At 53.0% G+C, this 54779-nt stretch carries 64 protein-coding genes (2 of these 64 only partly in view); 51 read left to right on the forward strand and 13 right to left on the reverse strand.

Going from position 1 to position 54779, the window contains the following annotated elements; translation table 11 throughout:
- The 6 genes from LG203_RS08305 to LG203_RS08330 form a co-directional block, all read left to right on the forward strand.
- On the forward strand, positions 1-380 hold the 3' portion of the coding sequence (locus tag LG203_RS08305; protein WP_230345344.1) for a DUF3108 domain-containing protein. Its footprint begins 658 nt before the window's first position; 380 of the gene's 1038 nt are visible here — the last part of the coding sequence; its start codon lies off the left edge, out of view; the stop codon is at positions 378-380.
- Positions 377-1669, forward strand: coding sequence for an RsmB/NOP family class I SAM-dependent RNA methyltransferase (locus LG203_RS08310; protein WP_230345345.1), 1293 nt, complete (start codon positions 377-379; stop codon positions 1667-1669). The genes LG203_RS08305 and LG203_RS08310 overlap by 4 nt, the downstream gene beginning before the upstream one ends.
- A gap of 70 nt (positions 1670-1739) precedes the next feature.
- Complete coding sequence (locus LG203_RS08315; protein WP_230345346.1) at positions 1740-3632, forward strand: M48 family metallopeptidase; 1893 nt, start codon at positions 1740-1742, stop codon at positions 3630-3632.
- A gap of 22 nt (positions 3633-3654) precedes the next feature.
- Entirely contained in the window at positions 3655-4884 is a 1230-nt protein-coding gene (locus LG203_RS08320; protein ID WP_230345403.1) for a dicarboxylate/amino acid:cation symporter, read from the forward strand.
- Between the two features lie 202 nt (positions 4885-5086).
- Positions 5087-5536: an azurin gene (gene azu / locus LG203_RS08325; protein WP_230345347.1), complete on the forward strand. Its 450-nt coding sequence runs from the start codon at positions 5087-5089 to the stop codon at positions 5534-5536.
- Between the two features lie 254 nt (positions 5537-5790).
- Complete coding sequence (locus LG203_RS08330; protein WP_230345348.1) at positions 5791-6720, forward strand: DMT family transporter; 930 nt, start codon at positions 5791-5793, stop codon at positions 6718-6720.
- Positions 6721-6738: 18 nt separating this feature from the next.
- Here LG203_RS08330 and ampD read toward each other — a convergent pair whose 3' ends face one another.
- The gene (ampD, locus tag LG203_RS08335; protein ID WP_407665380.1) at positions 6739-7272 is read right to left on the reverse strand and encodes a 1,6-anhydro-N-acetylmuramyl-L-alanine amidase AmpD; all 534 of its coding nucleotides are present in this window, start codon (positions 7270-7272) and stop codon (positions 6739-6741) included.
- Positions 7273-7366: 94 nt separating this feature from the next.
- Between ampD and LG203_RS08340 the strand changes: the two genes are divergently transcribed.
- Positions 7367-8368: a sodium:calcium antiporter gene (locus LG203_RS08340; RefSeq protein ID WP_230345350.1), complete on the forward strand. Its 1002-nt coding sequence runs from the start codon at positions 7367-7369 to the stop codon at positions 8366-8368.
- 119 nt (positions 8369-8487) lie between these two features.
- Here LG203_RS08340 and LG203_RS08345 read toward each other — a convergent pair whose 3' ends face one another.
- Genes LG203_RS08345 through LG203_RS08355 form a run of 3 tightly spaced genes read right to left on the reverse strand, consistent with a single transcriptional unit; the run spans position 8488 to position 11633 of the window.
- Positions 8488-9819, reverse strand: coding sequence for a sigma-54-dependent transcriptional regulator (locus tag LG203_RS08345; protein ID WP_230345351.1), 1332 nt, complete (start codon positions 9817-9819; stop codon positions 8488-8490).
- The gene (locus LG203_RS08350; protein WP_230345352.1) at positions 9812-11401 is read right to left on the reverse strand and encodes a two-component system sensor histidine kinase NtrB; all 1590 of its coding nucleotides are present in this window, start codon (positions 11399-11401) and stop codon (positions 9812-9814) included. The genes LG203_RS08345 and LG203_RS08350 overlap by 8 nt, the downstream gene beginning before the upstream one ends.
- Positions 11391-11633 (reverse strand): PP0621 family protein, encoded by a 243-nt coding sequence (locus tag LG203_RS08355; protein ID WP_230345353.1) that lies wholly within the window; start codon positions 11631-11633, stop codon positions 11391-11393. The genes LG203_RS08350 and LG203_RS08355 overlap by 11 nt, the downstream gene beginning before the upstream one ends.
- Positions 11634-11831: 198 nt before the next feature.
- Here LG203_RS08355 and LG203_RS08360 point away from each other — a divergent pair, with 198 nt between their 5' ends.
- The 4 genes from LG203_RS08360 to LG203_RS08375 are packed head-to-tail and all read left to right on the forward strand — an operon-like array spanning position 11832 to position 13677.
- Positions 11832-12425, forward strand: a complete 594-nt coding sequence (locus LG203_RS08360) for an RNA polymerase sigma factor (RefSeq protein WP_230345354.1) — start codon at positions 11832-11834, stop codon at positions 12423-12425.
- A complete protein-coding gene (locus LG203_RS08365; RefSeq protein WP_230345355.1) occupies positions 12422-12796 on the forward strand; it encodes a DUF3619 family protein in 375 nt (124 codons plus the stop codon). Before LG203_RS08360 ends, LG203_RS08365 begins: the two co-directional genes overlap by 4 nt.
- Entirely contained in the window at positions 12772-13218 is a 447-nt protein-coding gene (locus LG203_RS08370; RefSeq protein ID WP_230345356.1) for a DUF3106 domain-containing protein, read from the forward strand. Before LG203_RS08365 ends, LG203_RS08370 begins: the two co-directional genes overlap by 25 nt.
- 33 nt (positions 13219-13251) lie before the next feature.
- A complete protein-coding gene (locus tag LG203_RS08375) occupies positions 13252-13677 on the forward strand; it encodes an RDD family protein (protein ID WP_230345357.1) in 426 nt (141 codons plus the stop codon).
- A gap of 5 nt (positions 13678-13682) precedes the next feature.
- Here the strand turns inward: LG203_RS08375 and lptG are convergent, their stop codons facing one another.
- A complete protein-coding gene (lptG, locus tag LG203_RS08380) occupies positions 13683-14753 on the reverse strand; it encodes an LPS export ABC transporter permease LptG (RefSeq protein WP_230345358.1) in 1071 nt (356 codons plus the stop codon).
- Positions 14750-15850 (reverse strand): LPS export ABC transporter permease LptF, encoded by a 1101-nt coding sequence (lptF, locus tag LG203_RS08385; protein WP_230345359.1) that lies wholly within the window; start codon positions 15848-15850, stop codon positions 14750-14752. The genes lptG and lptF overlap by 4 nt, the downstream gene beginning before the upstream one ends.
- Positions 15851-15943: 93 nt before the next feature.
- Here lptF and LG203_RS08390 point away from each other — a divergent pair, with 93 nt between their 5' ends.
- From LG203_RS08390 to LG203_RS08400, 3 genes are read left to right on the forward strand one after another with little or no spacing between them, the layout of a single operon-like run.
- Positions 15944-17449, forward strand: a complete 1506-nt coding sequence (locus LG203_RS08390; protein ID WP_230345360.1) for a leucyl aminopeptidase — start codon at positions 15944-15946, stop codon at positions 17447-17449.
- A gap of 5 nt (positions 17450-17454) precedes the next feature.
- Positions 17455-17883, forward strand: coding sequence for a DNA polymerase III subunit chi (locus LG203_RS08395; RefSeq protein ID WP_230345361.1), 429 nt, complete (start codon positions 17455-17457; stop codon positions 17881-17883).
- Positions 17883-18269 (forward strand): hypothetical protein, encoded by a 387-nt coding sequence (locus LG203_RS08400; protein ID WP_230345362.1) that lies wholly within the window; start codon positions 17883-17885, stop codon positions 18267-18269. The genes LG203_RS08395 and LG203_RS08400 overlap by 1 nt, the downstream gene beginning before the upstream one ends.
- Before the next feature lie 55 nt (positions 18270-18324).
- Here the strand turns inward: LG203_RS08400 and gcvH are convergent, their stop codons facing one another.
- Entirely contained in the window at positions 18325-18708 is a 384-nt protein-coding gene (gene gcvH / locus LG203_RS08405) for a glycine cleavage system protein GcvH (RefSeq protein ID WP_230345363.1), read from the reverse strand.
- Between the two features lie 200 nt (positions 18709-18908).
- Here gcvH and pbpG point away from each other — a divergent pair, with 200 nt between their 5' ends.
- Positions 18909-19901 (forward strand): D-alanyl-D-alanine endopeptidase, encoded by a 993-nt coding sequence (gene pbpG / locus LG203_RS08410; protein ID WP_230345364.1) that lies wholly within the window; start codon positions 18909-18911, stop codon positions 19899-19901.
- 207 nt (positions 19902-20108) lie between these two features.
- Here the strand turns inward: pbpG and topA are convergent, their stop codons facing one another.
- The 3 genes from topA to LG203_RS08425 all read right to left on the reverse strand — a co-directional run bounded on the left by topA (position 20109) and on the right by LG203_RS08425 (position 24549).
- The gene (topA, locus tag LG203_RS08415) at positions 20109-22670 is read right to left on the reverse strand and encodes a type I DNA topoisomerase (protein WP_230345365.1); all 2562 of its coding nucleotides are present in this window, start codon (positions 22668-22670) and stop codon (positions 20109-20111) included.
- A gap of 154 nt (positions 22671-22824) precedes the next feature.
- The gene (ttcA, locus tag LG203_RS08420; protein WP_230345366.1) at positions 22825-23757 is read right to left on the reverse strand and encodes a tRNA 2-thiocytidine(32) synthetase TtcA; all 933 of its coding nucleotides are present in this window, start codon (positions 23755-23757) and stop codon (positions 22825-22827) included.
- A 39-nt stretch (positions 23758-23796) separates the two neighbouring features.
- Positions 23797-24549 (reverse strand): pteridine reductase, encoded by a 753-nt coding sequence (locus LG203_RS08425; RefSeq protein WP_230345367.1) that lies wholly within the window; start codon positions 24547-24549, stop codon positions 23797-23799.
- 48 nt (positions 24550-24597) lie between these two features.
- Between LG203_RS08425 and LG203_RS08430 the strand changes: the two genes are divergently transcribed.
- Positions 24598-25755: a class I SAM-dependent methyltransferase gene (locus LG203_RS08430; RefSeq protein ID WP_230345368.1), complete on the forward strand. Its 1158-nt coding sequence runs from the start codon at positions 24598-24600 to the stop codon at positions 25753-25755.
- A gap of 73 nt (positions 25756-25828) precedes the next feature.
- Positions 25829-26545, forward strand: a complete 717-nt coding sequence (gene trmB, locus LG203_RS08435; RefSeq protein WP_230345369.1) for a tRNA (guanosine(46)-N7)-methyltransferase TrmB — start codon at positions 25829-25831, stop codon at positions 26543-26545.
- Between the two features lie 4 nt (positions 26546-26549).
- Here the strand turns inward: trmB and yihA are convergent, their stop codons facing one another.
- The gene (yihA, locus tag LG203_RS08440; RefSeq protein WP_230345370.1) at positions 26550-27188 is read right to left on the reverse strand and encodes a ribosome biogenesis GTP-binding protein YihA/YsxC; all 639 of its coding nucleotides are present in this window, start codon (positions 27186-27188) and stop codon (positions 26550-26552) included.
- Between the two features lie 124 nt (positions 27189-27312).
- Between yihA and LG203_RS08445 the strand changes: the two genes are divergently transcribed.
- The 3 genes from LG203_RS08445 to ccsB all read left to right on the forward strand — a co-directional run bounded on the left by LG203_RS08445 (position 27313) and on the right by ccsB (position 31194).
- Positions 27313-27921 (forward strand): c-type cytochrome, encoded by a 609-nt coding sequence (locus LG203_RS08445; RefSeq protein WP_230336334.1) that lies wholly within the window; start codon positions 27313-27315, stop codon positions 27919-27921.
- 181 nt (positions 27922-28102) lie between these two features.
- Entirely contained in the window at positions 28103-30016 is a 1914-nt protein-coding gene (locus LG203_RS08450; RefSeq protein WP_230345404.1) for a cytochrome c biogenesis protein ResB, read from the forward strand.
- A gap of 32 nt (positions 30017-30048) precedes the next feature.
- Positions 30049-31194: a c-type cytochrome biogenesis protein CcsB gene (gene ccsB / locus LG203_RS08455; protein ID WP_230345371.1), complete on the forward strand. Its 1146-nt coding sequence runs from the start codon at positions 30049-30051 to the stop codon at positions 31192-31194.
- Positions 31195-31203: 9 nt separating this feature from the next.
- Here the strand turns inward: ccsB and LG203_RS08460 are convergent, their stop codons facing one another.
- Entirely contained in the window at positions 31204-32838 is a 1635-nt protein-coding gene (locus LG203_RS08460; RefSeq protein WP_230345372.1) for a sensor histidine kinase, read from the reverse strand.
- 281 nt (positions 32839-33119) lie between these two features.
- On the opposite strand from LG203_RS08460, the gene LG203_RS08465 reads away from it, so the two are divergent.
- From LG203_RS08465 to LG203_RS08590, 26 genes are all read left to right on the forward strand, one after another.
- The gene (locus tag LG203_RS08465) at positions 33120-33764 is read left to right on the forward strand and encodes a prepilin-type N-terminal cleavage/methylation domain-containing protein (RefSeq protein ID WP_230345373.1); all 645 of its coding nucleotides are present in this window, start codon (positions 33120-33122) and stop codon (positions 33762-33764) included.
- Between the two features lie 111 nt (positions 33765-33875).
- The gene (locus LG203_RS08470) at positions 33876-34682 is read left to right on the forward strand and encodes an ABC transporter ATP-binding protein (RefSeq protein WP_230345374.1); all 807 of its coding nucleotides are present in this window, start codon (positions 33876-33878) and stop codon (positions 34680-34682) included.
- On the forward strand, positions 34675-35466 hold the full coding sequence (mlaE, locus tag LG203_RS08475) for a lipid asymmetry maintenance ABC transporter permease subunit MlaE (protein WP_230345375.1): 792 nt from the start codon (positions 34675-34677) through the stop codon (positions 35464-35466). The genes LG203_RS08470 and mlaE overlap by 8 nt, the downstream gene beginning before the upstream one ends.
- 77 nt (positions 35467-35543) lie before the next feature.
- Positions 35544-36023, forward strand: a complete 480-nt coding sequence (gene mlaD / locus LG203_RS08480) for an outer membrane lipid asymmetry maintenance protein MlaD (RefSeq protein WP_230345376.1) — start codon at positions 35544-35546, stop codon at positions 36021-36023.
- 2 nt (positions 36024-36025) lie between these two features.
- Positions 36026-36634 carry an MlaC/ttg2D family ABC transporter substrate-binding protein gene (locus tag LG203_RS08485; protein WP_230345377.1) on the forward strand — a complete coding sequence of 203 codons (609 nt, stop codon included), beginning with the start codon at positions 36026-36028 and terminating at the stop codon, positions 36632-36634.
- An 11-nt stretch (positions 36635-36645) separates the two neighbouring features.
- Positions 36646-36939 carry an STAS domain-containing protein gene (locus LG203_RS08490; protein ID WP_230345378.1) on the forward strand — a complete coding sequence of 98 codons (294 nt, stop codon included), beginning with the start codon at positions 36646-36648 and terminating at the stop codon, positions 36937-36939.
- A 22-nt stretch (positions 36940-36961) separates the two neighbouring features.
- Entirely contained in the window at positions 36962-37873 is a 912-nt protein-coding gene (locus LG203_RS08495; protein ID WP_230345379.1) for an ABC transporter ATP-binding protein, read from the forward strand.
- Positions 37870-38649: an ABC transporter permease gene (locus LG203_RS08500; protein WP_013441089.1), complete on the forward strand. Its 780-nt coding sequence runs from the start codon at positions 37870-37872 to the stop codon at positions 38647-38649. Before LG203_RS08495 ends, LG203_RS08500 begins: the two co-directional genes overlap by 4 nt.
- Position 38650: 1 nt before the next feature.
- Positions 38651-38899: a BolA family protein gene (locus tag LG203_RS08505; RefSeq protein ID WP_013441090.1), complete on the forward strand. Its 249-nt coding sequence runs from the start codon at positions 38651-38653 to the stop codon at positions 38897-38899.
- 18 nt (positions 38900-38917) lie between these two features.
- Positions 38918-39238 carry a Grx4 family monothiol glutaredoxin gene (gene grxD, locus LG203_RS08510; protein ID WP_230345380.1) on the forward strand — a complete coding sequence of 107 codons (321 nt, stop codon included), beginning with the start codon at positions 38918-38920 and terminating at the stop codon, positions 39236-39238.
- A gap of 43 nt (positions 39239-39281) precedes the next feature.
- Positions 39282-40532: a UDP-N-acetylglucosamine 1-carboxyvinyltransferase gene (gene murA, locus LG203_RS08515; protein WP_230345381.1), complete on the forward strand. Its 1251-nt coding sequence runs from the start codon at positions 39282-39284 to the stop codon at positions 40530-40532.
- A gap of 44 nt (positions 40533-40576) precedes the next feature.
- On the forward strand, positions 40577-41227 hold the full coding sequence (hisG, locus tag LG203_RS08520) for an ATP phosphoribosyltransferase (protein WP_013441093.1): 651 nt from the start codon (positions 40577-40579) through the stop codon (positions 41225-41227).
- A 9-nt stretch (positions 41228-41236) separates the two neighbouring features.
- A complete protein-coding gene (gene hisD, locus LG203_RS08525) occupies positions 41237-42535 on the forward strand; it encodes a histidinol dehydrogenase (RefSeq protein ID WP_230345382.1) in 1299 nt (432 codons plus the stop codon).
- Positions 42532-43599: a histidinol-phosphate transaminase gene (hisC, locus tag LG203_RS08530; protein ID WP_230345383.1), complete on the forward strand. Its 1068-nt coding sequence runs from the start codon at positions 42532-42534 to the stop codon at positions 43597-43599. The genes hisD and hisC overlap by 4 nt, the downstream gene beginning before the upstream one ends.
- A 177-nt stretch (positions 43600-43776) precedes the next feature.
- On the forward strand, positions 43777-44442 hold the full coding sequence (gene hxlA / locus LG203_RS08535) for a 3-hexulose-6-phosphate synthase (protein ID WP_013441096.1): 666 nt from the start codon (positions 43777-43779) through the stop codon (positions 44440-44442).
- 97 nt (positions 44443-44539) lie between these two features.
- Positions 44540-45127, forward strand: a complete 588-nt coding sequence (gene hisB, locus LG203_RS08540; protein WP_230345385.1) for an imidazoleglycerol-phosphate dehydratase HisB — start codon at positions 44540-44542, stop codon at positions 45125-45127.
- Between the two features lie 44 nt (positions 45128-45171).
- Positions 45172-45816 (forward strand): imidazole glycerol phosphate synthase subunit HisH, encoded by a 645-nt coding sequence (gene hisH / locus LG203_RS08545; protein WP_230345386.1) that lies wholly within the window; start codon positions 45172-45174, stop codon positions 45814-45816.
- A gap of 20 nt (positions 45817-45836) precedes the next feature.
- Positions 45837-46577, forward strand: a complete 741-nt coding sequence (hisA, locus tag LG203_RS08550) for a 1-(5-phosphoribosyl)-5-[(5-phosphoribosylamino)methylideneamino]imidazole-4-carboxamide isomerase (RefSeq protein WP_159356330.1) — start codon at positions 45837-45839, stop codon at positions 46575-46577.
- Entirely contained in the window at positions 46574-47332 is a 759-nt protein-coding gene (gene hisF, locus LG203_RS08555; RefSeq protein WP_230345387.1) for an imidazole glycerol phosphate synthase subunit HisF, read from the forward strand. The genes hisA and hisF overlap by 4 nt, the downstream gene beginning before the upstream one ends.
- Positions 47329-47721: a phosphoribosyl-AMP cyclohydrolase gene (gene hisI / locus LG203_RS08560; protein ID WP_230345388.1), complete on the forward strand. Its 393-nt coding sequence runs from the start codon at positions 47329-47331 to the stop codon at positions 47719-47721. Before hisF ends, hisI begins: the two co-directional genes overlap by 4 nt.
- Positions 47714-48031 (forward strand): phosphoribosyl-ATP diphosphatase, encoded by a 318-nt coding sequence (locus LG203_RS08565; protein ID WP_230345389.1) that lies wholly within the window; start codon positions 47714-47716, stop codon positions 48029-48031. Before hisI ends, LG203_RS08565 begins: the two co-directional genes overlap by 8 nt.
- A gap of 5 nt (positions 48032-48036) precedes the next feature.
- Positions 48037-48375 (forward strand): histidine triad nucleotide-binding protein, encoded by a 339-nt coding sequence (locus LG203_RS08570; RefSeq protein ID WP_230345390.1) that lies wholly within the window; start codon positions 48037-48039, stop codon positions 48373-48375.
- A gap of 23 nt (positions 48376-48398) precedes the next feature.
- Positions 48399-48617, forward strand: coding sequence for a Sec-independent protein translocase subunit TatA (tatA, locus tag LG203_RS08575; protein WP_013441104.1), 219 nt, complete (start codon positions 48399-48401; stop codon positions 48615-48617).
- A gap of 13 nt (positions 48618-48630) precedes the next feature.
- Positions 48631-48987, forward strand: a complete 357-nt coding sequence (gene tatB / locus LG203_RS08580; protein ID WP_230345391.1) for a Sec-independent protein translocase protein TatB — start codon at positions 48631-48633, stop codon at positions 48985-48987.
- Positions 48984-49712, forward strand: coding sequence for a twin-arginine translocase subunit TatC (tatC, locus tag LG203_RS08585; RefSeq protein WP_230345392.1), 729 nt, complete (start codon positions 48984-48986; stop codon positions 49710-49712). Before tatB ends, tatC begins: the two co-directional genes overlap by 4 nt.
- A gap of 145 nt (positions 49713-49857) precedes the next feature.
- Positions 49858-49980: a DUF3149 domain-containing protein gene (locus LG203_RS08590; protein WP_230345393.1), complete on the forward strand. Its 123-nt coding sequence runs from the start codon at positions 49858-49860 to the stop codon at positions 49978-49980.
- Between the two features lie 30 nt (positions 49981-50010).
- On the opposite strand, the gene LG203_RS08595 is transcribed toward LG203_RS08590, so the two are convergent.
- Positions 50011-51165, reverse strand: a complete 1155-nt coding sequence (locus LG203_RS08595; protein ID WP_230345394.1) for a Do family serine endopeptidase — start codon at positions 51163-51165, stop codon at positions 50011-50013.
- 38 nt (positions 51166-51203) lie between these two features.
- On the opposite strand from LG203_RS08595, the gene LG203_RS08600 reads away from it, so the two are divergent.
- The 5 genes from LG203_RS08600 to LG203_RS08620 form a co-directional block, all read left to right on the forward strand.
- The gene (locus LG203_RS08600; RefSeq protein WP_230345395.1) at positions 51204-51950 is read left to right on the forward strand and encodes a Nif3-like dinuclear metal center hexameric protein; all 747 of its coding nucleotides are present in this window, start codon (positions 51204-51206) and stop codon (positions 51948-51950) included.
- A 98-nt stretch (positions 51951-52048) separates the two neighbouring features.
- Entirely contained in the window at positions 52049-52645 is a 597-nt protein-coding gene (petA, locus tag LG203_RS08605) for a ubiquinol-cytochrome c reductase iron-sulfur subunit (protein WP_230345396.1), read from the forward strand.
- Positions 52646-52647: 2 nt separating this feature from the next.
- Entirely contained in the window at positions 52648-53931 is a 1284-nt protein-coding gene (locus tag LG203_RS08610) for a cytochrome b (RefSeq protein ID WP_230345397.1), read from the forward strand.
- Positions 53931-54665, forward strand: coding sequence for a cytochrome c1 (locus LG203_RS08615; protein ID WP_230345398.1), 735 nt, complete (start codon positions 53931-53933; stop codon positions 54663-54665). The genes LG203_RS08610 and LG203_RS08615 overlap by 1 nt, the downstream gene beginning before the upstream one ends.
- A gap of 68 nt (positions 54666-54733) precedes the next feature.
- Positions 54734-54779: the 5' end (the start) of a glutathione S-transferase N-terminal domain-containing protein gene (locus tag LG203_RS08620; protein ID WP_013441114.1), read on the forward strand. It continues 554 nt past the right edge of the window; 46 of the gene's 600 nt are visible here — the first part of the coding sequence; its start codon is at positions 54734-54736; its stop codon lies off the right edge, out of view.

The following is a 54779-nucleotide window of genomic DNA, read 5'->3' on the forward strand; positions in this document are numbered from 1 at the left end:
TGGATTGGGACAACCATACGATTGCCATGCGAAGCAGCAAGGGGCTGGTGACGCAGGCCCTGCCAGCGGGGACGCAGGACTTGCTGAGTTTCATGTATCAATACATGTATCAGGATCCTCTAGCACAGATGCAGATCGCGGTGACAAATGGCAAGCGACTGCGTACCTACAGTTACAGTTTTGACGGAGAGGAGCAGGTACAGACCCGCATGGGCGAAGTGCGTGCCTACCATATCAGTAAATCCAGTGGTAATGAGAAAACCGAGCTTTGGCTCGCGGTCGACTATCGTTATCTGCCTATTAAAATACGTATAACAGACGAGGACGGTACAGTGCTTGAGCAGATTATGACCAGGCTGAATACCGATATCATGAAATGAAAAACATCCATCCCCAATTACTTCGCTTTGCTGGTACCGCGCTGGCCGATATTCTGGCGGGCACCGGCCCCGCCGATGCCGTGCTCGGTTCTTTTTTCAGGAATAATCGCGAGCTTGGCACCAAGGATAGAGCCTTTGTGGCCGAATCCGTCTATGGCGTCTTGCGCCGCAAGCGCTTGCTATCCTATCTTGCCGATGGGGATGATCCGCGCAAGCTACTGGTGGCCTGGCTGGTGCGTGTGCAGGGCATGAGCCTGCGCGATCTGGAAGACACGCTTAATACTCAGCAAAAAGAATGGGCGCAAGAGATCAAGGCCAAAAATACCGACAATCTCAGCCTGGCGATTCAAGCTGATATGCCGGATTGGTTATGGGAAAAGCTCAGTGCCCAATACGGCGATGAGCAGGCGCTCACTATTGCACGCAGCATGCAGCAGCAAGCCATGATGGATTTGCGCGTCAATACCATCAAAGCCACGCGCGAAGATGTGCTGGCCAAGTTCATCAGCGAAAATACCCAGCTGAATCAGGACACCATCGTGCCGACCCCGCTCTCGCCGACGGGTATACGCTTGCCCCAGCGCATGAACATCAGCCGGCATATTCTGTTCACCGAAGGCAAGGTGGAAGTGCAGGATGAGGGCAGTCAGCTGCTCGCGCATCTGGTAGCGCCACGTCGCGGTGAGATGATTGCCGATCTTTGCGCGGGTGCCGGGGGCAAGACCCTTGCCATGGGCGCACTCATGCGCAATACCGGCCGTCTGTATGCATTTGATATATCCGAAAAACGCCTGACCAATCTGGGCCAGCGTCTCAAGCGTTCAGGCCTGTCCAACTTGCACAGCCAGCTGATCAGCAGCGAGCAGGATGCCAAACTGAAGCGCCTCAATGGCAAGTTCAACCGTGTGCTGGTGGATGCGCCATGTAGCGGCCTGGGCACTCTGCGTCGAAATCCAGATTTGAAATGGCGGCAAACGCCGCAGGATGTGCTGGAGCTCACTGGCAAGCAAGCCTCTATTCTGGCGCGTGCTGCCAAGCTGGTAAAAGCGGGCGGCCGCCTGATTTACGCCACATGCAGCCTGCTCTCCGATGAAAACGAAGCCATAGCCACCGCATTTTTGGCAGCCCATCCGGATTTTAAATTGATTCCTGCCAATGAAGTCCTGGCCCAGCAGCAGATTCCAGTGGACACTGGTGAGTACCTGAAACTATTGCCTCATCTGCATCAGACCGATGGCTTCTTTGCTGCCGTGTTTGAAAAAACTGCACCTCCTTCATCCGCTGAATGACCTCGCATTACTCCGCGCATTCTGAGGTAATATTTATTCCATAATAATTCTGCCTCGGGAGCGCGGAAACATGGATGCAATGCTGTTCACGCAGTTGGTCAATCGACTCGAAATCCTGGCACAAAGAAACCCGGCCCGATATCGCTGGCAAGTCGCGATGGTTGCATTACTGGGTTTTTTTGTACTCGCGCTCGCCGTGTTGTTTGCCTTGATTCCCTTAGCAGTCCTGGTCCTCTTGGGCATTCTTGTGGTTGCCACTGGCGGCAAGGCCCTCATTCTTCTGCTTAAGCTGGGCAAGCTGCTATTGCTGCTGGTGTGGCCAGCCTGGATGATGCTGAAGACATCATTCAGTATGCTGACTACCCGATTTCCTCCTCCCCAAGGGCGTATGCTCAGTGTAGATGACGCACCGGTGCTGTTCGCCCGAATCGCGGAGTTGCGTAGTCGCATGCGCGGGCCAGCAATTCACCGCGTCATGCTGACAAATGAAATGAACGCCGCCATCTTGCAGCATCCCCGTTTTGGACTATTTGGTTGGGAGCAAAACTACCTGATCCTGGGTTTGCCTTTGTTACAAGTCATGAGCGAAGAGGAGGCGCTGGCGGTTATTGCACATGAATATGGTCATCTGTCAGGTCATCATAGCCGTTTCGGTGGCTTCATCTATCGCCTGCGTTCTGCATGGGGAAGGTTGCAGACGCTTTCAGAGCAATGGCAGGATTGGGGTTCACGACTGATCGCGCGTCTTTTCCGATGGTACGCGCCTTACTTCAATGCCTACACCTTCGTTTTCGCCCGTCAGAATGAATATCAGGCAGACCAATCCTCGGTCGAGCTGGTAGGGACTGAGCCTGCTGCCAAAGCCTTGATGAGGGTCAATATTGCCAGCCAGTTCGAACACGAAATTTTCTGGCCTGAGGTTGAGCGGCAGGTGTTGACGGAGCCGGAACCTACCGCAAAACGTAGCCATTTCTGGATGCATCTGATGCAGGAAAGGCTGGATGCAGAAACCCGGACACGATTTTTTGAGAATGCCATGAAGCAACATACGGACCATTTGGATACTCATCCTGCGTTGGCCGACAGGCTTGCGGCAATCGGATATGCGGTAAATGAGGAGCATGTCGAGAGCATGGCTGTCCCCCTGCAGACTGCCGCCATGGCGTGGCTACAAATATCTCTCCTGGATGAGTTTGATACCCAGTGGAGAGATAGCGTGCGTCCACAATGGCAGGAGCGGCATCAGTACTTTCAGACCAAACGCGAAAAGCTGCAGGACTTGCAATCACTGGACAATCCAGATGCAGATCAGCGGTGGGAGATGATTGTTGCACAAGAGGAGTTGAAACTTGTCGATAATACAGGCGCCATGGTGCATGCCTTGCTTGCGGAGCATCCTGAGTATTTGCCAGCGCGCTTCCGGCGAGGTGTGGTCCTGTTGCAAGCGGGTGATGAGCAGGGTATTGCCGATCTGGAATTTGTCATGGAGCGTGATGTTGCTACAACATCAATCGCATGCGAGGCCGCTTGGCGATATTATCGCGATATCGACCATGAAAAAGCTGCTCATTACCAGGAACGCTGGCAGGCACGGGAGGATTACCTTCAAAGAGTGAATCAGGAGCTGTCGCATTTACCGTCGAATGCAGCGCTGGAAGTGCATCAAGTTGCTGAAGCTGATATTGACCAGATAAAGCTCATTCTCCAGCGGAACCGCCAGCATATTCGCCGAGTATATTTATTGCGGCGAAGGCTGGTCGCGGATCCAGAGTTGTTCGATCATGTGCTGGCATTTGAAACATCCTGGTGGACTCTGGGAGATAAGGCGCCTAAGGTCTTGAAAGCATTGACTGGTGAGAGTTATCCATTCAGCATGTTCATCATCAATCTGAAGGCGGATAGCTGCAAGCCATTCAGAAAAAAAATCAGAAAATTAAAGGCCCAGCCAATTTTTATTGTGTGAATCTTGAAACCAGGAGAGCACCATCAAACTCAGCCTCAATAGCCAGATTTTTCTTGCCGCATTTTTTGGTGTAATCGCTGGGGGCATGCTAGGGGCATTGCCCGCAGACTCTTCTCTCAAGCTTAATGTGCTATATGCCTTTGCTTTGCTGGGTGGCGTATTCATCGACCTGCTCAAGATGGTGTTGATCCCGCTGGTATTCACCTCGATTGTGGTCGGAGTAGCCAATCTTCAGGCGCATCGACAGGTACACCGGGTGTGGATCGGTACGCTGGGTTTTTTCATATTATCCATGATGCTGGCTATCGCGCTGGCACTGACCGCAAGCAATATCTTCAAGCCTGGTGAAGGCATGCAGCTGGCCATGTTCCAGGATGCCATGCAGAACTTCGAAGCCCACCGGATGACCATGTCCGAGTTTTTCAAGCAATTTCTGCATGAGTTGTTCATCAATCCCTTCGCTGCACTTGCCAATGGCAAGGTGCTGGCCGTGGTGATTTTTGCCTTGTTCATGGGGATCGCGCTGGTGGTGGGCGGCGAGCGCTACCAGAACATACACAAACTGCTGCAGGAAGCCCAGGAACTGGTCATGCGCATTGTCGGCTGGATCATGCATCTGGCGCCGCTGGGAATCATGGCGTTGCTGGCGCAGCTGGTGGCCAATCAGGATCTGGGCCTGTTGCAGACCATGGGGAAATTTGTCACGCTTGTTGTGGCAACCACGCTGATTCATGGTGTCATCATCCTGCCGCTGTTACTTTACCTGGTCACTGGGGTAACACCATTGCACTTCTGGCGCAGCGCGCGTGAAGCGTTGGTGACGGCCTTTGCTACCAGTTCGAGTTCGGCGACTTTACCGGTGACCTTGCGCTGCGTGGAAAACAAGCTTCACGTAAAGCCGGAAATCGCCGGGTTTGTCATTCCTCTGGGGGCCACCATCAATATGGATGGCACCGCGTTGTATGAGGCCGCTGCCGCTTTGTTTATTGCGAACCTAGCAGGGATAGAACTCGGGATGGGCCAGCAATTGGTGGTGTTTTTTACCGCCATGATCGCCGCCATGGGCGCGCCTGGTATCCCCAGTGCGGGGATGGTAACCATGGTGATGGTGTTGCAATCGGTAGGGTTGCCAGCGGAAGCCATCGCCATTTTGTTACCCATAGACCGCTTGCTGGATACCTTGCGAACCACTGTGAATGTAGAGGGTGATATGGTGGGCAGCCTGATCGTGCAGAAGCTGGTGCAGCGTTAATCGATCTGACGTGCAGCTGCAGCCATCTCAGGCTGTTACGCATAACCATTAACCCTTACTCCACAAATGCCAGTCAAGCCGAGACTGGCATTTTTTACGGGCATGTATGATAATGATTCTCATTAGCCAGCGATGTCCCGCAGAAAAGCAGGGCTGTAAGCCAACAACTCCCTACTTTAGCTCAGTAAAAAGGACATTCATTATGCGTTTATATCGTTCCCTCGCGCTTGTTATCGGTTTTGCATCCAGTCATGCCATGGCGGCTGCCTGCAGTGTGGATATCGAAGCCAATGATGCCATGCAGTTCAACACCAAAGCCGTCGAGGTTAGCAAAAGCTGCAAGGAATTCACCGTTAATCTCAAGCATACCGGTACCATGGCCAAAGCCATGATGGGTCACAACTGGGTATTGGCCAAAGCCAGTGATGAAAAGGCTGTGCTTACCGATGGCGCCGCCGCCGGATCAGCGAATGATTACGTCAAGGCAGGGGATACGCGCGTGATTGCGCATACCAAGCTGATTGGCGGCGGCGAGAAAGATAGCGTCAAGTTTGCTGCCAGCAAGCTCGCTGATGGCCAGGATTATGTGTTTTTCTGCTCTTTCCCCGGCCATGCCTTCATGATGAAGGGCAGTGTGAAACTGGTTAATTAAGCTGAATTTCACCAAGGCTTAAGTCAGGACCGGGGCATCATCCAAACACACCGGTCTTGACCTTATAACAGGCACTCCCTTATAGTGCCGCCTCCATGAAAAAACAAATAGCGATCATTTCCGTCATTAACCGCAAAGTGCTGTGGCTGCGTGCCACCCAGTGCTGCGGTTGCTATTTGTCCTGAATTTTGCAACCGCGGGCTCTCCGCGGTTGACTAGTGTCTATTCTCGTTGAGCCCAGAACTGGGTCAACGATGTCTATGTTTAACAGCTCACGCTTTTCTTCTCCTATGGCGGGTATTGCCATGGTATTGCTCGCCTCAGTGGCGGTGTCATCCAAGGCCATTATCGTCAAGCTGGCGTATGTGTATCCGGTAGATCCGGCTACGCTGATTGCCCTGCGTATGGCGTTTTCCGTTCCCTTTTTTGCTGCATTGGCGTGGTGGTCAGCGAGGCAGGATAGTCTGGCAACACTCTCCTTGCGCCAATGGATGGCGGTGCTGGGGCTGGGTGCCATTGGCGGATATGGTCCCATGTGGCTGGACTTTGCCGGGTTGGCGTATGTCAGTGCAGGCCTGGAGCGCATCATCCTGTTTCTTTACCCCACCATGGTGCTCATGTTTTCTGCCTTGATGTTCAGGCAGGCGATCGGCCGCCGCGAGTTATTTGCCGTGGTAACGGGCTATGCGGGCGTCGGCCTGGTGGTGGGGCATGATATCGAGTTTGTGCACGGTACTGCGGATGTGGTCTTCATGGGGGCTACGCTGGTATTTGCCAGTGCGGTGTTGTATGCCGCATATCTGGTGTTGAGTGGCAAGTTGATTCCGCAGGTTGGTGCGTCGAGGTTTACCGCCTATACCATGCTGGTGGCGACCTTTACCAGCGGCATGCATTACGCAGGCAGTCAGCATGTGGTGAGCTGGTCTCAGCTGCCTGACGAGGTATATCTGCTGAGCTTGCTGATGGCGGTGGTGGCGACGGTGTTGCCGGCGGTATTGCTCAATATCGGTATTCAAAGGCTGGGCAGCAACCGCGCGTCGCTCATCAGCTCCATCGGCCCGGTATCGACCATTTTTCTGGCCTGGATATTTCTTGGCGAGCACATCACCTGGTTGCAGCTGGGGGGTACCGCGCTGGTCATGGCTGGGGTGCTGGCCGTTAGTCTTGGCCGCAAATCCACATGAAGGATATGAACGGGGAGGTTATGTGATCTGTGACCAGTCAAAGCCGGGGCCGGGATCGGTTTTGCGACCAGGCGCGATATCCGAGTGCCCGGCAATGCCTGCAATAGGATAGTGTTTTTTAAGTGCGGCGATCAGCTGCTGCAATTGTGAGTATTGCGCTTTGGTAAAGGTATCGGTATCGCACCCCTCCAGCTCGATGCCTACGGAAAAATCATTGCAGCGCTCCTGTCCCTGCCATTGCGACACCCCGGCATGCCAGGCGCGACGGCCACACGGAACAAACTGCAGCACGCTACCATCGCGGCGGATGAGAAAGTGCGAGGAAACCTTGAGCGTATGAATCTCGGCGTAGTAAGGGTGCGCAGCCGGATCCAACTGGTTGGTGAATAATTCGATAATGCCGTTCCCACCATACTGCCCGGGAGGCAGGCTGATATTGTGGATCACAATCAGCTTGATCTGGGCTTCATCTGGCCTGGCGTCATGGTTGGGCGAGGCAATAAATGTCGCCTGATTCAGCACGCCGTCTGCGTTAATTTCGAGGGCTGTCATGTTGGCGTTCATGTTATCCGATAAAATCCTGAAATTCATCGCGTGCCCCACGGGCTACGCACCTTGACCGATACTGAAGAAATGGATGCAAACCATGGTATTTTTTGAATTGTTCCTCATGCTGATAGTGATTCTAATCGCAGCAGAGGTGTTTACCAATGCGCTGGAGCATCTGGGAGAAAAGCTGGGGATTTCGGAAGGGGTGACAGGCTCATTGTTCGCCGCTGTCGGCACGGCCTTGCCGGAAACCTCCGTGCCTTTGCTGGCCTTGCTGGCAGGCACGCAAAACCTGCAAACCAACGAAGAAATTGGCGTAGGGGCCATTCTTGGCGCACCTTTGATGCTGGCCACCCTGTCCATTTCCTTGATGGCATTTGCTGTGCTCAAAAAGCGCGGCGCCCAGGGCCGCTTTCATCCGGAAAAAACCGGCTTGAGACGTGATCTGGACTTTTTCATCGTGGCCTTCTCGTTTGCCGCGCTGGCCCTGTTCATTCCCCATACCCAGGCGGCTATCCGCGCTGCGCTGGGTTTTGGCATGGTGCTGATCTACTTCATCTACATCTTGTTGACGATACGCGCTTCCAAGCATCTGGTGAGCAGCGGACATGGGACCGAAGCCGAGGAGCCGATGTTTCTCTGTCGCCTTGGCCTGCCCAATAACACTGTCATAATCGTGCTGCAGTTGGCCTTTGGTCTGGGTCTGCTGGTAGCCGGGGCAAAAGGCTTTATCCATGGCGTGGAAGAAGCGGCACACATTATCGGGGTATCGACGCTGTTGCTATCCCTGCTGATTATTCCAATTGCGACTGAATTGCCTGAAAAGGTGAACAGCATCCTGTGGGTGCGCAAAGGCAAGGATACCCTGGCTTTTGGCAACATTACCGGCGCCATGGTGTTTCAGGGCACGCTGCTGCCTGCCATTGGCATCATGCTGACGCCCTGGGAACCTCGGGTGGAAGTGTTATCCGGTCTGGTGATTACCCTGCTGGCCGCCATCTGGTTGCGTGTATTGGTGGCGCGTGGCGGTATCAAGATCTGGCATCTGTGGGTCAATGGCCTGATGTATCTGATTTACCTTGGTATCGTGTTGCTCTGAGCCCCCAGTTTAAATCTTCAAGCTTGGACGCGTTAACCCCGGCCTTGGCTTGAGTTTCAACTAGGCAAGCTTATCGCTTCCAGCCTGCTGCCCCGTGGCAGGCTGGTGCGCTGATCCCCTTAGTCCTCATCCTCATCACTATCGCTGTCTTTACCCAAGCCTAGCTTGGAAAGCCGATAGCGCAAGGTGCGAAAACTGACCCCGAGCAGCTTGGCGGCAGCCGTCTTGTTATGGCCGGTTTTTTCCAGCGCGTTCAGAATCGCCTGCTTTTCTATGCTTTCCAGATAATCAGGCAACGGCAGGCCATTGGCTTCAATTTCGAGCGCGACCCGCTTGCTTTCAGTTTGCAGGCGCAAATCGGCGGGCTGCAGGCTACGTCCATCATGCAGGGTGAGCGCACGTTCGAGTATGGTTTCCAATTCGCGTACATTACCCGGGTAGTAATGTTGTAGCAGCATTTGCTGGGTTTCGCGCGCAATCAGCGGAACATCTATCTTCTGGGCCTGGCATAAGCGTTTTAGCAAGTATTGACTGATCGGGGCAATATCTTCCGGAATATCGCGCAGGGCAGGCAGGTCAAGCGCAATCACATTGAGGCGGTAATAGAGGTCCTGGCGGAATTGGCTGCGTTCCATCATGGCCGCCAGATTGCGTTGCGAGGCGCTGATGATGCGGACATCGATATTTTCTTCCTTGCGCTGCCCTGGTACCGAGATTGTTTTATCCTGAATGGCGCGTAGCAGGCGTACCTGGCTTGCCAGTGGCAAGGCAGCGATTTCCTTGAAAAACAGGGTGCCACCTGAAGCTTTCTGTAGCGCGCCGGGTTCATCTTCATCGCCAAAGATTTCTTTTTCCAGGTGCTGTTCGGGGATAGCACTACAGTCGAGTGTAATGAATGCGCCGCTCTGGCGGGAGCTGGCCTGGTGGATCAGCCGTGCTACCAGTGACTTTCCGCTGCCGGGTTCGCCACTGATAAAGACGGGCGCCTGATTGCGGGAAAGCTTGGTAATGGTGGCGCGAATCTGTTGCAGGGCGGCTGATTCGCCCACCAGGCTGGGGCCTGTGACATTGCCTGCCGCATTGGGCAGGTTGAGCGCGGATTGCACCAGGGGTCGCAATTGTTGCAGCGAAATGGGCTTGGTGATGTAATCGAACGCCCCGGCCTTGAGGGCCGAAACTGCATTATCCGCACTGCCGTAGGCGGTGATAACCGCGACTGGCAGCCCGGCATGGTGCTGATTGATGTATCGCACCAGGTCCAGCCCGTTGCCGTCAGGTAGCCGCATGTCGGTGAGGCACAGGGCATAAGATTTTTGCCGCAGCATGAATTTGGCATCATCAAGATTGGCTGCGCTGTCGGCTTTCAGGCCCATGCGTGTCAGCGTCATGACGATCAGTTCGCGAATGTCGTGTTCATCATCCACGACGAGGCAGTTGAGTGGGTTAGCCATTTTTTATAGTCATCGTAAAGAGGCTGCCTTGCGGAGTGGAGCTGCATTCCAGCCGCGTATTGTTGGCCTGACACAATTCGCGGGCGATATACAATCCCAGACCGGTTCCGGTTGCCTCGGTAGTGTAAAAGGGTTCAAACAAGTGTGGCATCACATCAGGCGCAATGCCTGGCCCATCGTCGCGAATCGCAATGCGTATTGCGCGTGAGCGCGATGAGCGGCGAATTCCCAGATGCAGGCTTCCCTCCTGCTTTTGCCCGTGACGCCAGCCATTGCGGCAGATGTTCCACAATATCTGGTTGAGGTGCCTGTGGTCAAACATCACGATGTGGGCGCCAGGCTGGATGTCGAGCACAAATCCGCTGGCGGGGATGTTTTCCACCTGACAGAACTGCTCGTGGAACGCCTGTATGAAGCTGTCCAGCGCCACGGCCTGCTGCTGGGTGCGGTCACGCCGGTTTAACTCGAGCACATCCGTCACAATGTGGTCCAGCCGTTCCGCATTGTCGGCGATGATGCTGAGTAATTTTTGCGAACCAGGATCAGCAATATCCTCCTGCAGCAACTGGTTTGCATGGCTGATGGCGCTCAGCGGGTTGCGGATTTCATGCGCGATGTTGGCTGTCAGTTTGCCTAACGCTGCCAGTTTGATCTGGTGTGCTTGGGTTTGTATCTGGCTCCAGTCCTCAATGAAGATCACAGCGCCCTGATCGCGCTGGTGGTTTAGAGGCATGAAGCGCAAGCGGAGGTCATGATGCGCACTCTGTAGTTTAAAGATGGACTCTTGCTCGGTGTGATCATTCATCCAATCCTGCATCAGTGCAGCGACTTCCGGCAAGGCTTGCAGGTTGGTGGGGGCTGGTGCTTCGGGATCCAGCCCCAGCAGGGTGATGGCTTGCTGGTTATGGTGCCGTAGTTGCATGGCATGGTCGACGACCAGAACGCCATCGTGCATTTCTTCAATAATCAGCGCATTGATCTGTGCCATGCTGGCAAGATCGACGCCACGCTCTGATGCCAGCTTCTCGCTCTCACGGGCACGCTTTGCGAGGCTATGCGCCAGCCAGGCCGTGGCGTAGCAGCTCAGGCTAAGCATCACGGCATGCGAGTAATCGACGATGCTTTCCTGCCAATGCAGCAACTGGTAGGTTTGCTCCAGCAACAGCGCAATGGTGGCAAGAGACGCATAAAAGAGGGCCAGCCGTCCGCGACTGATCATGCTGGCGGCCGCAATTGCCACTACCAGCAGCAAACCCAGGCCATTGCGTATGCCGCCCGAGGCATACATCAGCATGATGATGAAGCCGATATCCATCACTACCAGCGTTGTCAGCTGAGTTGAGAAGCCTGGTTTCTTCAAGCCTGTGAAGATAATCGCCACCAGGCTGATGCCGAGGTAGCCAAGCGCGATCTGGAAATACAGGGCTTTGTTGAAGTTTTCCCAGAAAGGCAGGTCATCCAGAAACTGGAACGATCCGACAAAGATCAGGGCAATGGCGAGCCGGTAAAGATTGAATAACCCCATCGGCCGCCAGAAGGCACGCTTCTCTATGGTGTGGGATGCCTCCAGGCTACTGCTCATGATCGCCCGTTTGGTTGTTGCTGTGCAGTTGGGCGTGCGCCTCGCTGCAGTAATCTGTTTGCGCTATGCGCACGCTTTCACTTAGTGGCAGATGTACCCCGCAGTGCGCGCACTTCACCATCTTTTCCTCACCAGAAGGTCGTGTATCGCGTGAATCAAGATTTTTTGCATAGCGCTTGAGTATGCTGTAAACCAGCCATGCAGCCACGGCGAGCAGTAATAATTTTGCCATTGCGAATTTGCTACCTGATTGAGTGACTAATATCTTAATTGATTTTTACAATTCGACGGCAAGGATCGAAACTCAACTGTTATACTGCATTGGCCAGGAGCGACCGGGAATGCGGCTCAGGCCCCGTTCAAGCGCTGTTTATATCTCAAGAACATGCCCGTCCGTACCCAATACATTATGTCTGTAACTGCATAGAAAATGGCAACAGCTCAGGAACTCTCAAACTTTCTAGCCGAAGTGGAACGCCGCGCGTATCGCCAAACTGCTTATGCAGTCCGTGACGAGCATGCTGCGCTTGATATCGTCCAGGATGCTATGCTCAAGCTGGCCGAAAAATATGGCGCACGGCCTGCGGCAGAGTTTCCCATGCTGTTTCAGCGTATTTTGCAAAATACCATGCGTGATTTCTGGCGTCGGCAGAAGGTGCGCAATCTCTGGACCTCTTTGCTTTCCTCATTTGGGGGCCATTCCGCAGATGATGACGAGCATGATCCTCTGGAAACCCTGGAAACCGGCCAGCGTAGTGAAGATGAGCCTGAGGCGCAGCTTGAGCGCAGTCAAACGATTGCTATAATTGAACGTGCGATAGAAAAACTGCCTGCACGTCAACGGGAAGCTTTCCTGATGCGTTACTGGGAGGATATGGATGTCGCCGAAACTGCCGCTGCGATGGGATGCTCAGAGGGGAGCGTCAAGACCCATTGCTCCAGAGCAGTGCATGCGCTTGCCGCAACATTACAACACTATGGATTTAATCAACAGGGACTCAAGAAACCTGGAGCCGGATCATGAACCAGCAAGAATCTACTGTAAAGCTTGTCGTTCAGGCACTAGATGCCAGTGTCGAAAACCTGGATGACGATGTCATTCGCCGTCTGGCGACGGCCCGTGAGCGCGCAGTATCGGCCATGCAGCCGCAATGGCAGGCGGCGGGCCATGCAGGTGTGTTCCACAGTCTCGGCAATTATGTGTTGCATCATCGGCTGATGACATCTGCGGCATTGCTGCTGGGCGCGCTGGCGCTGGGCTTTATCGTCACTCAGCATGTCATCGGCCAGCACCAGCTGGAGCAGGGTGACGCATTTTTGCTGGGGTCCGAGTTGCCGCCTGAAGCATATCTGGATAAAGGGTTTGATACATGGCTGCAACAAAACGCGCGCTAGGCCTGCTGTTGCTGGTCCTGCTGAGTGGGCCGGCCTGGGCAGAGGATAGCAAGAGCGTGATGTTGAAATGGTCGCAACTCACGGAAGATCAACGCAAGGTATTGAGCCCGCTTTCCAAAGAGTGGGATACCTTGCGCCCCTGGCAACGCGAGAAAATGCTGGATATTGCCCGTGACTACCCCAAGATGAATGCCAAGCAACAGGCGCGTGTTCAGCAGCGCCTGAATGACTGGAGTCGCATGACGCCCTTCGAGCGCGAGAATGCACGCAAGAAATACCAGCAGTTCCAGTCCTTGCCGCCCGAAAAGCAGGAAGAATTGCGCAAGAAATGGCGCGAATACCAGAGCCTGCCTGAAGCTCAGCGTGAAGGCTTGCGCCGCGAGCAGCCCGATCTTTACGACGCCAACGAACTTGATAACTAGCTCCCGCCAAGTCTGGCCGGGCCCACTTTGCTAATGACGCTACCTGATTCCCCCCGCTGGCCACGCCGCATTGCTGCCATGCTCTATGAGGCTCTGCTGCTGGTGGCCATCCTGTTTTTTGCCACCTTCCTGTTTGTCATCTTGCTGGGCAGCGCAACCGAGCCGCCGGCGCGCTACATTCTGCAGGGATATTTGTGGCTGGTGGCAGGTGGCTATCTGGTGTGGTCGTGGCGGCACGGGGGGCAAACGCTGGCCATGCAGACCTGGCGCATTCGCGTTACCAATCGCCAGGGTGCAGCACTGGACTGGCGTCAGGCTTGCTTGCGCTATGTCCTCGCCAGCGTGTTTTTTGGGGTGGGGTTTTTATGGGCCTTGTTTGATCGTGAAGGCCTGTATCTGCATGACCGCCTGACGGGTTGTCGCCTGCAACTGGAGCCACCCAAGCGGCCTTCAAAGTAGAACAGCTAACGGCGCTCCGCCATGAACAGCATGGTCAGGCCTGCGAGCAGGAAAAGCAGCGTTGGTACCACCGCACTCATGAGGGGGGACCAGTCGTTGAGCAGCCCAAGGTGAACAAACACGCGGTTCAGTACCTGATACACAATGCCCAGCATGATCCCGGCAAAAATCTTGGCACTGGCGCCTCCTGAGCGTTGTTGCAAGAAGCCAAATGGCAAGGCCAGCACAACCATGACCAGCGATGCCAGTGGATATACCATTTTTGACCAGAGGGCGATTTCATGCCGTGAGGTTTTCTGCTTGTTGGCGCTCAAGTGGTGGATGTAGAAATACAGATTCCATGCGGACATTTTTTCCGGCACCACCAGAAGTACATTCAGCAATTCTGGTCGGATAAGTGATTGCCATTGGGCCTGTGGGAAAAACTCGGATTTGACGGTTTTATCCAGAAAGTGCGTCTGTTGCACATCCTTCAGATGCCAGTTTTCCCCATCGAAACGGCCGGTTTTCGCATCACTGATGGTGCGCAGGTGAAAGGTGTCATCAAATTCATAAATGTGGATATTCATGAGTCCCGAATCGGGCATCACTTCTTCCACATTGACGAAGCTGCGGCCATCTTTCACCCAGAGACCAGAGCGAAAGTCCTGCGCCACGACGGAATCCGTCGCCTGGATACGCAGGCGCTGTGCGGTTTTTTCGCTATAAGGGGTAACAAATTCACCGACAAAAAAAGTGATGACGGCGAAAATCAGGCCGACTTTCAGCAGCGAGCGGGCAATGGTCGCAATCGAGATGCCGCTGACGCGCAGGATGATCAGCTCGGAATGCCGTGATAGTTGGCCCAGTGCATACATGGTGCCGACCAGCACGGCGACGGGCACCACTTCATAGACGTGCCCTGGCGCGCTCAGCAGCACAAACAGAAGCACCTTGTTCAGACCATAGGTGCCTTTGCCTATGCTTTCCAGCTCCTGGATCAGGTCAAAAAACGAGAACATGGCGAGCAAGGCCACCATGATCAGCATGATGCTGGAAACGATTTCCTGCGTCAGATAACGCTTAAGCAGTTTCATGACTTGAACCAGCTCAATTTCCAGAACGCCGGGATCAGCGGGCGTTGCAGCAGGCGGCGATAAAACATCCAGATGGTCAGCAGCAGGAAGAACACATGCACCGGCCATAGCCCGACGACCGGATTGAGTTTGCCTTGCGTGAGCCAGGCTTGCACGATGCTGAGCAGGTTGTTGTAGATGATGTAGATCAACAAGGCCAGCATCATGTTGGCGGAGCGGCCGGAGCGGTTATCCACAAAGCTCAGGGGAATGGCCAGTAACACCAGCAAGAATGCGGAGATGGGGATGGCGAGGCGCCATTGCAACTCGGCGTTGTTGGCCGGGTTGTGGTTTTTCAGCAATTCCAGGCTATCCAGTGCTGCGGTGCCCGGGGGCTGTTCCTTGACTTCGGTAGGCTCAATCCGAATGGAGTAACGCTCAAACTCGGTCGTGGAAAATTCCGCTGTATTCGGCTTGCCTTCATAGCGACGACCATGTTCCATTACCAGGAAGTTGTCGCCATTGTCGGCCTCGGTGCGGTGCCCCTGGCTGGCGACCACCACGCCCAAGCGCTGGTGCTGAACCGATTGTACGAAAATGTTTTTGACGACATTGCCCAGCTCGTCAAAGCTCTCGACAAAGAATACGCGATCGGCGTTACGCGATTCCTTGAATACACCGGGGCTGATCGAAGCAAGCTCATCCCGGCTTTTCAGCTGATCGCGGAATTCCGAACCTTTATTGGTGGCCCATGGCGTGACGAACAGGCTAAGCACCGCAATGACGGCTACGACCGGAGTGGCGAATGTCAGTACAGGGCGTATCCAGCCCGCCAGCCCCATGCCTGAGCTGAACCAGACCACCATTTCACTATCGCGGTGCCAGCGTGTCAGTGTCAGCAACACCGCGAGGAAGATGGTGAGGGAAAGAATCATGGGCAGGAACTTCAGCATACTGAAGCCCAACAAAGTGTTGATGGCGTCGCTTGCCAGGCTGCCTTTGGCGGCTACGCCAATATAGTAGGCAACACGTTGCGCAATCACGATGCCAAAAAGCACCAGGAAAGCGCCGATAGCGGTGCCCACAAGCTCTTGCAGCAGGGATCGTTTGAAGAGCATAGGCTTAATTAAATGGTCTTGTGATCAAGGATTTTGAGTTACAGCGAAAACGCAGGATAATCAAAAGAAGCTTAATAAAAAGGATAACTTGGAATGGAATTTAGCATAAAAACCGGCAATCCGGAAAAGCAACGTAGTGATTGCATCGTCGTGGGTGTATTTGATACGCGCAAATTGAGTGAGGCCGCGGTGGTACTGGATCGTGCTGCCGAAGGTTATCTGACCACGGTACTGGCGCGCGGCGATCTCGACGGCAAGCTGGGTTCCTGCCTGATGCTGCATAGTGTGCCTGGTATCGCCAGTGATCGCGTATTGCTGGTTGGCCTAGGCAAGGCAACTGAATTCAAGGAGCGCGAATATCGTCAGGCGGTGCGTGCCTCGTTCAAGGCGTTGAGTGGTACCAGCGTCAAGAGCGCCAGCACCTATCTGGCCGATTTGCCGGTCAAAAAACAGGATGCGGCATGGAAATCAGCTCAGATCGCAGAGATCGGGCAGGACGTGGATTATCGGTTTGATGTCATGAAGGGCAAGGCAGCACAGGAAGAAAAGGCAAAATCCGCCAAGCGTGTTGCCAAGGTGGCCGTGGCCTTTATCGAAAAGTCGGAAGGCAAGCTGGCTGAGAGCGGTCTCAAGCAAGGCCTGGCATTGGCCGCGGGTGTGAGCCTGACCAAGGATCTGGGCAACCTGCCGCCAAACATATGTACGCCTACTTACCTTGCCGATCAGGCCAAGGCGATGGGCAAGCAATATGGTTTGCAGGTTGAAATATTGGATCGCGACCAGATCGCCAAGCTGGGCATGGGCTCCTTCCTCGGCGTGGCGCAGGGCAGTGCGCAACCACCTAAACTGATTGTGCTGCAGCACAAAAAGGGCAAGAAGAGCCAGAAGCCTGTCGTGCTGGTTGGCAAAGGCATCACGTTTGATACCGGTGGCATCTCCATCAAGCCCGGCGCCGAAATGGATGAAATGAAATACGACATGTGCGGCGCAGCCAGTGTGTTAGGTACTTTCAAGGCGATTGCAGAAATGGATTTGCCGCTGAACGTCGTGGGCGTAATCCCGACCTGCGAAAACATGCCGGACGGCACCGCCATCAAGCCCGGTGATGTATTGACCAGCATGTCTGGCCAGACCATTGAGGTATTGAACACCGATGCCGAAGGCCGCCTGATTCTGTGTGATGCGCTGACCTATGCTGAACGCTTTGAGCCAGCCGCCGTGGTCGATATCGCCACGCTGACCGGCGCTTGCGTGATTGCCCTTGGTCATCATGCCAGTGGCTTGTTCAGTAACAATGACAAGCTGGCACAAGAGTTGTTGGCAGCAGGTGAAACGGCACACGACCGTGCCTGGCACATGCCGTTGTGGGAAGATTACCAGCCGCAGCTGGACAGCAACTTTGCCGATATGGCGAATATCGGTGGCCGTGCAGGCGGCAGCATCACTGCGGCCTGCTTCCTGTCGCGTTTCACCAAAAAATACGAGTGGGCCCATCTGGATATCGCCGGTACGGCCTGGAAATCTGGCAAGGACAAAGGCGGTACGGGCCGTCCAGTGCCATTGCTGACCGAGTTTCTGGTGAAGCGGGCTGCCAAGTAATCCGCATGACCCGCATCGAATTTTTCTTTAACGTAGGCAACAAGCTCGACAAGGTGGCAGAGCTTAGCCAGCGTGCGGTGTCCAAAGGGCGACGCATGATGGTGTTCGGCCCTGACGAAGCGGTGCTTTCCGAACTGGAACGGGTGTTATGGAGCGGATCGGCCCTGAGTTTTTTGCCGCATTGCCGCGCCCAGCACCCTCTTGCGCCGGAAACCCCTGTCGTGCTGGACTTTAAAGGTGAGCCACTGATACACGACGATGTGCTGATTAACCTGCAGCCTCAGCATCCCCCATTTTTCAGCCGGTTTCGTCGACTGATCGAGATTGTGGGCAAGGATGAAGCAGACAAGGCACAAGCGCGGGTAAGGTATCGCTTTTACCGCGACCGTGGATATGAGATTCGAACCTTTGACGAAAATGGAGCAGCTTTGTAATGGAACCGGTTAATCGCCCAAGAGATGATCTGGCGGCTGTGCTTGGTCGTATCAGCTTGCTGACGCAACAGGCAGGGATGCCTGCTGTCGACCCGGTGGAGGCATCCGAAATCCCCATGCTCACCGATGTCTACGTAGGCTCTACCGTGCAAGTAAAGCCGGAAAGCATGCAGCAGCAGGCGTTGTCGATGCCGGGGGCGGCTACGACAGCGTCATATGAAGCATTGCTGGATGAGGTGTTGCCGCTTATCCGGTCAACGATCAACAAAGTTCTGACAGAAAGTCTGGATCAATTGATCCCTGACTTGCAAAACAAGTTGACGCAAGAGCTGGCTGAGCAGGTCAGGCTGAAACTGATCAGCTTGACTGTTAGTAAATCCGAATAAAAACGGCCCCATCAGGGGCCGTTTTTATTCATGGTGGGGATATTCAGCTTCGCGCTTATTCGCCCAGCTGCGCCTGATAGCCAGCTGCATCCAGTAGTTTGTCCAGGTCGCCTGCATTATGTGCCCTGAACTGGAATATCCACGCATCATAAGGCTTGTCATTGATGAGCTCCGGCGTGCCTTGCAGATCGGCATTGATGGCAAGTACTACACCATCAAGTGGCGCATGCAGGTCTGAGCCGGTCTTGACGGACTCAACCAGTCCGCACGCTTCCCCCGCCTTGAGTTCACTCCCTGGCTGCGGGGCTTCTACATATACAATATCGCCCAATAGATCCTGAGCATAATCCGTAATGCCGGCATTAAATATCCCGGCTTGCTCCGTGGGGGCTACCCACAGATGTTCGGCAGAATAATGCAGATTGTCCTTAATTTTCATGATATCGGGCCGTTAGTATGGATATGGGCTATTTTCGCATAAGCGGAGGGGCTTCGGCAGCCGGGACGCGCTGAATTTTGCGAAGGCTAAAATCTGCGCTGGATAGCTAAACAACCGCATAAAGAATCTTCGCTATCTTGATGACAAATTGTGATTATTTGGATAATATCCAGCTAATCGTTTTAGAAGGACAGGCCGCAATGTTACGAAATTTTCTTATTATGATGACGGCGTTCACCCTGTCCATGCCTCCTCTCGTGGTTGAAGCCGCGACTACGCATAAATCCAGCAAACGTGTTGTGGCGAAATCCAAGCCAGCCAAAACCAAAGTTAGTAGCCGCAAGATTATCCGTACCATTCGTGCTGACCGCAAATATCAGGTTCAGAAGGCTGCTTACCATCCCGGCGTTTTTCAGGAAGACCATCCTGCCAATCTGCAACTCGCTTCTTCCAAGGCGTTGATTGTCAATCAGGAAACCGGTGAAGTGCTGTATGCAAAAAGCGTGGATCAGGCAACACCAATTGCATCTGTCACCAAACTGATGACCGCCATGGTCATGCTTGATGCGCATTTGCCAATGGACGAAGTATTGACCATCAACGAGGGAGATGTGGATACATTGAAAGGTACCAGCTCGCGATTGCGTCTGGGTACCATGTTGACGCGCGCTGAAATGCTGCATCTGGCACTGATGTCGTCAGAGAATCGTGCCGCCTCGGCACTCGGCCGCAACTACCCTGGTGGCCTGACAGCATTTATTCGGGCCATGAATGCCAAGGCTTCCATGCTGGGCATGACCCATAGTCAGTTTGTTGATCCTACCGGCCTTAACAGCGCCAATGTGTCGACTGCAGAAGATCTGGTCAAGATGGTGCGTGCCGCGTATCAATATCCTGAAATCCGCCAAGTCAGCACGTCTGCTTCTCAGGAAGTGCCAGTGAATGGGCTGCGCAATCCAATCAATTTCGTGAATACCAACGTATTGGTGCGCAATAGCGACTGGGTGATCGGTCTTTCCAAAACTGGATTTATCAATGAAGCAGGTCGCTGTCTGGTGATGCAGGCAGAAATTGCCGGTCAGCCGATGATTATCGTGCTGCTGGATTCCTATGGAAAATACTCGCGGATTGGTGATGCACAACGTATTCGCAAATGGATAGAGAGCAGCAACGTATCCCGCCACATGAGTTAGCGTTTATAAGAGCGGCGCAAAGCCGCTGTGTAGTGCCGGCTAACCCCATCGCAAGATGGGGTTTTTTATTGGGCAGATGTTTTTAACTATGGAGATGCAAGAACATCGAATGCGAGGCAACGGAATAAAGCCGTTGGTCGACATCAGGCGTCGTCATGTGGTGTGCGGCGACTCCACACCTTAGGAAGCGCCTGCGACTGAACAGCGTTAGCTTTCGGTAGCGGCGGTTTTCTTGGTGCGGGTTGCTGGTTTCTTGGTGGCGGTTTTCTTTGCCGCAGGCTTTTTGGTAGCGGTGGTTTTCTTTTTGGCAGCCGGTTTTTTTGCAGGGGCTTCCTTGGCCGCTTTGGCTGCCAGTAATGCCAGGGCTTCTTCCATGGTCAGATCTTCTGGCGCCTCGCTGCTTGGCAATGTGGCGCGTAACTTGCCATGCTGTACATAGGGTCCGTAGCGGCCAGCATAGACTTCGATATTGCCCTCTTCGGTGGGATGCTTGCCCAGGTCCTTGATTGGTGCCGGGCCGGATTTGGCCTGGGCCAGCAGCTCAACTGCTCGCGGCAGATCAATGTCGAACACGCTGTCAGAGCGAGGAATCGACTTGAATTTGCCGTCATGATTTACATAAGGTCCAAAGCGGCCAATATTGGCAACGATCTTTTTGCCGGTTTCTGGGTGTTGGCCCAGATCGCGCGGCAAGGCGATCAGCTTCATGGCGACTTCCAGGTCCACATTCGCCAGCGGAATTTCTTTGGGAATGCTGACGCGCTTGGGTTTCTTTTTGCTGCCTTCTTCTGGCAGGCCCAGTTGCAGATAAGGGCCATAGGGGCCGTTCAGTAGCAGGATGTCCTTGTCGCTTGCCGGATCGTGGCCCATGACCACGGGCTCGCTGCTCGCGGCCGCGTTGCTGCCCGTATTGCGGATGTAGTCACACTCAGGATAGCCGGAGCAGCCTATGAACTTGCCGAAACGGCCGAGACGGGAGTGCAATGGCTTGCCGCATTTGGGGCAAGGCTCACCAATATCTTCCTGGGTGATTTCCGCGCGATCAATATTGGCTTTTTCAAGCAATTGCTTGTTAAAGCCTTGCCAGAACTCATCCAGTACTGGCACCCATTCACGTTCGCCTTCGGCAATATCATCCAGCTCATTTTCGAGATTGGCAGTAAAGCCGTAATCTACATAGCGGGTGAAATGCTCGGTCAGGAATTTATTGACGACGCGACCGACGTCGGTTGGTGTAAAGCGTTTCTTGTCCAGCAGCACATACTCTCTATCCTGCAGGGTGGAGATAATGCTGGCGTAGGTGGAGGGGCGGCCAATGCCATACTCTTCCAGCACCTTCACCAGGCTGGCTTCAGAATAGCGTGGCGGTGGTTCGGTGAAATGCTGGTCGCCGAAAATCTTGTTCACGTCCAGCACTTCACCGGTTTCCAGATGCGGCAGTTTGGCTTCAGCCTCTTCCTCTGCATCGTCCTGGCCTTCCATGTACACGGCAATAAAGCCAGGGAAAATCATGGTTTGACCGGTGGCACGGAACAGGTTGGCATCGGAACCCACCGCCAGATCGACGCTAACGGCATCAAACTTGGCAGGGGCCATCTGGCAGGCAAGGGCGCGCTTCCAGATCATTTCATAAAGGCGGAATTGCTCTGGGGTCAGGTAGTTTTTCAGGCTTTGTGGCGTGCGGGTGATATCGGTCGGACGTATCGCTTCGTGCGCTTCCTGAGCGTTCTTGGCTTTGGTCTTGTACATGATGGGCGACTTCGGCAGATAATCTGCCTCGAAGTTGCGCTTGATGTAGTCACGAATCTGCATGACGGCCTCGGCGGCCATGCTGAAACTATCGGTACGCATGTAGGTGATCAGACCGACAGTGCCATTGCCAACGTCAATACCTTCATACAGCTGCTGCGCAATGCGCATGGCGCGGCTGGTGGTGAACCCCAGTTTGCGCACGGCTTCCTGTTGCAGGGTGGATGTCGTGAAAGGCGCTGCCGGGCTGCGGTTTTTCTGTTTCTTCTCTACCCGGCTGACTGTGGTTTTGCCTGCGCTGGCGAGCAATAATTTGCCCACGATTTCGGCCTGCTGCGTTTCATTGGTCACCGTGAACTGTTCGACCTTGGTGCCATCCAGCTGCACCAGTCGTGCGTCAAACAGGTGCTGGTGCTTCTTGGACTCCAGGTGGATGGTCCAGTATTCCTGGCTCTTGAAGGCTTCAATCTCAAGCTCGCGCTCAACAATCAGGCGCAAGGCTGGGCTCTGCACGCGGCCAGCAGAGAGGCCGCGACGAATCTTTTTCCACAGCAGGGGCGACAGATTGAAGCCCACCAGATAATCCAGGGCGCGGCGTGCTTGCTGTGCATTGACCAGCGGCATGGAGATATCGCGCGGGCTGGCAATCGCATTCTGTACGGCGGTTTTGGTGATTTCATGAAAGACCACGCGCTTGATCAGTTTGTCTTTGATCAGCTTTTTGTCTTTCAGTATTTCGGCAATATGCCAGGAGATGGCTTCACCTTCGCGGTCCGGGTCGGTTGCGAGGTAGATGGCATCAGAAGCCCGCACTGCCTTGGCGATGGCATCGACATGCTTGGAGTTGCGGTCGATGACTTCGTATTTCATGGCGTAGTCATTTTCCGGATCCACGGCGCCATTCTTGGGAATCAGGTCACGCACGTGCCCATAGGAGGCAAGGACCTCAAAGTCGCTACCCAGATATTTTTTCAGGGTTTTGGCTTTTGATGGTGATTCAACAATCAGCAGTTTGGACATTGACGTGGGCGCAGACGATGGCAAGAGTGGCAGATAATAAGAGTAAATCCGTGACTAGACAAGGAAAGTCGCGTGTCAACGGCTTGTCTCGCCACTATTTTGCAACTTTTATCTACCCGTCGGCAAGTCCGCAAAATGGCTGGCTTGTCCCTGATCAGCTTTCGGTGGCAGCACTCATTCGATTTTCCGGACGACGAAACTCGATGCGTGTGCCGTCCTGGCTTGCCATGGCGAGTGCAGGCTGGTCTTCCTTGGCGATGTCGCCAAACAAAGGGTCTTCATCTTCCAGCGATGCACTAGTCAGGCCTTTGAAATCATAGAGATCGGTGTCTGCCAGATGCGATGGCTCGACATTGGTAATGGCGCGGAAGATATTATTGATGCGGCCGGGCTGTTCACGCTCCCATGCATTCAACATGTCTTTGATTTTTTGGCGTTGCAGATTTTCCTGGGAACCACACAGGTCGCAAGGAATAATCGGGAACTCCATGCCTCTGGCGTAGGCAGCAATGTCTTTCTCGGCGCAATAGGCCAGCGGGCGGATCACCATGAATTCCCCCCGGTTGGTACTGAGCTTGGGAGGCATGGCCTTGAGCTTGGAGCCGAAAAACATGTTAAGGAACAGGGTCTGCACAATGTCGTCCCGATGGTGGCCCAGGGCGATTTTGTTAGCCCCGAGCGCTTTGGCTGTGCTGTAGATAATGCCGCGGCGCAGGCGTGAGCACAGCGAGCAGGTGGTTTTGCCTTCGGGGATTTTTTCCTTCACGATGGAATAGGTGTCAGCCTCGACGATGCGGTATTCCACCCCCAGCTTTTCCAGGTAGGTTGGCAGCACGTCTTCTGGGAAGTTGGGTTGCTTCTGATCAAGATTCATGGCGATCAGCTTGAAATCAACAGGCGCGCGTTCCTGCAGCGCCAGCAACAGCATCAGCATGGCATGCGAATCCTTGCCGCCGCTCATGCAGACCAGCACGGTATCGCCGTCTTCAATCATGTTGTAATCGCCAATGGCTTTGCCAGTGGCGCTAATCAGGCTGTTGCGCAACCTCAGGAAGTTGGCGGAGACGTTGTCGGGGTAATGTTTCATGCGGCTATTATAAAGTATGCGTTTCGATTTGATGCATGCTTAGAGGTTAAGCGAACGTCCGCCATCAATCGCCATCACATGGCCGGTGACAAACGGGGCATCCTGAATCAGGAAGCGGACAGCCTTCGCTACGTCGTCGCCTTCGCCAATGCGCTTCAGCAGCGTCTGTGAGATGACGCGTTGTCGATAGACTTCGTCGAACTGCGGGTTATCTTCTGGCCACAATACTGGGCCGGGAGCTACGGCATTCACGCGGACTTCGGGCCCCAGCTCATGGGCGAGGGATTTTGTCAGGGTGACCAAACCGGCTTTGGCGACGCTGTAGACGATGTAGCCTTTTTTGGGTCTTTCGACATGCATGTCGGTGATGTTGATGATGCAACCGCTGTTCTTGCGCAGCTCAGGCGCGGCCGCTTGCGATAGAAAGAGAGGGGCTTTCAAGTTGGAGCCAAGAAGATCAGTCCAGGCCTCTTCACTGATTTGCCCGAGCTCTGTTGCATAGTAGCTGGAGGCATTGTTGATCAGCACATCCAGCTTGCCAAATTGCTTGATGGTTTCCTGAATCAGGCTCGGGAGGACGGCAATGTTCAGCAAGTCGGCCTGAATGATGGCGACTGAGTTGGGACGTTGCAGATTGAGCTCCGCCTGCAGAGCGCGTGCTTCGGCGCCGGAGCTGCGGTAATGAATCATCAGTTTGGCGCCGCCCGCATGCAGCAAGCGGCAAATGGAGGCGCCTACGCGCTTGGCTCCTCCGGTAATCAATACTACTTTGTCGTTAAGATTTGAATTCACGCCAGTTTCCGAAATAGTGCCCAGTGCTGTTTATAATGCCGAGCTATCATGATCAATTCATTACCAACACCAGACGCCGACGCGGCTGCCCACAGTCAGCAATTGAAGCTGCATATTGGCAGGCATATTGCAGAGGCGGGCGGCTGGCTGGACTTTGCACAATACATGGAATTGGTGCTGTATGCACCAAGCCTTGGATATTACAGTGCCGGCTCCAAAAAGTTCGGTCCGGCAGGGGATTTTGTGACAGCTCCCGAGCTTTCCCCACTGTTTGCCCGTACGCTCGCCATGCAGGCTGCCGAGATACTCCGGGCAACACATGGGGATGTGCTTGAGCTAGGCGCTGGCAGTGGCCGTTTGGCGGCGGATTTGCTGATGGAACTGGAGCGCCTGCAGCAGTTGCCATCACAATACCGCATTCTGGAGATAAGCGCTCACTTGCGGCAGGTGCAGAAGGATTACTTGCAGAAAGTTTTGCCATCCCATTTGATGCAACGCGTAGGCTGGCTGGATCGTTTACCTGCCGAATTTTCAGGGCTGGTGCTTGGAAATGAAGTGCTTGATGCCTTACCTGTGCATATTGTTCACCAGCAGGCCGGAGGTATGTTGCAACGAGGTGTTGGGCTTTCGGAGGAGGGTGAGTTGCAGTGGGTTGATCGGCCAGCCGATGCTTTGATCAACGCAGCATTCAGCCAGACCCATTTGCCTGAGTCTTATACGACTGAAATCTGCCTGGCGGCAGGGGGACTTCTTGGCAGCCTTGCCAGCATGTTGCAGCAGGGCGTTTTGCTGCTGATTGATTATGGGTTTCCGCGGCATGAGTATTACCATCCGCAGCGACAGCAAGGCACGCTGATGTGCCACTATCGCCACCATGCACATACGGATCCTTTTTTATATCCCGGCTTGCAGGATATTACGGCGCATGTGGATTTCACCCGGATTGCCGAATCTGCCATGCAACAAGGCCTGAATGTCATGGGCTATGCCAGTCAGGCGCAATTTCTCATCAACTGCGGTATTACGGAGTATCTTGCCGAGGTGTCTCCGCATGACATGGCAGCCTATGCACCGCTCGCTTCGGCTGCTCAAAAGTTGCTTTCCCCGGCGGAGATGGGGGAGCTATTCAAGGTGATCGCTGTCGGGCGCGGTGTTGATGAGCCTTTGCGTGGCTTTGGCCGCGGCGACAAACGACATACCCTGTAATCCAAATTCCCGCTGGGGCGCCATGCCCCCTCCGTTATAATGGCGGTTTAACGTACGTTGCATTGTGACCGGTATGGAACATAAAGAACATGAGCTGCCAGCGCAGGAGCAGGATAATCCCAGGCATCGCCCCATTCGCAGCTTTGTGTTGCGTCAGGGCCGCCTGACCGAAGGGCAGCGCAAGGCGCTGGAGCAGTGGCTCCCTGTTTATGGCATCGCGTATCAGCCGGAACCCATCGCGCTTGATCAGGTATTTGGCCGCGCGGAGAGTCCAAAAATTCTCGAGATCGGCTTTGGTATGGGGGATAGCACCGCAAAAATCGCCCAGTTACAACCCGATCGTGACTTTATAGGCGTGGAAGTGCACACCCCCGGCGTAGGCAGCCTGCTCAAGCTGGTGGGCGAAATGCATCTGGAGAATATCCGGGTGATCCAGCATGATGCTGTCGAGGTGTTGCAGCACATGATCCCGGATGCCAGCCTGGATGGCGTGCATATTTTCTTCCCGGATCCCTGGCATAAAAAGCGCCATCACAAACGTCGTTTGATCCAGGCGGCTTTTGTGCAACTGCTGTGCAGCAAGCTTAAAGCCGGTGCGTATCTGCATGTGGCGACAGATTGGCAGGAGTACGCAGAGTGGGTGCTCGAAGTGTTGCAGGGGGAGCCGCAATTGCAGAATACGGCGGATACGTATGCAGAGAAGCCGGATTACCGGCCTTTAACCAAGTTTGAAAACCGTGGCATCAAGCTGGGCCACGGCGTCTGGGACATCATCTTCACCCGTAAATAAGGCTTTACCCCGCAGGGCTCTCGGACGGCTCTTCCGTTGAGTGATCCTGTGGCGGGAACAGCCATTTGCCGATGACGGCTTCGGCTTCTTCCACACCCTGTTTTTTCAGGCTGGAAAATAGCTGTACCGAGCAGTTGCCCCAAGTGGTATTCAGCTCTTTGCGCACGGCATTCAGAGTCAGCATGGCGGCACTTCTGGATAGTTTGTCCGACTTGGTCAGCAGCACATGAATTGGCTTGCCGCTGGGACCAAACCAGTCCAGCATTTGCCGGTCCAGTGGAGTCAAAGGGTGGCGGCTATCCATTACCAATACCAGGCCATATAAGGATGAACGGTGGCTCAGGTAGTTGGATAACGTCATTTGCCAATGCTTGCGCATACTCTCTGGGACTTTGGCGTAGCCGTATCCGGGCAAGTCCACCAGAAAACGATCTCCCCCCAGACTAAAGAAGTTGATCAGTTGGGTGCGGCCTGGCTGCTTACTCACAAAAGCCAGGCGATTATGATTCGCCATGGTGTTGAGTGCGCTTGACTTCCCAGCATTTGAGCGGCCAGCAAAAGCGACCTCGATGCCGAATGGCGGGGGCAAGTCACTCAGGTGATGAGCAGAGATATGGAATGTGGCGTTTTGAAACAATGGCATAGATAGGGGCTTATTCAAGTACGGCAAGGGGCAAAAATGCTACCACGATAACGTAAATTTGGATAAAATGCGTGGCTAATGTTTAACCATATTTAAATCAGTAGTATTGTTTGAGGAGCTGGATATGAATTTCCGTCACATTGCGGTGCTTGCCCTGGGCTCAATGACCGCCATTTCTGCCTTTGCCGCAGGGGATGCCAGCAAGGGCGCTGCGACAGCGACCACCGTCTGTGCGGCCTGTCACGGTGCGGATGGCAATAGCATGGTGCCTATGTACCCCAAGCTGGCAGGTCAGCATCCGGAATACATTACCAAGCAACTCACCAACTTCAAGGCTGGCGATCGTAAGAACCCCATCATGGCTGGTATGGTGGCCAACCTCACCCCTGAAGACATGAGCAACCTGGGTGCATACTTCGGTTCGCAGGCTCCTAAACAAGGCACCGCCAAAAGCAATGGTGCTGGTTCTGTCGGTGAAAAAATCTTCAAGGGCGGTATTCCTGGCGTAGGCGTTCCAGCCTGTGCTTCCTGCCACGGTCCTGCTGGTGCTGGCATTCCTGTGCAGTTCCCACGTCTGGCCGGTCAACATGCCGATTACACCGTGACCCAGTTGAAGGCATTCCGTGCTGGCGAACGTGCCAATGATGCTGCCAAGATGATGCGCATGGTCGCTGCCAAGCTGAGTGATAGCGATATGGCGGCTGTTGCTGACTATATTCAGGGTCTGCACTAAGCTAGTCCCATCGGGGCTGGTTCAATAGATGTTTTAAAAGTTAAGGGTGGCTTGCAGCCACCCTTAACTTTTTTGGCAACTCCTGCCAGTCTTGTTTGTCCTAAACGAACTATTTCAGATTGATTACGCCTTGAAGCCTCAGTCCTCCAATTCCCGCCGACTATACGAGCTGTTGAGCTCCATGCGTTTTGCCGTGAGCCTGCTTACCGTATTGGGGATCGCGTCTATCATCGGTACGGTGCTCAAGCAGAACGAGCCCTATCCCAATTATGTGATCAAGTTCGGCCAGTTCTGGTTTGATCTGTTCGAAAAGCTGGGCTTGTATGACGTATACCACAGCGTCTGGTTTCTGGTGATACTGGTGTTCCTGGTGCTGTCGACCAGTCTCTGTATTTATCGTAATAGCCCGCTGATGCTGCGGGAGTTGCGTGCCTACCGTGAGGGCGCGACAGAAAAATCCCTGCGAGCATTCGGTCACCGTGCTTCTTATACCGTCGCCGCTACTGCCGAGGCGCGTGCGCGTATCGTTCAGTTTTTAGGGCAGCGTGGTTTTCGCTTCAAAACCGTACAGCAAGCCGATGGCAGCGAGCTGATTGCCGCCAAGGCAGGCAGCTATCAGCGCCTGGGTTATATCCTGACGCACACGGCCATCGTCGTCATTTGTGTGGGTGGCCTGATTGATGGCAACGTGCCCTTCAAGGTGCAGGAGCTGCTCGGCTACAAAAAGGTCGAAACGCTGGATATTCCTGAGAATGAAGTGCCTGCCATCAGCCGCTTGTCCGTGCGCAATTTGTCTTTCCGCGCCAATATGACCCTGCCGGAAGGTGCCAGCTCCAATGTGTCTTTCATGCGCATCCGCGATGGTTATCTGGTGCAGGAGCTGCCATTTCGCATTCAGCTGAAGCAGTTCCGCATTGAGCATTACGCTACCGGTCAGCCCAAGTCCTTCGAGAGTGATCTCCTGATTATTGATCCTGACCTCAAGGAGCCATTGGCGCATACCATTAGTGTCAATCACCCGCTGATCTACAAAGGCATTGCCATTTACCAGTCCGATTTTCAGGATGGTGGAACCAAGCTCGACTTCAATGCGTATGGTTTGTTTGGTGCCAATGATCAGCCGATCAAAGTGCAAAGCAATATATTCAAGAACGTGACCTTGGGTGAGGGCGATCAGGCTCTGAAAGTTGAATTCAACGATTTCAGGTTGTTCAACATTCTTAATTTGTCTCCCGATGGCAAGGGCAAGCCACATAATGTCGGCCCCAACATCACGTACAAGGTGCGCGATGCCCAAGGTCAGGCACGCGAGTATGTGAGCTACATGCAGCCTTTGCAGCTGGATGGCCGTCGCTATTTCGTCACCGGCATGCGCGCAACGCCACAGGATGAGTTGAAGTACCTGCGTATTCCTGCGGATGAAGATTACAGCTTGCAAGGATTCATGCGGTTGCGGGCCACCATGTTTGATCCCTCCCTGCACGAGGAAATTGCGCGTCGCTTTACTCAGGATGCCATGGGCGACAAAGCCGATCCTGACATGCGCAAAAAATTCCAGGCGAGTGTAGTGCAGTTGCTGCAAGGCTTTGATGCAGGTGGCTACACGCGGATTGCCAAGATGATTGAAGATGCTGTGCCCGAGCCGCAACGCGAAAAAGCGGCGCAGACCTATCTGAAAATCATCTCTGGTGCGACGCTCGAGGCTTACAAGCTGGGCCTTGAGCGTGCTGGACTCAAGGCCGGTGAGCTTGATTCCAATACGCAGATATTTCTGCAGGAGAGCCTGAATGCCATGAGTGATCTTTTCTTTTATGGCGCACCGTTCTATTTGCAGCTGGATGAATTCCAGCAACGTCAGGCCAGTGGTTTGCAACTGACACGCTCTCCCGGCAAGAATCTGGTGTATGGTGGGTCCGTATTGTTGGTGCTGGGCATTTTTGCCATGATCTATATCCGGGAACGTCGTATCTGGATGTTGATCAAACCCACTCATGAAGTGTTGTTTACCATGTCTGCCAATCGCAAGAATCGCGATCTGGATATGGAGTTCGAGCAGTACCGCGAACAGTTGCGTCGATTGTTGCAAAGCGAATAGCGCATGCTATCTAGCCAAGGTCAGGAAAAACCATGAATACCATTTTGTTTGAAGATCACCCTCAACCGCTGCTGAAGCGTTTGCGCTGGCAGGATTGGCTGTATGCGCTCATCCTCTGTGCAGGAGCCCTGTTTGCGTATCAGCAGTATGGCGCTTACATGGATGCCTACGAAAAAACCTTTCTGATTGGTGCCGCACTCGGCTTCAGTTATCTGGGCTGGCAGTGGAAGCCCATGCGCCTCCTGATCATTGGCATCGGCATTATCAGCCTGTTTGCCATTCAGCTCTATCAGGCTGATCTGGCGCGGGCTGACCATGCCTTCCTGTTGAAATTCCTTATCTCCAGCCAGTCTGCCATCATGTGGATGAATGTGCTGTTTGTGCTGGCCATGCTGACTTACTGGTTTGCCTTGTTCCGCCGTTCCGAGTTCTCCGGCAAGGTCGCGACCAGTCTGACCTGGGCCGCCGTGCTGATGGGCTTTGTCGGCCTGATGGTGCGCTGGTATGAGTCTTATCTGATCGCCCCGGATGTCGGCCATATCCCGATCAGCAATCTGTATGAAGTGTTTGTGCTGTTCTGCCTGATTACGGCACTTTTGTACCTTTACTATGAGCGGCGCTACGAAACCCGCCAGCTGGGTGGTTTTGTCTTGCTGGTGATTAACGCGGCGGTAGGCTTCATACTCTGGTACACCTTCGATCGTCAGGCCAATGCCATTCAGCCGCTGGTGCCTGCCTTGCAATCCTACTGGATGAAAATTCACGTACCGGCCAACTTTATTGGTTATGGCGCCTTCTCGCTGGCAGCGATGGTGGGTAGCGCATACTTGCTGGCCGAGCGTGGCATTCTGGCATCGCGCCTGCCCAAGCTAGAAGTGCTGGATGACGTGATGTACAAGGCGATTGCCGTTGGTTTTGCCTTCTTCACCATTGCGACCATTCTGGGTGCCATGTGGGCGGCGGAAGCCTGGGGCGGCTATTGGTCATGGGACCCGAAGGAAACCTGGGCGCTGATCGTGTGGCTGAATTATGCTGCCTGGTTGCACTTGCGCCTGGTCAAGGGCTTGCGCGGCAGCATGCTGGCCTGGTGGGCGTTGGTGGGTTTGCTGGTCACGACCTTTGCCTTCCTCGGCGTCAATATGTTCCTGTCCGGCCTGCACTCCTACGGAACGTTATGATGATTGGCGCTAGGCGGTCTGTTGCGGGCCTAGCGTAAACCAGACGGAACCTTCGCGATTTTCCTTCAACGCCAGCGTTAATCCGCTGGCGTTTGCCTGTTTGGCCGCCTGATACAGGCCTATGCCCAGTCCTTTGCCCGAGCTTACCTGTTTTTTGAACAGCTTGTCGGCAATAGCCGAGGGCATTGCGCTGCCGGTATCTCTTACCGCCACCGTATAATGATTATCTCCACTGAGACTGACATAAATGGTCAGCTCTGGCTGGCTGCTGCGCTTGGCCAGGGCGTTTTGAATCAGATTGTCCGTCACGCTATCCAGCACATCGCCATCCACTGCTGGATTTGCCGAGATCGTGGCCTCAAAAATAATGCCGAGGTGGGGGTAATGCGCCTGGAAATTTTCCCACCATTGCAAAATGGGAAGGGTGCTGCGTGTTTCGTTGGCGGGTGATTGCAGCTTGGTCAGCGTTTTTGCCATGCGTTCATTCAGCAGGGGCAATTGCTTGCGTATCAAGGCAAGCAGTCGCTCCTGATCGCTTGCCGCGGTATGCTCGGCCGCACTGCACAAGGCGCCCATGGATTGCACCAGATTTTTGATGTCATGGGTCAGGCGGGCGCCAGTTTCATATACGGCTTGCATATACGCATTCTGCGTCATGGACTCTTCGCGGCGTTTCGCTTCATAAAACTCAGCCACAATCCGGGTCAGCAGTTTGACATGTATCGTCAGGGCTGGTGTCAGCGGCCAGCGACTATACAAGGTCAGTTCAACGTCATGAAACTGCAATTCATGAAAATGCACGCTGGGTTTACCTAGTTGCTGCTCGGCTTGGCCTAACTGCCATTTCGCACCTTGCACCCAGGGTAACTTGGCTATTTCAGCCACGGAATGTGCAAGAAAATTCGCTGGGGTACGTTGTTGCTGGGCGAGCTCGGCGATGTTTTGTATCCACTGTTCAAATGGCAAGCCTACACTCAACAGATAGCGGGAAAGTATCAGCCCAATGCCCGAAAATCCTGCTCTGGGGTTCCAGAACCAGCTCAAGGCCAGCAAGCCTGCTGCCAGGGCAAAAATCATCTTGAGTAAAACTTCTGTGTAGCGCGCTTGTGTTGTCATGGCGATGGCAAAACAGCCGAGCACAAGGGTGATGGTGATCATCAACAGCATCAGCGTATAAAAAAAGTCCATGGCGAGGACTTGGTGAGCGTCGCCATTTTCAGCTTTGGTGAATAGCACACCGATGGGCAGCAAAAGCAGCCCATATTCAACGAGCGCGATCAGAGCGTCGGTATCGATATTCCTGGCTAGCAGTTGCGGGACAACATGCATTGTCAGCATGGCCAGCAAATAGGTGGCGGCCATCAGAAACCCGGGGCGGGAGGCCGTTTTTGTGAAAGAGAAAATGCGTCCACCCAGCAAGGAAAATAACAGGCAAAGCCAGAATGCCATGAGCCACCAACTCATGAACATCGTCATCAATATGCCTCCACTCACCAGAATTAAGGCAGTCCGCAAAGATAGGGGCTCACGGCCATGCAGTACGGGTTGCCACAGCAGGAAGCAGCCATAGTGAAAAAGCGTCCAGGCTGTTTGCAGTTCGCTACCCATTCCCCATACCAGCAAGCCATGCAATGAAAACAACATCAACGCCAGCTGCCATTGCCGGCGAGCAGATAGGAAGCTGAATCGCGAGTGGCGTTTATAGTCTTGAATCGGGTTGGGGGGTGTCATTTTATTGTCAGAGATGATGATATTTTGACGCTTGGAAGATGATTTTAATCATATAAGCCCATAATCGTAATCAATTTAATTTCTGAACAAGAATTTCGCCTGTGGCACGCCAATTGCAAGGTAGAATGCAACAAAAATCAGTTGTTTCTGATGCTGGCAGGTAAAAAAATAACAGGGGTCATAAGGATAGCTTAATGAATAAACAATCTGGTTTTACCTTGATTGAGCTGGCCATTGTGCTGGTGATCATCGGCCTGCTACTCGGTGGCGTGCTGAAGGGGCAAGAGTTGATTAACAGTGCCAAAGTCAAAAACATGGCGTCTGATTTCAGAAATATTCAGGTCCAGGTGTATTCATATCAGGATAAATTCAAGGCGCTGCCAGGGGATGATAAAGCCGCCATTAATCATGTCGGCGCGACAAGTAATGGTGATGGCGATGGCGTGATTGAAGGTGTCTGGAATTCGACAGCGCAGACAGATGAAACTTACATCTTCTGGCAACATTTAAGGTTGGCGGGCTTGGCAACGGGTTCGACCACATTGGGGGATGCAACATATCAGCCTACGAACACTGAGGGTGGAGTGATCGGTGTTCAGTCCAACCCCAACAAGACGATTGTCGGGTTGAGCGGATCTTATGCCATATGCTCGACCGGGATTTTAGGGAAGTTCGTAAAGCAGCTGGACGCGACGATGGATGACGGCAATACGGCGACTGGAGCCATGATGGCTGCAGAGGCTGTAAATGGGGTGACGGCAGCGACGGCGATAGTCTCTGCGGGAAGCAGTCCAACTATTGTGGATTCGCAGAAGTACGTTGTCTGTATGGCATTTTAAGGAAGTTAAAATGTTGTAAAAAAGCCCGCTTTGGCGGGCTTTTTTGTTTTTGTGTTACGTCCGCAACACGAATTGATTTAAAATGTCAGGATTCCAAATTTCAAGACCGCTATGGCCGACAACATCGTCGAAATCGACAATCTATCCTTTGGTTACAAGGGGCGACTGCTGCACAAGGGCATCAATATGTCCTTTCCGCGCGGCAAGGTGATCGCCATCATGGGTGGTAGTGGTAGCGGTAAAACGACCCTGTTGCGCCTGATTGGGGGGCAGCTGGTGCCAACCCAAGGCGAGGTTCGCGTTGAGGGGCAGGTCGTGCACAAGCAGGATCGCCATGGTTTGTTTCATCTGCGTCGCAAGATGGGCATGCTGTTTCAGTTTGGCGCCCTATTTACCGATTTGTCAGTTTACGAGAATGTCGCTTTCCCGATTCGGGAGCATGCCGACCTGCCGGAGTCCATTATCCGTGATCTGGTGATGATGAAGCTGAATGCCGTAGGCTTGCGCGGTGCACGCAACTTGATGCCGACGGAGCTCTCCGGCGGCATGGCACGCCGAGTCGCGCTGGCACGTGCCATTGCGCTTGATCCATCCATCATCATGTATGACGAGCCATTTACGGGTCTTGATCCGATTTCAATGAGTGTTACCTGCAACCTCATTCGCAGTCTGAATGATGCCTTGGGGGCGACCTCCATACTGGTGACCCACGATGTGAAGGAAGCGTTTTCGATTGCCGATTACGTCTACATTGTGGCCAATGGGGTAGTGGAGGCCGAGGGCGCCCCTGAAGAATTGCGGCAGTCGACGCTGCCGTTCGTACATCAATTTGTGCATGGTGAAGTCGATGGGCCAGTGCCCTTCCACTATTCCGCGCCCGATTACCGGCGCGATATGCTGAGAGGGCAGGATGCTTAAACGTTTGGCAGAAGTATTGCGTGGCATGGGCCACCGTATTATTGATCGTATCTGGCGTCTGGGTTCCGGTGCGCGTTTCTTTCTCTACACCCTGATTTATTCCGGTGAAAGTTTCAGGCGTATCCACCTGACTATCCGGGAAATCTACTTTACCGGTGTTATGTCTTTGCTGATCATTCTGGTGTCGGCATTTTTTGTCGGCATGGTGCTGGCATTGCAGGGCTATAACACGTTGCAAAAATATGGCTCGTCAGAAGCGATCGGAGTCCTGGTGGCGCTCTCGTTGGTACGCGAGCTGGGTCCTGTTGTGACAGCTCTGCTGTTTGCTGGGCGGGCAGGGACTGCTATCACTGCTGAAATCGGTCTGATGAAAACCACCGAGCAGTTATCGGCGATGGAAATGATGGCGGTCAGCCCGATTGCACGAGTGGTCGCTCCCCGGTTCTGGGCGGGCGTGGTTTCCATGCCCTTGCTGGCAGCGCTGTTCTCCATGGTCGGGGTGTTGGGCGGCTATCTGGTGGCCGTGCCGGTCATCGGGGTGGATAACGGCGCCTTCTGGTCCCAGATGCAGGCCAATGTTGATTTTCAGGCCGATATTGTGAATGGTGTCATCAAGAGTGTGGTGTTTGGCGTTGCTTGCACCATGATTGCCTTGTTTGAAGGGTTTGATGCTCCACCGACTGCCGAGGGTGTGAGTCGGGCGACAACACGAACGGTGGTGAATTCGTCCCTGGCCGTGCTGGGCCTGGACTTCATCCTGACCTCTTTCATGATTGTGACTTGATTCGCTGACAGCGATTGAGTGAGCCCTGTGTCAGGGTGCGAAATAAAATGCGTAATAACGCAAAGACTGGAGATTGAATGGAACGCACAACAATGGATTTATGGGTCGGCATTTTTGCCGTCGCTGGAGCTGCCGCCTTGTTTGGGCTGGCGCTTAAAGTGGGTAACCTCACCTCCAGCAGTGTGGGTGATACGTATACGGTGACCGCTGCATTTGAAAATATTGGCGGCTTGAAACCGCGTGCTCCCGTAAAAAGTGCGGGGGTGGTGGTTGGTCGGGTGGACAATATTCAATTCGACAGTAAAACCTTTGAGGCTAAAGTGACTCTGAAGGTGGACAAGCGATATCCTTTCCCTAAGGACACGTTTGCCAATATTTATACGGCTGGCCTGCTGGGTGAGCAATACGTAGGTCTGGAAGCCGGGGGCGATGAGCAGCCATTGAAAGATGGCGACAAGATTTCCCACACTCAGGATGCAGTCGTCCTGGAAAAAATGATCAGTCAGTTCTTGTACAACAAAGCGTCCGAAAGCGACGATAGTAAAAAGGCGGAATAAACATGAAGTCTGTAATCAAGTTCGTAGCAGCTGCTGTCCTGATGGGGGCAATGCATTTGGCTGTAGCCGATGTCCCTCCTGATGTGCTGGTGAAGTCGACGGCGGATGAAGTGCTGGCCATCGTCAAGAAAGACAAGGACATTCAGGCCGGTGATCAGAAAAAGATCTTTGCATTGGCAGAAGAAAAGATTTTGCCAAACTTTGATTTTGATCGTGTGTCACGCATGGTGCTGGGCAAAAACTGGAGCCGCGCCAGCAAAGAGCAGCAGGATGCATTCCAGAAGGAATTCCGCAGTCTGATGCTGCGTACCTATGCCACTGCGCTGGGTAAGTATCGTAACCAGACCATCAACTACAAGCCTTTGCGCGCTGACCCTACGGACAAGGAAGTCACCGTGAAGACTGAAATCGTGCAGCCAGGTGGCCAGCCCATCGCCGTCGATTACAGCCTGGAAAAAACCGGTGAAGCCTGGAAGGTCTACGATATCGTGATCGAGGGCGTGAGCCTGGTGACCAATTATCGTGGTCAGTTCAGCAGCGAAATTCGCCAGTCCGGCATGGATGGCCTGATTCAAAAGCTAGCCGACAAAAACGCTGGTTCTGCCAAATAACGGCAAGCAGAATGACGCAAATTATTTCTGAAGGACAACGCTGGCAGGTGCAGGGCGATATGACGATGCCACAGGTCAACAACCTGTTGGCGCAAAGTCAGGCCCTGCCCATGGCGGATCGGCTTGAAGTTGATCTTTCCGCAGTGTCTGATGTTGATACCGCGACCATCAGCGTGCTGTTTGAATGGCTGCGCCGTGCGCAGGATCAGAAGTGTGAATTGAAGTTCGTCCATTTTCCCAAGAACCTGACCAGTCTGGCGACGCTGTATGGCGTGCTGGATCTGATCCCTCACGCTGCCGCTTAGGCATCCGGGCTCTGCCCGTTTCATGACCATGACCCCCGCGATCAAGATTGAGCAGGTAACCAAGGATTTCGGTGCTTTAAAGGCATTGAAAGGCATAGACCTGTCGATTGAGCAAGGTGAGTTCTTTGCCTTGCTTGGCCCGAATGGGGCAGGAAAATCCACGCTGATCAATCTGCTGGCGGGCCTGCTGCGTCCAAGTAGCGGCAAATTGGCAGTCATGGGGTATGACGTGGTATCTCAATATGCGCAGGCCAGGCAGTTGCTGGGCGTTGTCCCGCAAGAGCTGGTGTTTGATCCGTTTTTCAATGTACGTGAAATGTTGCGCTTTCAGGCCGGCTATTTTGGTCGCGGGCCGGAAAACGACGCTTGGGTGGATGAAGTGATTGAATCCTTGGGTCTGACCGACAAGGCTCACGTCAATATGCGTCGCCTGTCAGGGGGCATGAAGCGCCGTGCACTGATTGCCCAAGCGCTGGCCCACAAGCCACCTGTGATCGTGCTGGACGAGCCAACAGCGGGTGTGGATGTGGAGTTGCGCCAGACTATGTGGGCGTTTATTCAGCGCCTCAACCGCGAAGGTCATACCATCATTCTCACCACGCATTATCTGGAAGAGGCCGAGGTGCTCTGTTCGCGCGTTGCCATGATGAAGTCGGGCCAGATTGTGGCCTTGGATACGACGGCGAATCTGCTCAAGCAGATTCCTGGCAAGCAACTGCGTGTCACCATGGCGCCTGGAAGCGTGCTGCCTGCTGGCATCGCCGCGCTGGTGCGGCATCGTGATGGTGATGTCTACACCTTTACATTGAATGATGTTGCCCAAGTGGCGGATGTGTTGGCGGAGCTTCGCCAGTCACAGTTGACGTTTACCGACATGCAGTTGCTGGAAGCGGATCTCGAGGATGTGTTTGTCGATATGGTGGGGCGCGCATGAGCAGTCTCATCTCAGCGCGCATGCGCGGGCCCTGGACCCTGTTCAAGAAAGAGCTGCTGCGCTTCTGGCGTGTCAGTTTCCAGACAGTTGCCGCACCGGTGATGACGGCATTGTTGTATTTGCTTATTTTTTCGCATGTGCTGGACAAGCATGTGCAGGTCTACGACGGCGTGGGTTATACCGCCTTCCTGATCCCAGGTCTGATCATGATGTCGGTGTTGCAAAATGCCTTTGCCAATAGTTCATCCAGCCTTATCCAGTCCAAGGTAATGGGCAGTATTATTTTTGTGATGCTGACCCCGCTGTCTTATCTGGAGTTCTTCCTGGCATTCCTGGCGGCGTCCATCATCCGTGGTTTGGTGGTTGGGTTGTGCATATACCTGGTGGCCATCATCTTCATTGATCTGCCCATTGCACATCCGGGATTCATCCTGGCATTTGCGTTTCTAGGGAGTGCCTTGCTGGGGGCATTTGGGATTATTGCAGGCATATGGGCGGACAAGTTTGACCAGATGGCGGCATTCCAGAATTTTATTATCATGCCTTTGTCATTCCTTTCTGGCGTGTTTTACTCGATCCATTCGCTACCTCCGGTATGGCAGACGGTCTCCCATTTCAACCCGTTTTTCTACATGATTGATGGTTTCCGTTATGGTTTTTTTGGCCAGGGCGACATTTCTCCTGCCGTCAGTTTGCTGGTGGTCGGCGTCAGTTTCTTGCTGCTGTCATGGCTTGCGCTCAGAATGTTGAAATCCGGATACAAGCTCAGGGGCTAAAATGTTAAGCGCAGATGATGTAAAAACCTATATAACGCAAGGACTGGCGTGTGATTACGTGCAGGTGCTTGGCAATGATGGCCAGCACTTTGAAGCCGTGATCGTGAGCGCTGCCTTTACAGGTAAGAATATGGTGCAGCAGCACCAGCTGGTTTATCAGGCTTTGGGCGATCGCATGCGCCAGGAAATTCATGCCTTATCGATGCGCACTTTTACGCCCGAGACCTGGGCGCAACGTGCTTCGACTTAAGCTTTTAAGGAGTTTGAAATGGATAGTACTCAAGAATTGATCAAGAATCAGGTCACTGCCAACCCGGTAGTGCTTTATATGAAGGGCTCACCCAAGTTTCCACAATGCGGTTTCTCGGGCCTTGCCGTGCAGATTTTGCAGGCGAGCGGCGTCAAGGATTTTGTCGCGGTGGATGTGCTGGCAGACCCTGCCATTCGTGATGGCATCAAGGTTTATGCTAACTGGCCAACGATTCCTCAGCTTTATATCAAAGGCGAGTTCATTGGCGGCGCTGATATCATGCGCGATCTGTTTCAACAGGGCGAACTGCAAAAAATGCTGGAATCCGCTACCGCCTGAAGTGTTCAGGCAGATGCTACACAATAAAAGTTAGGGATGGATTTTGGACAAGCTGGTTATTGAAGGCGGGATTCCGCTACAAGGGGAAATCACCATTTCCGGTGCCAAGAATGCGGCATTGCCGATTCTCTGCGCATCGCTGCTGGCAGAAACCCCGCTAAAACTGAGCGCCGTAGCCAAGCTCAAGGATGTGGGGACTACCATCACCTTGCTGGAGCATATGGGTGTTCAGGCCAGCCGATCCGAAGATCGTGTCGTTCTGGATGCTTCGCATATCCATACTCAGGAAGCGCCCTATGAAATGGTGAAAACCATGCGGGCTTCCATCCTCGTGTTGGGGCCATTGCTGGCACGATTTGGGCATGCTCGGGTTTCATTGCCAGGTGGCTGTGCCATTGGCTCGCGTCCTGTGGATCTGCATATCAAGGGGCTGCAAGCCATGGGTGCCGAGATCCACATCGAACATGGATATATCGAAGCGCGCGCCAGCAAGCTCAAGGGAGCGCGCTATTTCATGGATATGGTCACGGTCACCGGCACCGAAAATCTCATGATGGCCGCATGTCTGGCGGATGGAACCACGGTGCTTGAAAATGCCGCCAAAGAACCCGAAGTGGTCGATCTTGCTGATTGCCTGATCAAAATGGGTGCGAGGATTGAAGGTGCTGGTACCGACATCATTACCATTCACGGTGTGGAGCGTTTGCATGGCTGCGACCATCAGGTGGTATGCGATCGTATCGAGGCAGGAACCTATATGGTGGCTGCCGCCATGACCGGTGGTTGCGTCAAATTGAACAATGCACGGGCAGACCTGCTGGATGCCGTGATCGAGAAGTTGCGCGATGCCGGTGTAACAGTGGAAAGTGATGCAACTAGCATCACCGTAAAAAGTAACGGAAAATTGAAGGCTGTGAATATCCGCACAGCGCCGCATCCCGCTTTCCCCACGGACATGCAGGCGCAAATGATGGCCTTGAATACCATCGCGGATGGCGTGGCAAAAGTTACTGAGACTATTTTCGAAAATCGCTTCATGCATGTGCAGGAAATGCAGCGCCTGGGAGCCCAGATTGAAGTGGAAGGCAATACGGCGATTGTGCGCGGCGTGCCCAAGCTGGAAGGCGCTACCGTCATGGCGACAGACTTGCGTGCCTCGGCCAGTCTGGTTCTGGCGGCGCTGGTGGCCAGTGGCGAGACGATAATTGAGCGTATTTATCACCTGGATCGTGGCTATGAAAATCTCGAAGAGAAGCTCACTGCCCTGGGTGCCAAGGTCAAGCGCACTTCTTGAAGCGCTTTGCCATTGAATGACCGTATTAACAGAGAATTGAATTCATGATCACCATTGCCCTATCCAAAGGCCGCATTTTTGAAGAGACCACCCCTCTGCTGGCGGCCGCGGGTATTCATGCCCTGGAAGCGCCAGAGGCTTCACGCAAGCTGATTCTGCCGACCAACCGTCCGGATGTCCGCTTGCTGATTGTACGGGCGACGGATGTCCCCACCTACGTGCAGTATGGCGCGGCTGATTTGGGCATTGCTGGCAAGGACGTGCTCACCGAACATGGTGGAGAAGGGCTCTATCAGCCACTGGACCTGCAGATCGCTCGTTGCAAGATGATGGTCGCCGTGCGCGAGGATTTCGATTATTTCGGTTCGATTCGTCGCGGTGCCCGTCTCAAGGTCGTGACGAAATATGTGAAAACGGCGCGTGAGCATTTTGCCAACAAAGGCATGCATGTTGATCTGATCAAGCTGTATGGCTCGATGGAGCTGGGCCCATTGGTTGGCCTGGCAGATGCGATTGTCGACCTGGTGAGTACGGGCGGCACCTTGCGCGCCAATCAACTCAAGGCCGTGGAAGAGATTGCCGATATCAGCTCTCGCCTGGTGGTGAATCAGGCCTCGCTCAAGCTGAAGCGGGGTGAGCTGCAACCAATCATGGATTCATTTGCCCAAGCAGTGGCAGAAAATGGAAAGAAATAAGGCTACACAATGAATATTCGACGCTTTTCTACTCGCGATGCGACCTTTGATGCGGATCTCAAAGCCTTGCTGGCATTTGAGACCGCTCAGGATGACCAGATCGATCTGGTGGTTGCCGATATCTTGCGCAATGTAAAACAACGTGGCGATGCCGCTGTGCTGGAGTACACCAAGCGCTTTGATCATCTGGATGTGACAGGTCTTTCCTCGCTGGAAATTTCCCAAGTAGAACTGCATTCCGCACTGGAAGCACTGCCGGCTGCCCAGCGCGAGGCTCTGCAGCAAGCTGCCGAGCGCGTGCGCCTTTACCACGAGAAGCAGTTGATGTCGTCCTGGAGTTATACCGAGGACGATGGCACTTTGCTCGGCCAGCAAGTCACTCCGCTTGATCGCGTGGGCTTGTATGTGCCAGGCGGCAAGGCAGCTTACCCTTCATCGGTGCTGATGAATGCTATTCCAGCCAAAGTGGCAGGCGTGGAAGAACTGATCATGGTAGTGCCGACGCCTAATGGTGAGCGTAACCAGCTGGTATTGGCGGCGGCGGCGGTGTGCGGCGTGGATCGCGTGTTTTGTATAGGCGGCGCTCAAGCTGTTGGCGCCTTGGCGTATGGCACTGAAACCGTACCGCAGGTAGACAAGATTGTTGGGCCTGGTAATGCCTATGTGGCTGCAGCCAAGCGTCGCGTATTCGGCGTAGTTGGTATTGATATGGTGGCTGGTCCTTCTGAAATTCTCGTGATCTGTGATGGCAAGACCAATCCGGACTGGGTGGCGATGGATTTGTTTTCGCAAGCCGAGCACGACGAGCTTGCCCAAGCCATTTTGTTATCGCCCGATGCTGAGTTTCTCGACAAAGTGGCCGCCAGTGCCGCACGTCTGGTCGAAGAAATGCCGCGCAAGGACATCATCAAGACATCGCTGCAAGGCCGTGGCGCGCTGATTCAGGTAAAGGATCTGGAAGAAGCCGCTCGCATCAGCAATTACATCGCGCCAGAACATCTGGAGCTTTCGCTGGATGATCCTTTAGCCTTCAGCAAGAAGATCAAGCACGCGGGTGCCATCTTCATGGGACGTGATACCTGCGAAGCGCTTGGGGATTACTGTGCTGGCCCTAACCACGTCTTGCCTACCTCACGCACGGCCAGATTCTCTTCACCGCTCGGTGTGTACGATTTCCAGAAACGTTCCAGCCTGATCATGGTATCGGCCGAAGGCGCGCAAAAACTGGGTAAAGTGGCCGCGACCCTGGCGTATGGCGAAGGCCTGCAAGCACACGCCCGCTCTGCAGAGTACCGGCTTAAAAAATGAGTAAATACTGGAGCCAGGTGGTCCACGGCCTCACTCCCTATACGCCGGGTGAGCAGCCTAAAATGGCCAACCTCATCAAGCTGAATACCAATGAAAATCCGTATGGCCCCAGCCCTAAAGTGCTGGCAGCTTTGCGCGGTGAGGTTGCGGATAGTCTGCGTCTATACCCAGACCCCAATTCGGATAGGCTGAAACAAGCCATCGCCGAGTGTCATGGCTTAACGCCCGCACAAGTGTTTGTTGGTAATGGATCAGATGAAGTGCTGGCGCATGTGTTTCTTGCTTTGCTCAAGCATGATGCGCCTTTGCTTTTTCCAGATATTACTTACAGCTTTTATCCGGTGTACTGCGGGCTCTACGATATTGATTATCAGACCGTGCCGCTGACGCAAACCTTTGAAATCAATGTGGATGATTATCGCGTTGCGAATGGCGGGATTATTTTCCCCAATCCCAATGCACCTACTGGTCGCGTACTGGCGCTGAGCGAAATACGCCGATTACTGGATGCCAATACCGAGTCGGTGGTTGTGATTGATGAGGCTTATATTGATTTTGGTGGTGAGTCTGCCGTTGCTCTGGTCAATCAGTATCCGCAGTTGCTGGTAACGCATACCTTGTCTAAATCGCGCTCCCTTGCCGGGTTGCGCGTGGGTTATGCCGTCGGTCATCCTGACTTGATTGATGCGTTGCATCGGGTGAAGGATAGCTTCAACTCCTATCCCATCGACAGGTTTGCCAGTGCGGGTGCGGTTGCTGCCATGGAAGATATGGCTTACTTTGAAGAGACCCGGCAGCGCGTGATGGATACTCGGGTCAGGATGGTAGATGAAATGCAGGCGCTAGGCTTTGAAGTATTGCCATCAGGTGCCAATTTTATTTTTGCCCGCCATGCTGAGCGGGATGCCTTCGTGCTTACTACTGCATTGCGTGAGCGCAGCATTATTGTGCGCCACTTCAAAAAGCCAGCTCGTATTGATCAGTTCATGCGCATTACCGTGGGGACTGAGGAGGAATGTGACGCGCTGGTTGCTGCCTTAAAGGATATTCTCTCCGCCACCTGAACTTAAAAGCGATTATGATGCTGCCTAGTGATGCATTTAAGGTGCATCATGGCAAAATATTGCTAAAATTCAACCGATTTACCCTATTCACAAGAAAAAATGTATCATTACGGAGTGAGTAAATCATAACCCTGTAACTTAAGCGGAGGAAGTATCGTGGCACAACCATCAGTACAAATGGCATTGGATTCATTGGATTTCGATGCAACCGTAGCACTGGCTACCAAAGTAGCCCCCCATGTAGATATTCTTGAAATCGGTACCCCTTGTATCAAGTACAACGGTATCAAGCTGCTGCAAACATTGCGCGCTAAATTCCCGAACAACAAGATTCTGGTTGATCTGAAGACCATGGATGCTGGTTACTACGAAGCTGAGCCTTTCTACAAGGCTGGCGCTGACATTTGCACCGTACTGGGTACTGCCGATATCGGTACTATCAAGGGTGTAATTGATGTTGCCAACAAATATGGCAAAGAAGCTCAAATCGATCTGATCAACGTAGCAGACAAAGCTGCACGTACCAAGGAAGTAGCAAAGCTGGGCGCGCATATCATCGGCGTGCACACTGGTCTGGATCAACAAGCTGCAGGTCAAACTCCATTTGCTGACCTGGGCCTGGTATCCAGTCTGAATCTGGGCGTTAAGGTTTCTGTTGCTGGTGGTATCAAGCCAGCTACCGTTAAGCAAGTAGTAGATGCTGGTGCCAACATCGTTGTTGCTGGTGCTGCTATCTACGGTGCTGCAGACCCTGCTGCTGCTGCTGCTGAAATCAGCGGTCTGGCTAAAGGTTCGACTTCCAGCGGCGGCGTATTCGGCTGGTTGAAGAAGCTGTTCAGCTAAGACGAATTTTACGTCTGAAACTCAAACCGCCGCAGTCGCTGCAAAGGTCTGCGGCGGTTTTTAGTTTTTTGAAACTCAAGAAAGTAATGATCTTCCCATGCGTATTGCCGAAGTAAGTCGTAATACCCTCGAAACGCAAATCTCGGTGTCTATCAATCTGGATGGTACCGGTGTGTCCAAATTGGCAAGCGGCCTTGGTTTTTTTGATCACATGCTTGATCAGATTGCCCGTCATGGCATGATGGACATCACGGTCTCTGCCAAAGGTGATTTGCATATTGATGCGCATCATACTGTCGAGGATATTGGCATTACCCTGGGTCAGGCTTTTGCCAAGGCAATAGGCGATAAAAAAGGCATACGTCGTTACGGACATTCTTATGTGCCGTTGGACGAGGCGTTGTCGCGTGTTGTACTGGATATTTCCGGCCGCCCCGGCATGGAATTTGGCGTGGAGTTCACGCGCGCCCGCATAGGCGACTTCGATGTCGACCTCATACACGAATTTTTCCAGGGCTTTGTCAATCACGCCCTGGTGACCCTGCATATCGATAACCTGCGTGGTGACAATGCGCACCATCAGGCAGAAACGATTTTCAAGGCTTTTGGCCGCGCTTTGCGTATGGCCGTGGAAGCAGATGACCGCATGACCGGCATCATGCCTTCGACTAAAGGCACTTTATAAGTTTTGGGTAGTCCCAATATTTCTGATTTTGTTAAGCACAGACTATGATCGATATTGCTGTTGTGGATTATGGCATGGGCAATTTGCGCTCCGTATCCAAGGCGCTGGAGCATGTTGCGCCCGATAAGCGGGTGGTTGTGACCAGTAATCCTGCGGATATTGCGGTGGCTGAGCGTGTGGTGTTTCCTGGTCAAGGGGCCATGCCTGACTGTGTCCGGGAACTCGATGCCAGAGGCTTGCGCCAAGCGGTGATTTCAGCGGCTGCCGACAAGCCTTTTTTAGGCATCTGTATCGGGCTTCAACTCCTGTTCGATCATAGTGAAGAGGGTAATGCCGCTGGACTTGGTATCTTGCCAGGCAACGTCAAACGCTTTGCCGATGCTGATATGGTGGATGCAAACGGTGCACGTTTAAAAGTCCCTCACATGGGCTGGAACGAGGTATATCAGAGCCGTCCTCACCCCATCTGGAACGATATCGCCGATGGTGAGCGTTTTTACTACGTGCATAGTTACTATGTCGTTCCCGAGGACGCCGATATTGAGGTGGGATATAGCAATTATCCCAAGCGCTTTACCAGTTGTATTGCGCGCGATAATATTTTTGCGGTGCAGTTTCACCCAGAAAAAAGCCAGCACGCCGGCCTGAAGTTGTTATCCAATTTTGTTGCGTGGGACGGACGTCCTTAATTTCTATCTATTAAAAAAATATGCTGATCATTCCTGCCATCGACCTGAAAGACGGTCACTGCGTACGACTCAAACAAGGCCTTATGGAAGACGCCACCGTGTTTTCCGAGGATCCAGGCGCCATGGCGCGCCACTGGGTAGATAAGGGCGGCAAACGTCTGCATCTGGTTGACCTTAATGGCGCGTTTGCAGGAAAACCCGTTAATGAGGGCGCGATCAAAGCCATTGTGGATGCGGTTGGCGGAGAAATTCCCATCCAGCTGGGTGGTGGTATCCGGGATCTTGAGACCATTGAGCGTTATCTGGACGATGGTATCGATTACGTCATCATTGGCACGGCTGCTGTTAAAAATCCGGGATTCTTACATGAAGCATGCTATGCCTTCCCCGGTCAGATCATGGTGGGCCTCGATGCCAAGGATGGCAAGGTCGCGGTAGATGGCTGGTCTAAACTCACTGGTCATGACGTAATTGATCTGGCGCAGAAATTCGAAGGCTATGGCGTGGAAGCCGTGGTTTATACCGATATCGGCCGCGATGGCATGCTGAGCGGCGTGAACATTGAAGCCACAGTGGCATTGGCGCGAGCCCTCACTATTCCCGTGATCGCCAGTGGTGGTATTACCAATCTTGATGATGTGCACAAGCTGTGTGCAGTGGAAAGTGAAGGCATCATGGGGGCTATTACCGGCCGCGCCATTTATGAAGGCACGCTCGACTTTGCTGCCGCACAAGCATTGGCAGACGAGCTGAACGGATGAGCCTCGCCAAGCGCATTATTCCCTGCCTGGACGTGACCGATGGTCGTGTGGTCAAGGGCGTGAATTTCCTGGAGCTGCGCGATGCAGGTGATCCGGTTGAGATTGCTAAACGCTATGACGATCAGGGTGCGGATGAGCTTACCTTCCTGGATATCACCGCCAGTTCTGACAACCGCGGCTTAATCCTGAATATTATCGAGCAAGTGGCTTCCCAAGTGTTCATTCCATTGACGGTGGGCGGCGGCGTGCGCGAAGTGGACGATGTTCGCCGCTTGTTGAACGCCGGGGCTGATAAAGTCAGTATCAACACTTCCGCTGTCACCAATCCGCAATTGGTGGCAGACGCTGCAGGGCGCTTTGGTTCGCAATGCATTGTGGTGGCGATTGATGCCAAGCAGGTGGGCGATCATTGGGAGGTGTTTACCCACGGTGGCAGAAAAGCCACCGGTCTGGATGCGGTTGAGTGGGCAAAGAAAATGGTTGAGCTGGGTGCAGGTGAGTTGCTTGTGACCAGTATGGATCGCGATGGCACCAAAATCGGTTTTAACCTGCCCTTGAATCGCGCGATCAGCGATGCGGTGAGTGTGCCCATCATTGCTTCGGGTGGTGTGGGCAATTTATTGCACCTTGTCGAAGGTGTACAAGAGGGCGGCGCAGACGCTGTTCTGGCAGCCAGTATTTTCCACTATGGGGAATTTACGGTGCGCCAGGCAAAAGAATATATGCGTGACCATGGCATAGAGGTGCGATTGTGAGTGTTGCGTGGCTGGATAAAGTGCAATGGACTGCCGATGGTTTGGTACCGGTTATTGCCCAGGAAGTGGGCACTAACAAAGTCCTGATGTTCGCCTGGATGAATCGCGAGGCCTTGCGCCTGACGGCCGAAACCGGGCAGGCGGTTTATTGGTCACGCTCGCGCAATCGGCTCTGGCATAAAGGTGAAGAATCCGGTCATGTGCAAAAAGTGCATGAGATTCGTCTCGATTGCGATGAGGATGTTGTGCTCATCAGTGTCGAACAAGTGGGCGGCATTGCCTGCCATACTGGACGGCATAATTGTTTTTTCCAGAAGCTGGCAGATACTGAGTGGGTGATAGACCAGCCCGTTATCAAAAATCCTGGGGATATTTACCACCGTGAGTGATGTACTTAACCGATTGGGCGAGTTGCTCGAGCAGCGTAAACAGGCAGATCCGGCATCCTCCTATGTGGCCAAGCTCTATGCCAAGGGCATGGATAGTATCCTGAAAAAGGTAGGCGAAGAGGCTGCAGAGACCATCATTGCCGGCAAGGGTGGCAACAAGGATGAAATCATCTATGAAATTGCCGATCTCTGGTTTCATACCTTGATCATGCTCGCGCATGCTGGGCTTGAGCCTCAGGATGTGCTGGATGAACTTGCCCGCCGCGAGGGCCTTTCCGGGCTGGTAGAAAAAGCCCAACGCCAGGAGTAGCATGAATGAGTGCTGATTGTATTTTCTGCAAAATTGTCACGGGTACCATTCCGTCCACCCAGATTTACGCAGATGATGACGTGGTGGTATTTAAGGATATCAATCCTCTGGCCCCCGTTCATTTTCTTATTGTTCCGCGCGAGCATATAGAATCGCTGGCCAGTTGCGACGCATCTCATCAGGCGTTGCTTGGAAAAATGCTGCTGTTGGCCCCCAAGTTGGCCAAAGAGCAAGGCCTTGCCGGCTTTCGTACCATGATCAATACCGGGCGAGAAGGTGGCCAGGAGGTATTCCATATTCATGTTCATGTTTTTGGTGGTGGCACTACCCTGCCAAAAACCTAGCGCTAAAATTCAGGAGAGTTCAAATGGGTTCATTCAGTATTTGGCATTGGTTGATCGTGCTGGTTATCGTGGTACTAATTTTTGGTACCAAGAAGCTACGCAATATGGGCAGTGATGTAGGTGGCGCCGTGAAGAATTTCAAGGATGCCATGAATGAAGGCGCGCAAAAGCCTGGCAGTCTGGATGATCGCGGAACCAGCAATACGGTTGAAGGCGAAGTGACTCAAAAGTCGAAACAATAAAGCGGCCACCTCCGTGTTCGATATTGCTTTTTCCGAGTTGCTGCTAATCGGCGTGGTCGCCTTGATTGTGATCGGCCCGGAAAAATTACCCAAGGTGGCACGGACATTGGGATTGCTCGCAGGTAGATTGCAACGCTATGTTGCCAATGTAAAGTCTGATATCGATCGTGAACTTCAATTTCAGGATTTGCAGAAATTGCAGCAGGAGATAAAGCAGGGGGCTGATCGTCTCCAGGCAGATATGCATCAATTTCAGTCTCGCGCCAATGAGCAGCTCAATGAGGTCGACAAAAGTATGATTCCTCCTCCTGAGTCATCCCCCGAGGCCGTTACTCCCCCAGTGCAACCTGACATCCACAAGCCACAGTGACGACAACGGATACCTTTATTTCGCATCTGATTGAGTTGCGCAACCGGTTGTTGCGTATTGTCATCGGAGTGGTTCTGGTATTTATCGGCTTATTCCCCTTTGCCAATAAAATTTATACGCTATTGGCCCAACCATTATTGAGTCATTTGCCGGCCGGCGGGCAAATGATTGCTACAGCTGTTACCACGCCTTTCTTTGTGCCCATGAAAGTGGCGATGCTGGCGGCATTTGTTATCTCTCTGCCACACACCCTTTATCAAGTCTGGTCATTTATTGCACCGGGTCTTTACACTCATGAGCGGCGGTTCATGGCGCCACTGGTCGTCGCGAGCACGCTCTTGTTCTTCGCCGGGATGTGCTTTGCTTATTTTCTGGTGTTCCCGGTCGTGTTTGGTTTTATTGCCGGCACAGCGCCTGAGGGGGTCGCCGTGATGACCGATATTGGCAACTATCTTGATTTTGTCATCACCCTCTTTATGGCTTTTGGCATTGCCTTTGAGGTGCCTGTGGCCGTGGTGCTGCTCGTGTATTTTGGCTTGGTCAGAATTGAGACCCTTAAAGATATACGTTCCTATGTCATTGTGGGAGCATTTGTCATCGGCGCCATTTTCACCCCTCCTGATGTCATTTCCCAGATCATGCTGGCGGTCCCTCTGTGGTTGCTATACGAGGCCGGCATTCTTGTTGCAGGATTCCTGCGCGTTCGTACTACTCAAGCTGATTAGTTTTTTAACTTAGTGTTGCAAAAATGCATGTGACCATTATTTATTTATGGTTATTTAACCATAAATAAAAAAAGGTCTTTAAAAAGTTTTTTGCCGGGCGTAAGATCAACTTGCCTATAACAATGACAGGGTAAAGGAGATTGAAATGCTTAAGGTACTGTTTGGATCGTGGGTCGGAATCGCATCAATCCTGACAATAGTGCTGACGATCGCAGTAGTCAGCTATTGGGTGGGATATTGCATCGTGAATGCAAATCGCGCCAAATAATTGCGGCGTTCCCGGGCAATGCCCGGGACTTTACTCAGTAGGGACAATCGTTGGGCGCGGACGTTTGCCGATAAGAACAGGTACAGAAAACTCTTTCTGGTCCCGTGAAATTTTCAGGATGGCTTTCTTGTTTGGTTTCAAGCTGGAAATCAGGTTCAGCATGCTGGAACTGTCCTGCACCTGACGCCCGTCAATCTCCAGGAGAATGTCACCCGGTCTCAAGCCTGCGCGTTCTGCTGGACTGTCTCGGAGGATGCCTGCGATGAGAGATCCGCGAACTTCCTTCAATCTGAAAGATTCAGCCAGCTCAGGGGTGATGTCCTGCGCCTCAATCCCTATCCAGCCACGTGTCACACTGCCTTGACGGATAATTTGTTCCATTACCTGCTTGGCAAGACTGACAGGGATGGCAAAGCCAATACCCATAGAGCCACCACTGCGTGAGTAGATGGCACTGTTAACACCAACAAGGTTGCCATCAGTATCAATCAATGCACCTCCAGAGTTACCTGGATTGATGGGAGCATCGGTCTGAATGAAGTTTTCGAAGGTGTTGATCCCCAGATGGCTACGACCCACCGCACTAATAATGCCCTGTGTAACTGTCTGACCGACGCCAAATGGGTTGCCTATGGCTAACACCACATCGCCCACATTAATCTGATCTGCTTTTGCAAACGTAATGGCGGGCAGATTGCTTACATCGACTTTCAATACTGCAAGATCAGTCTCTGGATCTGTGCCTACGACACGCGCTGATACCGTTCTGCCATCGGCAAGCGCTACTTCGATCTCATCGGCAGATTCAATAACATGGTGGTTGGTTAGAATCAGCCCCTGGGTGCTGACGATAACGCCTGATCCAAGGCTGTTTTCACGTTGCGGCTGCTCATCCTGCTGATCACCGAAAAAATGACGGAAAAGGGGGTCATCCATGAATGGTTGTGATGGATTCGCTTCAGCCTTTTTGCTGGTGAAAATATTGACAACAGACGGCATGGCTTTCTTTGCCGCAGCGCTGTAAGAGCCCGGTGGTATGGCTGAAGCTGGAGTAGATGGGGCCTCCGTAACGACCAGGGGTTTTGCTTGCGAAGGGATTAAGCCTGGATAGAATTGCTGCGCGACAAAAATGACAGCAAGACTGATCGTAACAGTCTGTGCAAAAATGAGCCAAAGTTTGCGCATGATCTAAATGGTTTTTTCCGAAAAATGGATACAGAAAAATGAAATTGAATGAATTGCTTGATTATACCGGACAAATTCTTCAGGTAGCGCGGTTCAAAGATTATTGCCCCAATGGGCTGCAGGTAGAGGGGCGGCCAGAGGTGGGGCGATTGGTAACCGGCGTGACGGCATCGCTCGCCTTTCTGGAGGCGGCCCGAGAACATGGGGCAGATATGGTAATGGTGCATCACGGATATTTTTGGCGTAATGAGGATGCCCGTATCGTTGGGGTAAAGCAGAAGCGCATCAAGTTACTGCTGGACAGTGGAATGTCGCTCGCCGCATATCATCTTCCATTGGATGCGCATCCGGAGTTGGGGAATAACGCACAATTAGGCCAAAAAGTAGGGCTAATCCTGGAGGGGTGGACTGGGGAGCAGGATATTATTGCCTATGGCAGAACGGCTAAAGATATGACAGCGCGGATGCTTTGTCAGCGTGTATCTAGTGTGCTCAATCGCGAAGCCTTGATGCTGGGGCCTGAGGACAAAGTCATACGCAGGGTAGCCTGGTGTACGGGTGGTGCTCAAGGGTATATGGAGCAGGCTATTGCTTTGGGTGTTGATGCGTATATCAGTGGAGAAGTCTCGGAGCAGACGTTGCATCTCGCAAATGAAGCTGGCGTGGTCTACATTGCGGCTGGGCATCATGCCACTGAACGTTATGGCATACAGGCATTGGGCGAACACCTCAAAAATCGATTCAACCTGCAGCACCACTATATCGAAATTAATAACCCCGTATGAGTCGCGGTTTTAGGTTTAAGTTTTTCTCTGAACGCTGTAAAATGGCGCGCTAATTAACTGCAGTTTAAAGCAAGTCGCATTAATTTTAAGGGAATGTGATGGCGAATCAACAAGTGGATCAGGGGAAGCGGCGCTTTTTAATCGCAGCGACTACCGCAGTAGGAGGTGTGGCGGCCGCGGCTGTTGCAGTTCCATTTATTAGTAGTATGTTGCCAAGCGAGCGTGCAAAAGCCGCTGGCGCTCCGGTCGAAGCTGATATCAGCAAGATCGAGTCGGGAGCGATGATTACGGTAGAGTGGAGAGGCAAGCCGGTATGGCTTATCAACCGTAGTCAGGAAATGATGGCGGCATTGGTGCAGCATGATGACAAACTGTCCGATCCGAAGCTGGAAGTAACGACACAACAGCCTGCATATTGTCAAAATGCATCACGTTCAATCAAGACCAATTTGATGGTGTTGGTCGGCATTTGCACGCACTTGGGATGCTCTCCGTCGCCTAAGCTGCAGGCAGGTAATGAAATGGGTGCAGATTGGCCGGGTGGTTTCTTCTGTCCTTGTCACGGCTCGCGTTTCGATCTGGCTGGGCGTGTATTCAAGGGCTCGCCCGCACCTATTAATCTGGTCGTGCCTCCGCACAAGTACATCAACGACAATCTGCTGTTGATTGGTGAAGACGACAAGGGGGCCGCGTAATCATGCAAAAATATTTAACTGGCTTGCTCGGGTGGGTAGATGACCGTTTTCCATTGACGGCCAACTGGAAAGCCCATCTTTCGGAGTATTACGCTCCCAAGAACTTCAACTTCTGGTATTTCTTCGGTTCTTTGGCACTGTTGGTCTTGGTGCTGCAAATTGTTACCGGCATTTTTCTGACCATGAATTACAAGCCGGATGCTGAGCTCGCTTTTGCCTCCGTGGAGTACATCATGCGGGACGTGTCCTGGGGATGGTTGATTCGTTATATGCACTCAACCGGCGCTTCCATGTTCTTCGTGGTGGTCTATCTCCATATGTTCCGTGGCCTGATTTATGGCTCTTACCGGAATCCTCGTGAATTGATCTGGCTGTTCGGTGTGGGGATTTTCCTTGCGCTGATGGGGGAGGCATTCTTCGGCTATCTGTTGCCATGGGGGCAGATGTCATACTGGGGTGCTCAGGTGATTATCAATCTTTTCACCTCTATCCCTTTTGTTGGGCCAGATATTTCACTTTGGCTGCGCGGTGATTACATGGTGTCTGACGCGACCCTTAACCGGTTCTTCGCGTTCCACGTAATTGCTCTTCCGCTGGTGCTGCTGGGTTTGGTAGCTGCGCATATCATTGCCCTGCATGAAGTGGGCTCTAATAACCCTGACGGTGTTGAAATCAAGAAGCACAAAGATCCTGAAACGGGTATCCCATTGGACGGTATTCCTTTCCATCCTTATTACACGGTGAAAGATATTGTCGGCGTCTCAGTTTTTCTGATCGTGTTTTCGGCCATTATCTTCTTTGCGCCAGAAATGGGCGGCTACTTCCTGGAGGCGAATAACTTTATTCCTGCCGATCCGTTGAAGACGCCATCCCATATTGCTCCTGTATGGTATTTCACGCCGTATTACTCTATTTTGCGTGCGGTACCTCCCATCATGAATTCGCAGTTCCCCGGTGTTGCTGCCATGGGTCTGTCGGTGGTGATTTTCGCGTTGCTGCCTTGGTTGGATCGTAGTCCCGTGAAGTCGATACGCTATCGTGGTCCTATCTACAAGGTATGGTTGGCATTGTTTGTGGTGAGCTTCTTGATTCTGGGGTACCTGGGTACCGAGCCTTCTAATGTTTGGGGCGTGTTCGATCCTTCAACCTTCATGGTGGGTGGTGCGGACCGTGCAACGGTAGTGGCCAGAATTTTCACTGTGGTTTACTTTCTGTTCTTTATCTTGATGCCTTGGTATACCAGCATCGATAAGACCAAGCCAGTTCCAGAAAGGGTAACAGGATAATGAAAAAGGTATTGTTGTTGGTCGGCCTGTTATTGCCTGTCCTGGCCATGGCGAATGAAAGTGTGCATCTTGATCATGCGCTTATCGATCCCAATAATCAGGCTTCGTTACAGCGTGGCGCCAGGACTTTTGTAAACTATTGCCTGAGTTGCCATAGTGCAGCTTATATGCGGTATAACCGGCTTAAAGATATTGGTTTGAGTGATGCTGAAATCAAGTCAAATCTGATGTTTGCTGGTGAGAAGGTGGGCGACACGATGACTGTCACCATGCCTAAGCGCGATGCCAAATCCTGGTTTGGAGCAACGCCCCCCGATCTCTCGGTGCAGGCGCGTGCATATGCAAACGGGCCAGACTGGCTGTACAGCTACTTGAGAGGCTTCTATCGTGACGATACTCGTCCGACGGGCTGGAACAATACTGTCTATGACAAAGTGGCTATGCCGCATGTGCTATGGCAGTTGCAGGGTGAGCAAACGCTCAAGGTTCAGAAAATAGTGGATGAGCATGGCCATGAGGTCGAGAAACATACCCTGGTGCTGACCAAGCCGGGCGTGCTTGAGCCTGCGCAGTATGATGCGATGGTTGCTGACCTGGTGAATTATCTGGTATTCATGGGAGAGCCTGCAAAAGGCTTGCGTCTGCAATTGGGGTTGATCGTGATCCTCTTCCTGGGCTTGCTTTTCATCGTCGCGTACTATCTGAAAAAAGAATTCTGGAAAGATATACACTAACGTTCTATTCAAGGCGGGATTGCCTTTGCGGGCAATCCCGCTTTTTTGTTTTGTAAGGAAACAACATCATGATGACTTTGTATTCTGGAACTACTGATCCATACAGCCACCGCT

This window comes from Methylovorus mays, from assembly GCF_020531915.1.
GTDB lineage: Bacteria > Pseudomonadota > Gammaproteobacteria > Burkholderiales > Methylophilaceae > Methylovorus > Methylovorus mays.

Excerpts from the sequence above, each read along its gene's own strand:
- LG203_RS08310 (WP_230345345.1), top strand. The coding sequence starts at position 377 with ATGAAAAACATCCATCCCCAATTACTTCGCTTTGCTGGTACCGCGCTG.
- LG203_RS08315 (WP_230345346.1), top strand. The coding sequence starts at position 1,740 with ATGGATGCAATGCTGTTCACGCAGTTGGTCAATCGACTCGAAATCCTG.
- azu (WP_230345347.1), top strand. The coding sequence starts at position 5,087 with ATGCGTTTATATCGTTCCCTCGCGCTTGTTATCGGTTTTGCATCCAGT.
- LG203_RS08330 (WP_230345348.1), top strand. The coding sequence starts at position 5,791 with ATGTCTATGTTTAACAGCTCACGCTTTTCTTCTCCTATGGCGGGTATT.
- ampD (WP_407665380.1), bottom strand. The coding sequence starts at position 7,272 with ATGACAGCCCTCGAAATTAACGCAGACGGCGTGCTGAATCAGGCGACA.
- LG203_RS08340 (WP_230345350.1), top strand. The coding sequence starts at position 7,367 with ATGGTATTTTTTGAATTGTTCCTCATGCTGATAGTGATTCTAATCGCA.
- LG203_RS08345 (WP_230345351.1), bottom strand. The coding sequence starts at position 9,819 with ATGGCTAACCCACTCAACTGCCTCGTCGTGGATGATGAACACGACATT.
- LG203_RS08350 (WP_230345352.1), bottom strand. The coding sequence starts at position 11,401 with ATGAGCAGTAGCCTGGAGGCATCCCACACCATAGAGAAGCGTGCCTTC.
- LG203_RS08355 (WP_230345353.1), bottom strand. The coding sequence starts at position 11,633 with ATGGCAAAATTATTACTGCTCGCCGTGGCTGCATGGCTGGTTTACAGC.
- LG203_RS08360 (WP_230345354.1), top strand. The coding sequence starts at position 11,832 with ATGGCAACAGCTCAGGAACTCTCAAACTTTCTAGCCGAAGTGGAACGC.
- LG203_RS08365 (WP_230345355.1), top strand. The coding sequence starts at position 12,422 with ATGAACCAGCAAGAATCTACTGTAAAGCTTGTCGTTCAGGCACTAGAT.
- LG203_RS08370 (WP_230345356.1), top strand. The coding sequence starts at position 12,772 with ATGGCTGCAACAAAACGCGCGCTAGGCCTGCTGTTGCTGGTCCTGCTG.
- LG203_RS08375 (WP_230345357.1), top strand. The coding sequence starts at position 13,252 with ATGACGCTACCTGATTCCCCCCGCTGGCCACGCCGCATTGCTGCCATG.
- lptG (WP_230345358.1), bottom strand. The coding sequence starts at position 14,753 with ATGAAACTGCTTAAGCGTTATCTGACGCAGGAAATCGTTTCCAGCATC.
- lptF (WP_230345359.1), bottom strand. The coding sequence starts at position 15,850 with ATGCTCTTCAAACGATCCCTGCTGCAAGAGCTTGTGGGCACCGCTATC.
- LG203_RS08390 (WP_230345360.1), top strand. The coding sequence starts at position 15,944 with ATGGAATTTAGCATAAAAACCGGCAATCCGGAAAAGCAACGTAGTGAT.
- LG203_RS08395 (WP_230345361.1), top strand. The coding sequence starts at position 17,455 with ATGACCCGCATCGAATTTTTCTTTAACGTAGGCAACAAGCTCGACAAG.
- LG203_RS08400 (WP_230345362.1), top strand. The coding sequence starts at position 17,883 with ATGGAACCGGTTAATCGCCCAAGAGATGATCTGGCGGCTGTGCTTGGT.
- gcvH (WP_230345363.1), bottom strand. The coding sequence starts at position 18,708 with ATGAAAATTAAGGACAATCTGCATTATTCTGCCGAACATCTGTGGGTA.
- pbpG (WP_230345364.1), top strand. The coding sequence starts at position 18,909 with ATGTTACGAAATTTTCTTATTATGATGACGGCGTTCACCCTGTCCATG.
- topA (WP_230345365.1), bottom strand. The coding sequence starts at position 22,670 with ATGTCCAAACTGCTGATTGTTGAATCACCATCAAAAGCCAAAACCCTG.
- ttcA (WP_230345366.1), bottom strand. The coding sequence starts at position 23,757 with ATGAAACATTACCCCGACAACGTCTCCGCCAACTTCCTGAGGTTGCGC.
- LG203_RS08430 (WP_230345368.1), top strand. The coding sequence starts at position 24,598 with ATGATCAATTCATTACCAACACCAGACGCCGACGCGGCTGCCCACAGT.
- trmB (WP_230345369.1), top strand. The coding sequence starts at position 25,829 with ATGGAACATAAAGAACATGAGCTGCCAGCGCAGGAGCAGGATAATCCC.
- yihA (WP_230345370.1), bottom strand. The coding sequence starts at position 27,188 with ATGCCATTGTTTCAAAACGCCACATTCCATATCTCTGCTCATCACCTG.
- LG203_RS08445 (WP_230336334.1), top strand. The coding sequence starts at position 27,313 with ATGAATTTCCGTCACATTGCGGTGCTTGCCCTGGGCTCAATGACCGCC.
- LG203_RS08450 (WP_230345404.1), top strand. The coding sequence starts at position 28,103 with ATGCGTTTTGCCGTGAGCCTGCTTACCGTATTGGGGATCGCGTCTATC.
- ccsB (WP_230345371.1), top strand. The coding sequence starts at position 30,049 with ATGAATACCATTTTGTTTGAAGATCACCCTCAACCGCTGCTGAAGCGT.
- LG203_RS08460 (WP_230345372.1), bottom strand. The coding sequence starts at position 32,838 with ATGTTGTTTTCATTGCATGGCTTGCTGGTATGGGGAATGGGTAGCGAA.
- LG203_RS08465 (WP_230345373.1), top strand. The coding sequence starts at position 33,120 with ATGAATAAACAATCTGGTTTTACCTTGATTGAGCTGGCCATTGTGCTG.
- LG203_RS08470 (WP_230345374.1), top strand. The coding sequence starts at position 33,876 with ATGGCCGACAACATCGTCGAAATCGACAATCTATCCTTTGGTTACAAG.
- mlaE (WP_230345375.1), top strand. The coding sequence starts at position 34,675 with ATGCTTAAACGTTTGGCAGAAGTATTGCGTGGCATGGGCCACCGTATT.
- mlaD (WP_230345376.1), top strand. The coding sequence starts at position 35,544 with ATGGAACGCACAACAATGGATTTATGGGTCGGCATTTTTGCCGTCGCT.
- LG203_RS08485 (WP_230345377.1), top strand. The coding sequence starts at position 36,026 with ATGAAGTCTGTAATCAAGTTCGTAGCAGCTGCTGTCCTGATGGGGGCA.
- LG203_RS08490 (WP_230345378.1), top strand. The coding sequence starts at position 36,646 with ATGACGCAAATTATTTCTGAAGGACAACGCTGGCAGGTGCAGGGCGAT.
- LG203_RS08495 (WP_230345379.1), top strand. The coding sequence starts at position 36,962 with ATGACCATGACCCCCGCGATCAAGATTGAGCAGGTAACCAAGGATTTC.
- LG203_RS08500 (WP_013441089.1), top strand. The coding sequence starts at position 37,870 with ATGAGCAGTCTCATCTCAGCGCGCATGCGCGGGCCCTGGACCCTGTTC.
- LG203_RS08505 (WP_013441090.1), top strand. The coding sequence starts at position 38,651 with ATGTTAAGCGCAGATGATGTAAAAACCTATATAACGCAAGGACTGGCG.
- grxD (WP_230345380.1), top strand. The coding sequence starts at position 38,918 with ATGGATAGTACTCAAGAATTGATCAAGAATCAGGTCACTGCCAACCCG.
- hisG (WP_013441093.1), top strand. The coding sequence starts at position 40,577 with ATGATCACCATTGCCCTATCCAAAGGCCGCATTTTTGAAGAGACCACC.
- hisD (WP_230345382.1), top strand. The coding sequence starts at position 41,237 with ATGAATATTCGACGCTTTTCTACTCGCGATGCGACCTTTGATGCGGAT.
- hisC (WP_230345383.1), top strand. The coding sequence starts at position 42,532 with ATGAGTAAATACTGGAGCCAGGTGGTCCACGGCCTCACTCCCTATACG.
- hxlA (WP_013441096.1), top strand. The coding sequence starts at position 43,777 with ATGGCATTGGATTCATTGGATTTCGATGCAACCGTAGCACTGGCTACC.
- hisB (WP_230345385.1), top strand. The coding sequence starts at position 44,540 with ATGCGTATTGCCGAAGTAAGTCGTAATACCCTCGAAACGCAAATCTCG.
- hisH (WP_230345386.1), top strand. The coding sequence starts at position 45,172 with ATGATCGATATTGCTGTTGTGGATTATGGCATGGGCAATTTGCGCTCC.
- hisA (WP_159356330.1), top strand. The coding sequence starts at position 45,837 with ATGCTGATCATTCCTGCCATCGACCTGAAAGACGGTCACTGCGTACGA.
- hisF (WP_230345387.1), top strand. The coding sequence starts at position 46,574 with ATGAGCCTCGCCAAGCGCATTATTCCCTGCCTGGACGTGACCGATGGT.
- LG203_RS08570 (WP_230345390.1), top strand. The coding sequence starts at position 48,037 with ATGAGTGCTGATTGTATTTTCTGCAAAATTGTCACGGGTACCATTCCG.
- tatA (WP_013441104.1), top strand. The coding sequence starts at position 48,399 with ATGGGTTCATTCAGTATTTGGCATTGGTTGATCGTGCTGGTTATCGTG.
- LG203_RS08590 (WP_230345393.1), top strand. The coding sequence starts at position 49,858 with ATGCTTAAGGTACTGTTTGGATCGTGGGTCGGAATCGCATCAATCCTG.
- LG203_RS08595 (WP_230345394.1), bottom strand. The coding sequence starts at position 51,165 with ATGCGCAAACTTTGGCTCATTTTTGCACAGACTGTTACGATCAGTCTT.
- LG203_RS08600 (WP_230345395.1), top strand. The coding sequence starts at position 51,204 with ATGAAATTGAATGAATTGCTTGATTATACCGGACAAATTCTTCAGGTA.
- petA (WP_230345396.1), top strand. The coding sequence starts at position 52,049 with ATGGCGAATCAACAAGTGGATCAGGGGAAGCGGCGCTTTTTAATCGCA.
- LG203_RS08610 (WP_230345397.1), top strand. The coding sequence starts at position 52,648 with ATGCAAAAATATTTAACTGGCTTGCTCGGGTGGGTAGATGACCGTTTT.
- LG203_RS08615 (WP_230345398.1), top strand. The coding sequence starts at position 53,931 with ATGAAAAAGGTATTGTTGTTGGTCGGCCTGTTATTGCCTGTCCTGGCC.